At 37.5% G+C, this 57,671-nt stretch carries 53 protein-coding genes and 1 tRNA gene (1 of these 54 cut by a window edge); 34 read left to right on the top strand and 20 right to left on the bottom strand.

What is annotated here, in order from left to right:
• Positions 1 to 194 precede the first annotated feature (194 nt).
• The 3 genes from HHL23_RS00565 (at position 195) to HHL23_RS00555 (ending at position 5,867) form a co-directional block, all read left to right on the top strand.
• A complete protein-coding gene (locus HHL23_RS00565) occupies positions 195 to 1,436 on the top strand; it encodes a TolC family protein (RefSeq protein ID WP_185194841.1) in 1,242 nt (413 codons plus the stop codon).
• Between the two features lie 3 nt (positions 1,437 to 1,439).
• On the top strand, positions 1,440 to 2,525 hold the full coding sequence (locus HHL23_RS00560; RefSeq protein ID WP_169232908.1) for an efflux RND transporter periplasmic adaptor subunit: 1,086 nt from the start codon (positions 1,440 to 1,442) through the stop codon (positions 2,523 to 2,525).
• Positions 2,526 to 2,768: 243 nt separating this feature from the next.
• Positions 2,769 to 5,867 carry an efflux RND transporter permease subunit gene (locus HHL23_RS00555; RefSeq protein ID WP_169232907.1) on the top strand — a complete coding sequence of 1,033 codons (3,099 nt, stop codon included), beginning with the start codon at positions 2,769 to 2,771 and terminating at the stop codon, positions 5,865 to 5,867.
• Positions 5,868 to 5,954: 87 nt separating this feature from the next.
• Here HHL23_RS00555 and HHL23_RS00550 read toward each other — a convergent pair whose 3' ends face one another.
• Complete coding sequence (locus HHL23_RS00550) at positions 5,955 to 7,448, bottom strand: DUF4394 domain-containing protein (protein ID WP_228464527.1); 1,494 nt, start codon at positions 7,446 to 7,448, stop codon at positions 5,955 to 5,957.
• A gap of 343 nt (positions 7,449 to 7,791) precedes the next feature.
• Between HHL23_RS00550 and tuf the strand changes: the two genes are divergently transcribed.
• From tuf to HHL23_RS00515, 7 genes are all read left to right on the top strand, one after another.
• Positions 7,792 to 9,006 carry an elongation factor Tu gene (gene tuf / locus HHL23_RS00545; protein WP_169232905.1) on the top strand — a complete coding sequence of 405 codons (1,215 nt, stop codon included), beginning with the start codon at positions 7,792 to 7,794 and terminating at the stop codon, positions 9,004 to 9,006.
• Between the two features lie 54 nt (positions 9,007 to 9,060).
• Positions 9,061 to 9,131, top strand: a tRNA-Trp gene (locus tag HHL23_RS00540).
• Between the two features lie 12 nt (positions 9,132 to 9,143).
• The gene (gene secE / locus HHL23_RS00535) at positions 9,144 to 9,350 is read left to right on the top strand and encodes a preprotein translocase subunit SecE (RefSeq protein WP_034723808.1); all 207 of its coding nucleotides are present in this window, start codon (positions 9,144 to 9,146) and stop codon (positions 9,348 to 9,350) included.
• Positions 9,351 to 9,367: 17 nt separating this feature from the next.
• Positions 9,368 to 9,910, top strand: coding sequence for a transcription termination/antitermination protein NusG (gene nusG, locus HHL23_RS00530; RefSeq protein ID WP_073329689.1), 543 nt, complete (start codon positions 9,368 to 9,370; stop codon positions 9,908 to 9,910).
• A 383-nt stretch (positions 9,911 to 10,293) separates the two neighbouring features.
• Positions 10,294 to 10,911, top strand: coding sequence for a hypothetical protein (locus tag HHL23_RS00525; RefSeq protein ID WP_169232904.1), 618 nt, complete (start codon positions 10,294 to 10,296; stop codon positions 10,909 to 10,911).
• Between the two features lie 14 nt (positions 10,912 to 10,925).
• The gene (locus HHL23_RS00520) at positions 10,926 to 11,573 is read left to right on the top strand and encodes a hypothetical protein (protein ID WP_169232903.1); all 648 of its coding nucleotides are present in this window, start codon (positions 10,926 to 10,928) and stop codon (positions 11,571 to 11,573) included.
• An 8-nt stretch (positions 11,574 to 11,581) separates the two neighbouring features.
• Positions 11,582 to 12,250: a hypothetical protein gene (locus HHL23_RS00515; protein ID WP_169232902.1), complete on the top strand. Its 669-nt coding sequence runs from the start codon at positions 11,582 to 11,584 to the stop codon at positions 12,248 to 12,250.
• Positions 12,251 to 12,326: 76 nt separating this feature from the next.
• Here the strand turns inward: HHL23_RS00515 and HHL23_RS22875 are convergent, their stop codons facing one another.
• Positions 12,327 to 12,527 (bottom strand): T9SS type A sorting domain-containing protein, encoded by a 201-nt coding sequence (locus tag HHL23_RS22875; RefSeq protein WP_169233058.1) that lies wholly within the window; start codon positions 12,525 to 12,527, stop codon positions 12,327 to 12,329.
• On the opposite strand from HHL23_RS22875, the gene HHL23_RS22870 reads away from it, so the two are divergent.
• From HHL23_RS22870 to HHL23_RS00425, 17 genes are all read left to right on the top strand, one after another.
• Positions 12,491 to 12,580: a T9SS type A sorting domain-containing protein gene (locus tag HHL23_RS22870; RefSeq protein WP_169232901.1), complete on the top strand. Its 90-nt coding sequence runs from the start codon at positions 12,491 to 12,493 to the stop codon at positions 12,578 to 12,580. The two genes, HHL23_RS22875 and HHL23_RS22870, sit on opposite strands and share 37 nt — an antisense overlap.
• Before the next feature lie 239 nt (positions 12,581 to 12,819).
• Positions 12,820 to 13,263 carry a 50S ribosomal protein L11 gene (rplK, locus tag HHL23_RS00500; RefSeq protein ID WP_169232900.1) on the top strand — a complete coding sequence of 148 codons (444 nt, stop codon included), beginning with the start codon at positions 12,820 to 12,822 and terminating at the stop codon, positions 13,261 to 13,263.
• Between the two features lie 11 nt (positions 13,264 to 13,274).
• Positions 13,275 to 13,967 (top strand): 50S ribosomal protein L1, encoded by a 693-nt coding sequence (gene rplA, locus HHL23_RS00495; protein ID WP_169232899.1) that lies wholly within the window; start codon positions 13,275 to 13,277, stop codon positions 13,965 to 13,967.
• Between the two features lie 17 nt (positions 13,968 to 13,984).
• A complete protein-coding gene (gene rplJ / locus HHL23_RS00490) occupies positions 13,985 to 14,581 on the top strand; it encodes a 50S ribosomal protein L10 (RefSeq protein ID WP_169232898.1) in 597 nt (198 codons plus the stop codon).
• A 46-nt stretch (positions 14,582 to 14,627) separates the two neighbouring features.
• Positions 14,628 to 14,996, top strand: coding sequence for a 50S ribosomal protein L7/L12 (gene rplL / locus HHL23_RS00485; RefSeq protein ID WP_034723387.1), 369 nt, complete (start codon positions 14,628 to 14,630; stop codon positions 14,994 to 14,996).
• Positions 14,997 to 15,271: 275 nt separating this feature from the next.
• A complete protein-coding gene (locus HHL23_RS00480; protein ID WP_169232897.1) occupies positions 15,272 to 15,820 on the top strand; it encodes a hypothetical protein in 549 nt (182 codons plus the stop codon).
• Positions 15,821 to 15,952: 132 nt separating this feature from the next.
• Entirely contained in the window at positions 15,953 to 17,125 is a 1,173-nt protein-coding gene (locus tag HHL23_RS00475; RefSeq protein WP_169232896.1) for a hypothetical protein, read from the top strand.
• 40 nt (positions 17,126 to 17,165) lie between these two features.
• Positions 17,166 to 19,766, top strand: a complete 2,601-nt coding sequence (locus HHL23_RS00470) for a T9SS type A sorting domain-containing protein (RefSeq protein WP_169232895.1) — start codon at positions 17,166 to 17,168, stop codon at positions 19,764 to 19,766.
• A gap of 446 nt (positions 19,767 to 20,212) precedes the next feature.
• Positions 20,213 to 24,034 carry a DNA-directed RNA polymerase subunit beta gene (gene rpoB, locus HHL23_RS00465; RefSeq protein WP_169232894.1) on the top strand — a complete coding sequence of 1,274 codons (3,822 nt, stop codon included), beginning with the start codon at positions 20,213 to 20,215 and terminating at the stop codon, positions 24,032 to 24,034.
• An 82-nt stretch (positions 24,035 to 24,116) separates the two neighbouring features.
• The gene (gene rpoC, locus HHL23_RS00460) at positions 24,117 to 28,382 is read left to right on the top strand and encodes a DNA-directed RNA polymerase subunit beta' (RefSeq protein WP_169232893.1); all 4,266 of its coding nucleotides are present in this window, start codon (positions 24,117 to 24,119) and stop codon (positions 28,380 to 28,382) included.
• A gap of 87 nt (positions 28,383 to 28,469) precedes the next feature.
• On the top strand, positions 28,470 to 28,775 hold the full coding sequence (locus HHL23_RS00455; protein WP_034723398.1) for a DUF3467 domain-containing protein: 306 nt from the start codon (positions 28,470 to 28,472) through the stop codon (positions 28,773 to 28,775).
• Positions 28,776 to 29,002: 227 nt separating this feature from the next.
• Positions 29,003 to 29,653 (top strand): Crp/Fnr family transcriptional regulator, encoded by a 651-nt coding sequence (locus HHL23_RS00450; protein ID WP_169232892.1) that lies wholly within the window; start codon positions 29,003 to 29,005, stop codon positions 29,651 to 29,653.
• A gap of 126 nt (positions 29,654 to 29,779) precedes the next feature.
• A complete protein-coding gene (locus HHL23_RS00445; RefSeq protein ID WP_169232891.1) occupies positions 29,780 to 30,622 on the top strand; it encodes a DUF5777 family beta-barrel protein in 843 nt (280 codons plus the stop codon).
• Between the two features lies 1 nt (position 30,623).
• Positions 30,624 to 30,965, top strand: coding sequence for a c-type cytochrome (locus HHL23_RS00440; protein WP_228464525.1), 342 nt, complete (start codon positions 30,624 to 30,626; stop codon positions 30,963 to 30,965).
• A 12-nt stretch (positions 30,966 to 30,977) separates the two neighbouring features.
• Positions 30,978 to 31,523, top strand: coding sequence for a YceI family protein (locus tag HHL23_RS00435; RefSeq protein ID WP_169232889.1), 546 nt, complete (start codon positions 30,978 to 30,980; stop codon positions 31,521 to 31,523).
• A complete protein-coding gene (locus tag HHL23_RS00430; protein WP_169232888.1) occupies positions 31,520 to 32,047 on the top strand; it encodes an ankyrin repeat domain-containing protein in 528 nt (175 codons plus the stop codon). Before HHL23_RS00435 ends, HHL23_RS00430 begins: the two co-directional genes overlap by 4 nt.
• Before the next feature lie 4 nt (positions 32,048 to 32,051).
• Positions 32,052 to 32,834 (top strand): T9SS type A sorting domain-containing protein, encoded by a 783-nt coding sequence (locus HHL23_RS00425; protein ID WP_169232887.1) that lies wholly within the window; start codon positions 32,052 to 32,054, stop codon positions 32,832 to 32,834.
• Positions 32,835 to 32,990: 156 nt separating this feature from the next.
• Here HHL23_RS00425 and HHL23_RS00420 read toward each other — a convergent pair whose 3' ends face one another.
• The 4 genes from HHL23_RS00420 to HHL23_RS00405 form a co-directional block, all read right to left on the bottom strand.
• The gene (locus HHL23_RS00420; RefSeq protein WP_169232886.1) at positions 32,991 to 33,308 is read right to left on the bottom strand and encodes a helix-turn-helix domain-containing protein; all 318 of its coding nucleotides are present in this window, start codon (positions 33,306 to 33,308) and stop codon (positions 32,991 to 32,993) included.
• Between the two features lie 26 nt (positions 33,309 to 33,334).
• A complete protein-coding gene (locus HHL23_RS00415; protein WP_169232885.1) occupies positions 33,335 to 33,796 on the bottom strand; it encodes a transposase in 462 nt (153 codons plus the stop codon).
• A 76-nt stretch (positions 33,797 to 33,872) separates the two neighbouring features.
• The gene (locus HHL23_RS00410; RefSeq protein WP_228464523.1) at positions 33,873 to 34,637 is read right to left on the bottom strand and encodes a sterol desaturase family protein; all 765 of its coding nucleotides are present in this window, start codon (positions 34,635 to 34,637) and stop codon (positions 33,873 to 33,875) included.
• 212 nt (positions 34,638 to 34,849) lie between these two features.
• Positions 34,850 to 36,685, bottom strand: coding sequence for a fibrinogen-like YCDxxxxGGGW domain-containing protein (locus HHL23_RS00405; protein WP_169232884.1), 1,836 nt, complete (start codon positions 36,683 to 36,685; stop codon positions 34,850 to 34,852).
• 1,032 nt (positions 36,686 to 37,717) lie between these two features.
• Between HHL23_RS00405 and HHL23_RS00400 the strand changes: the two genes are divergently transcribed.
• On the top strand, positions 37,718 to 38,464 hold the full coding sequence (locus tag HHL23_RS00400; RefSeq protein ID WP_169232883.1) for a helix-turn-helix domain-containing protein: 747 nt from the start codon (positions 37,718 to 37,720) through the stop codon (positions 38,462 to 38,464).
• Positions 38,465 to 38,582: 118 nt separating this feature from the next.
• Positions 38,583 to 39,866, top strand: a complete 1,284-nt coding sequence (locus HHL23_RS00395; protein ID WP_169232882.1) for an alkaline phosphatase family protein — start codon at positions 38,583 to 38,585, stop codon at positions 39,864 to 39,866.
• A 162-nt stretch (positions 39,867 to 40,028) separates the two neighbouring features.
• Here HHL23_RS00395 and HHL23_RS00390 read toward each other — a convergent pair whose 3' ends face one another.
• On the bottom strand, positions 40,029 to 40,907 hold the full coding sequence (locus HHL23_RS00390) for an NAD(P)H-binding protein (RefSeq protein WP_169232881.1): 879 nt from the start codon (positions 40,905 to 40,907) through the stop codon (positions 40,029 to 40,031).
• Positions 40,908 to 40,986: 79 nt separating this feature from the next.
• Here HHL23_RS00390 and HHL23_RS00385 point away from each other — a divergent pair, with 79 nt between their 5' ends.
• The gene (locus HHL23_RS00385; RefSeq protein WP_169232880.1) at positions 40,987 to 41,346 is read left to right on the top strand and encodes a winged helix-turn-helix transcriptional regulator; all 360 of its coding nucleotides are present in this window, start codon (positions 40,987 to 40,989) and stop codon (positions 41,344 to 41,346) included.
• Positions 41,347 to 41,405: 59 nt separating this feature from the next.
• Here the strand turns inward: HHL23_RS00385 and HHL23_RS00380 are convergent, their stop codons facing one another.
• Both HHL23_RS00380 and HHL23_RS22390 read right to left on the bottom strand, forming a co-directional pair.
• Positions 41,406 to 42,458: an NAD(P)-dependent alcohol dehydrogenase gene (locus HHL23_RS00380; protein WP_169232879.1), complete on the bottom strand. Its 1,053-nt coding sequence runs from the start codon at positions 42,456 to 42,458 to the stop codon at positions 41,406 to 41,408.
• Between the two features lie 182 nt (positions 42,459 to 42,640).
• Positions 42,641 to 42,895 carry a cupin domain-containing protein gene (locus HHL23_RS22390; RefSeq protein WP_228464521.1) on the bottom strand — a complete coding sequence of 85 codons (255 nt, stop codon included), beginning with the start codon at positions 42,893 to 42,895 and terminating at the stop codon, positions 42,641 to 42,643.
• Positions 42,896 to 43,026: 131 nt separating this feature from the next.
• Between HHL23_RS22390 and HHL23_RS00370 the strand changes: the two genes are divergently transcribed.
• A complete protein-coding gene (locus tag HHL23_RS00370; protein WP_169232878.1) occupies positions 43,027 to 43,929 on the top strand; it encodes a helix-turn-helix domain-containing protein in 903 nt (300 codons plus the stop codon).
• Between the two features lie 477 nt (positions 43,930 to 44,406).
• On the opposite strand, the gene HHL23_RS00365 is transcribed toward HHL23_RS00370, so the two are convergent.
• The 6 genes from HHL23_RS00365 to lpxK all read right to left on the bottom strand — a co-directional run bounded on the left by HHL23_RS00365 (position 44,407) and on the right by lpxK (position 50,138).
• A complete protein-coding gene (locus HHL23_RS00365; RefSeq protein WP_169232877.1) occupies positions 44,407 to 45,879 on the bottom strand; it encodes an alpha-amylase in 1,473 nt (490 codons plus the stop codon).
• A 47-nt stretch (positions 45,880 to 45,926) separates the two neighbouring features.
• Positions 45,927 to 47,024, bottom strand: a complete 1,098-nt coding sequence (gene dinB / locus HHL23_RS00360; RefSeq protein WP_169233056.1) for a DNA polymerase IV — start codon at positions 47,022 to 47,024, stop codon at positions 45,927 to 45,929.
• A 217-nt stretch (positions 47,025 to 47,241) separates the two neighbouring features.
• Positions 47,242 to 47,697 (bottom strand): GNAT family N-acetyltransferase, encoded by a 456-nt coding sequence (locus HHL23_RS00355; protein WP_169232876.1) that lies wholly within the window; start codon positions 47,695 to 47,697, stop codon positions 47,242 to 47,244.
• Positions 47,697 to 48,212 (bottom strand): TlpA family protein disulfide reductase, encoded by a 516-nt coding sequence (locus HHL23_RS00350; RefSeq protein WP_169232875.1) that lies wholly within the window; start codon positions 48,210 to 48,212, stop codon positions 47,697 to 47,699. The genes HHL23_RS00355 and HHL23_RS00350 overlap by 1 nt, the downstream gene beginning before the upstream one ends.
• A 101-nt stretch (positions 48,213 to 48,313) precedes the next feature.
• A complete protein-coding gene (locus HHL23_RS00345; RefSeq protein ID WP_169232874.1) occupies positions 48,314 to 49,129 on the bottom strand; it encodes a purine-nucleoside phosphorylase in 816 nt (271 codons plus the stop codon).
• Positions 49,113 to 50,138, bottom strand: coding sequence for a tetraacyldisaccharide 4'-kinase (gene lpxK, locus HHL23_RS00340; RefSeq protein ID WP_169232873.1), 1,026 nt, complete (start codon positions 50,136 to 50,138; stop codon positions 49,113 to 49,115). Before lpxK ends, HHL23_RS00345 begins: the two co-directional genes overlap by 17 nt.
• Positions 50,139 to 50,247: 109 nt before the next feature.
• Between lpxK and truA the strand changes: the two genes are divergently transcribed.
• From truA to HHL23_RS00325, 3 genes are all read left to right on the top strand, one after another.
• Complete coding sequence (gene truA / locus HHL23_RS00335; protein ID WP_169232872.1) at positions 50,248 to 50,982, top strand: tRNA pseudouridine(38-40) synthase TruA; 735 nt, start codon at positions 50,248 to 50,250, stop codon at positions 50,980 to 50,982.
• Positions 50,983 to 51,210: 228 nt separating this feature from the next.
• Positions 51,211 to 51,552 (top strand): hypothetical protein, encoded by a 342-nt coding sequence (locus HHL23_RS00330; RefSeq protein ID WP_169232871.1) that lies wholly within the window; start codon positions 51,211 to 51,213, stop codon positions 51,550 to 51,552.
• 227 nt (positions 51,553 to 51,779) lie between these two features.
• Positions 51,780 to 53,537 carry an ABC transporter ATP-binding protein gene (locus HHL23_RS00325; RefSeq protein ID WP_169232870.1) on the top strand — a complete coding sequence of 586 codons (1,758 nt, stop codon included), beginning with the start codon at positions 51,780 to 51,782 and terminating at the stop codon, positions 53,535 to 53,537.
• Positions 53,538 to 53,604: 67 nt separating this feature from the next.
• Here HHL23_RS00325 and HHL23_RS00320 read toward each other — a convergent pair whose 3' ends face one another.
• The 5 genes from HHL23_RS00320 to HHL23_RS00300 all read right to left on the bottom strand — a co-directional run.
• A complete protein-coding gene (locus HHL23_RS00320; protein WP_169232869.1) occupies positions 53,605 to 55,389 on the bottom strand; it encodes a M43 family zinc metalloprotease in 1,785 nt (594 codons plus the stop codon).
• Positions 55,390 to 55,622: 233 nt separating this feature from the next.
• Positions 55,623 to 56,234 (bottom strand): class I SAM-dependent methyltransferase, encoded by a 612-nt coding sequence (locus HHL23_RS00315; RefSeq protein WP_169232868.1) that lies wholly within the window; start codon positions 56,232 to 56,234, stop codon positions 55,623 to 55,625.
• A 52-nt stretch (positions 56,235 to 56,286) separates the two neighbouring features.
• On the bottom strand, positions 56,287 to 56,877 hold the full coding sequence (locus HHL23_RS00310; protein WP_169232867.1) for a hypothetical protein: 591 nt from the start codon (positions 56,875 to 56,877) through the stop codon (positions 56,287 to 56,289).
• Complete coding sequence (locus HHL23_RS00305; protein WP_169232866.1) at positions 56,870 to 57,337, bottom strand: RNA polymerase sigma factor; 468 nt, start codon at positions 57,335 to 57,337, stop codon at positions 56,870 to 56,872. The genes HHL23_RS00310 and HHL23_RS00305 overlap by 8 nt, the downstream gene beginning before the upstream one ends.
• Positions 57,337 to 57,671, bottom strand: partial view of an alpha/beta fold hydrolase gene (locus tag HHL23_RS00300; protein WP_169232865.1) — the end only. The gene runs 517 nt beyond the window's last position; 335 of the gene's 852 nt are visible here — the last part of the coding sequence; its start codon lies beyond the right edge, outside the window; the stop codon is at positions 57,337 to 57,339. The genes HHL23_RS00305 and HHL23_RS00300 overlap by 1 nt, the downstream gene beginning before the upstream one ends.

Raw genomic sequence — 57,671 nt, 5'->3', positions numbered from 1 at the left:
CTCCGTATTAAAGTTTTTCCCATTTAGAAATTCCCGGTCTATTCTTACGACAGTTTTCTCCATTCATTTTAAATAAATATTTCAATAAATGTAGTATTTATCGTAGTTCTAAATCAAATTTAATTTTTTTTTAAGGCTCCTTTAAGGCCATTTTAATCGCATAAGGGCAATTTTGTACCATAAAAAAAGATAGAATGAACAAAATTGCAGGGCTGTTTATTGCCGTTTCCTCATTCATGGCAGGGCAGCAGCAGATGTCACTTTTGGACTGTGAAGAGGCTTTTCAGAAAAACAATCTTCAGCTTCTCGCAGAACAATACAACATCAATATGGCTGATGCAGATATTCTGCAGGCTAAGATTTGGGAACTTCCCCAACTGAGTGGGCAGATCAATGCCTATAATCCCGAAGGTAAAAAAGTCTTTGATATAGGACGTGCTAAAGGAGCAGAGATCACTCAGCTCATCTATATGGGCGGAAAAAAGAAAAATGAAATTGCTTTCGCGAAATCAAACAAGGAACTGACCCAGCTTCAGTTTTCACAGCTTCTGGTAGATCTGAGAACCCAGCTCCATGCTGGCTACTTCAACCTGTATTACGAAAAACTAAAACTCGACAATACCAACAAGCAGCTTGGATATATGAATGATCTCCTCAGTGCTTACCGTGCTCAATCTGCAAAAGGTAATGTTTCCCTTAAAGACGAAGTAAGACTGCAGAGTTTAGTGATCCAGCTTAACAATGACAAACTTGGTATCAATAAGAATATTCTTGAATTTGAGCAGAATTTAAAAGTACTTACAGGAATTTCAGACGATATAGAACCACAGCTTTCTGATGCTGAAGCAAAAGAAATCCTGATCGCACAGCCCTTCGGAGACGAAGATGAATTAAAGAAAAAAGCACTGGAAAATAATGCTGACTATCAGTATTTTCTAAAATTAATTGACAACAGTAAACTGTATGCACAGTGGCAGAAATCGCTCAATGTACCGGATCTGAATGTAGGAGCCGGATGGGATCAGAACGGAGGAACCTTTAAAAATGAAGTTAATCTTATGGTTGGAATTCCACTGCCATTATGGAAATCCAATCAGGGAAATGTGGAAAAGGCCAGTTATGCCATCCAGCAAAACCGGAAAAATGCAGATTATCAGAAACTGAATCTTGAAACTAAAGTTCAGTCGGCTTATAAAACCTGGAAAAGCCAATACGATCAGCTGGCAGAAATTAAAACCACAGACCTTAGTAATATGGAACTGGTGTATGACGGAATGCTGAAAAATTTCAGAAAAGGAAACGTCAACCTCATAGAATTTACAGATTTCATGGACAGCTACAGACAAACTGCGCTCCAGATTTATGATATGAAGAATGAAATCATGCAGTCTGTAGAACAACTTAATCAACTCATACAAACGAAAATCTTCTATTAAGCAATGAAAAAATATATAATCCCTGTACTGATAGCCCTTTCTTTGTTATCATGTGCAAAAAAAGAAGAAGAAAAAGCCCCACAGGCCAAAAAAGGTTTTGAACTGAGCAACACCATGCTGAGCTCGATCTCTTTAGCCAAAGCGGAGAAAAAAAATATAGAAGATCAGTATAGTTTTTATGGTAAAATATCTGCTGATAAAAACAGCTATATCGATGTATATCCTTTAGTAGGTGGAAATGTTTTAAGCGTAAATGTAGAGCTTGGAGATTACGTGAGAAAAGGACAGGTGCTGGCTACCATCAGGAGCACCGAGCTGGCTGAAGTGCAAAAAGATGTAAGCGATGCAAAGACCGATATGGTGGTGGCCCAGAATAACCTGCGTGTCGCCAAAGAAATGTACGAAGGCAAGCTGAATACAGAAAGAGAAGTGCTTGAAGCCAAAAGCGTACTGCAGAAAGCTCAGGACCAGATGCAGAGAGCCACAGCTGTAAGTACGGTGTATAATGTAAAAAAAGGAAATATCTACAGTGTTGTGGCCCCCATCAGCGGATACATCGTTCAGAAAAATATTAATAAAGACATGCAGCTGAGAAGCGACAGAAGCGAAAATATTTTTGATGTTGCCAATACAACAAACGTTTGGGCCATCATGAACGTCAATGAATCTGATATTGAAAAAATAAGCCTGGGAATGAAAGCACAGGTGTCAACGCTGTCTTATCCGGATAAAATTTTTGACGGAAGGATAGATAAAATATTCAAGATCATCGATCCGGAAACCAATTCCATGCAGGCAAGAGTCGTGCTGGATAATGCCAACGGTCTTTTGATTCCGGAAAGTAAAGCAACGATTAAAGTTTCAAGTTCTGAAAACATTGCAGCACTTACCATCCCGTCAAAAGCGGTGATTTTTGATGACAACAGAAGTTTTGTCGTGGTTTTCAAATCCAGAACCGATATAAAAGTTAAAGAAATAAAGATATTAAAACAGGTAGGAGACATCACCTACATAGCCGGAGGTCTGTCTGAAGGAGAAGAGGTGATCACCAACAATCAGCTGCTGATCTACCGCTCCCTGAACAGTTAAATTTTTATTTTGAATGTAATTTGAAACATTAAGAATTATTGATCATGTTCAACTAAGAAGTTAGGGTGAATTAAGAAAGACATCTGAAGATATTCTTAAGAGTTCTGTTTACTCCAATTCGTTTGCGAACTGCTTAACTATTCTTCACCTCTTCAATTTCCTTAATAGTTCAAAAACATATTCAAAAAACTGGAAGAATCAAAATTTTTCAACGGCTTTTTTAGGTCATCAATTTAATCTATCATGAATAAATTCATTAAAAATATAATTGCTTTCTCGTTAAAAAACAAAGCATTTACCTTTATCTGGGTCGCTATTTTGGCCATTGCGGGTTTTATAAGCTTCAAGAATATGCCCATTGAAGCCTTCCCTGATGTTACCAATACCCAGATCGTCATTATAACCCAATGGAATGGACGAAGTGCAGAAGAAGTGGAACGTTTTGTCACTACGCCCATCGAATTGGCCATGAGCCCGGTCCAAAAGAAAACAAGTGTCAGAAGTACCACGATGTTCGGTCTTTCTATCGTTAAAATTCTTTTCGACGACGGGGTGGATGATACTTTCGCCAGAAATCAGGTCAATAACCAATTAAGAACCGTAAGCCTTCCTGATGAGGTGGATCCGGAAGTTCAGCCACCCTACGGGCCTACCGGGGAAATTTTCAGATATACCCTGGAAAGTAAAACAAAAGATTCCAGAGAACTCTTAACCTTACAAAACTGGGTGATCGACCGTGCGCTGAGAGGAGTTCCTGGTGTAGCAGACATCAATGTTTTCGGAGGCCAGGATAAAGTTTTCGAATTAAGTATCGATCCGAGAGCTTTGGATAAATATAACCTGACCCCGCTTCAGGTGTACGATGCCGTTACCAAAAGTAATTTAAATGTAGGAGGTGATGTGATCGAGAAAAACGGGCAGGCTTATGTCGTAAGAGGAATAGGTCTGGTAAAATCTGTGGCAGACATCGGAAATATCACCATTCAGAATGACAGTGGAAACCCGGTGCTGGTACGATATGTAGCAGATGTCCATGAAAGTTCTATGCCGAGAGTAGGACAGGCAGGTCTTAACAAACATGAAGATACGGTTGAAGGAATCGTGGTGATGAGAAAAGGAGAGAACCCGCGTGAAGTTCTCGTCGGAGTAAAAGCCAAAATCAAAGAACTTAATGAAAAGGTCCTTCCGAAAGATGTCAAAATGGTAACGTTTTATGACCGTGACAACTTAATGGATTTTACAACACACACGGTGATGCACAACCTGATCGAGGGAATCATCCTGGTTACAGTGATCGTTTTAATCTTTATGGCGGACTGGAGAACGACTTTTATCGTTTCCATTATTATTCCCCTGTCACTTTTGTTTGCATTTTTATGCTTAAAACTGGCAGGAATGAGTGCCAACCTTCTTTCATTGGGAGCCGTAGATTTCGGGATCATTATTGACGGAGCCGTCGTCATGGTGGAAGGGCTCTTTGTGATGCTCGACCACAAAGCCCTTAAATACGGAACAGAAAAATTTAATAAACTCTCAAAAGGAGGCTGGATCAAACAGACGGGAACAGGCTTAGGAAAGGCCATCTTCTTTTCAAAACTAATTATCATCACCTCACTGATACCTATTTTTTCTTTCCAGAAAGTAGAAGGGAAGATGTTCTCACCGTTAGCATTTACCTTAGGCTTTGCCTTAATAGGAGCATTGATATTCACATTGACCTTAGTTCCGGTTCTTTCCCACATTTTATTAAACAAGAACGTAAAAGAAAAAAACAACCCGTTTGTGAATTTCTGGGACAGAATGGTACTGAAAGGATTCAACTATACTTTTAAACATAAAAAAATGAGTTTAATCGTTGCGGTATCCTTCATGGTGGTAGCATTGTTCTCCGGGAAATTCTTAGGAACAGAATTCCTTCCGCAGCTGAATGAAGGTTCGCTTTGGATCACAGCAGAAATGCCAATGAGTTCATCATTAAAGGAATCCTTAAAAACGGCCGACCTTTTAAAGAAAGACATTATGAGCTTTCCTGAAGTGACCGATGTTCTTGCTCAAACGGGACGAAGTAATGACGGAACAGACCCGAACGGATTTGGATTTGTACAGTTTGCCGTCAACCTTAAACCTAAAGATGAATGGAAACGCAAGATCAGTTATGAAGAACTTATTGAAGAAATTGATAAAAAACTCAGAAGTTACCAAGGAATTACCTTTAATTATTCCCAACCGATTTCCGATAATGTGGCAGAAGCCGTAGCCGGTTTCAAAGCAGAGAACGGGATCAAGATCTATGGTGACAATCTGGAAACCTTAGACAAATTAGCTGATGAAGTTTTAAAACAGATCAAAGATGTAGACGGGGTAAAAGATCCCGGAATCATTAAAAATATCGGACAGCCGGAAGTAAGTGTTGTGCTGGACAGAGATAAAATGGCTGCGTACGGAGTAATGCCGAATGATGCACAATCCGTACTGGAAATGGCTTTTGGAGGAAAAACAGCTTCAGAAATGTTTGATGGCGAAAGAAAATTTCCGATCCGTCTCCGCTATTCCCAGGAATACAGAAAAGATGAAAATGATATTGCTTCACTAATGGTTCCTACACAGGATGGTGCAAAGATCCCGCTAAAAGAGATCAGTACCATTGTAAAAGATAACGGAGCCGCATTTATTTACAGAGATGATATTAAAAGATATATCGGGGTGAAATTCTCGATCCGCGACCGGGATTTAGGAAGCACTATTGCCGATGCGCAGAAAAAGGTAGCCAATGTTGATCTTCCGGATGGGTATTCCATCGGTTGGACGGGGCAGTTTGAAAACCAGCAGAGAGCTTCACACCGATTGGCGCAGGTGGTTCCGATCAGTATTTTGGGGATCTTCTTCTTATTGTTCATCCTTTTTGGAAACATGAAAGACTCATTGCTGGTACTGGCTAATGTGCCATTTGCATTGATTGGGGGAATAATTGCCCTGCATATCACCAGAATGAACTTTGGAATATCTGCCGGAGTCGGAATGATCGCTTTGCTCGGGATCTGTATTCAGAACGGAGTGATCCTGATCACGGAGTTTCATCAGAATGTTAAGGACGGATTGAGTTTAGATACTGCCATACTCAATGGAGTGAAATCCAGAACACGTCCTGTTATTATGACCGCGCTCATGGCTTCAATAGGGTTAATGCCTGCAGCCCTGTCCACCGGGATTGGTTCAGAATCCCAGAAACCTTTGGCCATTGTGATTATCGGAGGGTTAATTACGGCAACTGTATTAACCTTGTTGATCTTCCCGATTATATTCTGGATCTTCAACAGGACGAAGAAGTCCCAGCAGATTTAATATTTCTTCTATCTATTTATATTAAGCGAAGCGCGGAAAACATAGTTTTCCGCGCTTCTTCGTATCGAAATAATTTTTATAAGCCTTTTAAAATCCTAAGCCTATTGCAAAAGCTTTTACAGCATTAGGATAGTCAGAAACTGCTGTTGCGGCTCCCGATGTCGTATTTACAGTATAAAGTTTTGTTGAGGTCCCTACCGTAGCCATTAAATAAGCCTTTTGACTTGCGCTTCCGATATCAAAACCATTAGCATTCGTCATATTGATTCCCAAAGAACCCGTTTCCACTAAAGTTCCGTTGTTGGGTGGAGTTTGCTGATAGAGTTTATCCGTATTATGATCAATGACGAATAGAGTAGTGGCCGTAGTTCCGGTAAAATTATTAGTATAAGCCGCTGCAATGATCATAGCCGTAACCGGAGTGATTGTGGTATCTGCGGCAGTGATCCCTCCGGTTACAGGATCCAGACGAAGATTTTGTCCGGAGTTGCTCACTACCCTTATTTTGTCAACCATCGGATTAAAATCAAATCCAAAATCAGTTCCTGTAAGTAAAGTAGCGAAAGGTGAGCTTCCTACTGCCGTAGCCGCACCTGTTCCTAAATTGATGGTATACATTCTGCTAGAACTGCCCAAAGCATACAATTGTCCATTTAACGGACGGAAGTCTATTCCCAAAATATTTTCTCCGGTCTGTAATCCTGTCACTGTTTTAGAAACGGGCATCGGGTTGTTCGGATTAAATATCTGAAGGTTATTTGAACTGTCAATAGCATAAGCTACAGCTTCAGTAGGAATTGCGATGTCAATTATAGCCTGTTGAAGTGTTCCTATAAAAGTAGTTTTACCGCTATTCAGATCCAAAATGTGAAGTTTGTCACTTAAAGCAACTAATGCTGTACTGTTATCATATTTAATATCAAAAGCAGCCTGTCCGGAGAAGGTTGCTCCAAGATTTCCCACTTCTACCAAAGTCCCGTTATTCGGAGGATCTTGCTTAAATAATTTTCCGGCAACAGGATCAATATCATATAAAACAGTAGACGAAGCTCCTGCTTTACTGTTGGTATAAGCCACTCCGGTAATGCCTGTACCTGAAGTATTGGTGTCGGTAGCCGCTACAGCTCCTGTTTCAGGATGAAGACGTAAATTTTGCCCTGAATTGCTGACCAGGCGGATTCTGTCAACCGTCGGATTAAAATCAATAGAAGCGATACTTCCGGAAATCGCTGGAGTAAAAGCTGTAGAGCTCACGATCCTGGCAGATGCAGAAGATGTATTGATAATATATAATTTGCTTGCATTCGACAAAGCATATAATTCTCCTGTAGCAGGTCTGAAGTCGATACTCATTAATTTTTCACCTGCCGGAATTCCTGTCACTGCTGTTTTAGCAGCAAATGTTTTAGGGTTATTGGCATTAAAAGAAACGAGTTCGTTCATTCCTGTCAGGCCGTAAGCCATAAGATCGGGACCGGTAACATTGGTATCCGGGGTCATCATTGCATCATCAGAATTATCGCACGAAAAAAAAGTGGTCATGGTAATCAGTACCAGAAAGAAATGTAATAGTGTTCTCATCATATTATTTTTAATGGTTCATAATGATATACGAGATTAATGAGAAGATGGATTTTGATTAGTTTTTTTTTACTAGAGTGAATTTTTATCTTGTTCATTATTAAAACGATACAATTATTATAACAGATTACCTTGACTATATTTTGAATAAAACACTTATAAGGTTTCTTTCAATTAATAAATTTGTGTAAATTTGCACCTCAATACTTAGAAGTATTGGGGTTTGCAATTGTTTGGATCAAGATGTTGAATTTTTTTAAAGAAAAAAGGTTTTGATATTTAAAAAATCATTATATTTGCACACTGAAAATTTGAATAAACAATAAATAAATAATTTCACATCATGGCAAAGGAAACGTTTAATCGTAACAAACCACACTTGAACATTGGTACTATTGGTCACGTTGACCATGGTAAAACTACTCTTACAGCTGCTATTTCTGCTGTATTAGCTAGCAAAGGTCTTGCTGAGAAAAAAGACTTCTCTGCAATTGACTCTGCTCCAGAAGAAAAAGAAAGAGGTATTACTATCAATACAGCTCACATCGAATACGAAACTGAAAAAAGACACTATGCTCACGTTGACTGTCCAGGTCACGCGGATTATGTAAAGAACATGGTAACTGGTGCTGCTCAAATGGACGGAGCTATCGTAGTATGTGCTGCAACTGACGGTCCTATGCCTCAGACTAGAGAACATATCCTACTTTGCCGTCAGGTAAACGTACCTAGAATTGTTGTTTTCATGAACAAAGTTGACATGGTAGATGATGCTGAGTTATTAGAGCTTGTTGAAATGGAGCTTAGAGACTTACTATCTACTTACGATTTCGACGGAGATAACTCTCCAGTAATTCAAGGTTCTGCATTAGGTGCTCTTACTGCTGCTACAGCTGAAGGAGGTGCTAAGACTGACGATAAGTGGTTCAAGAGCGTTGAAGAATTGATGGATGCTGTTGATACTTGGATCGAGCAACCACCAAGAGATACTGATAAGCCATTCTTGATGCCAATCGAAGACGTATTCTCTATTACAGGTAGAGGTACTGTTGCAACTGGTAGAATCGAAGCTGGTATTATCAATACAGGTGATCCTGTTGACATCATCGGTATGGGTGAAGAAAAATTAACTTCTACTATTACAGGAGTTGAGATGTTCAGAAAAATCCTTGACAGAGGTGAAGCTGGAGATAACGTAGGTCTATTGTTGAGAGGTATTGAAAAAACTGACATCAAGAGAGGTATGGTAATCGCTAAGAAAGATTCTGTTAAGCCACACAAAAAATTCAAAGCATCTGTTTATATCCTTTCTAAAGAAGAAGGTGGACGTCACACTCCATTCCACAACAAGTACCGTCCTCAGTTCTACGTAAGAACTACTGACGTTACAGGTGAGATCTTCTTACCAGAAGGTGTAGAAATGGTAATGCCTGGTGATAACTTAGAGATCACTGTAGAATTGTTACAGCCAATCGCTCTTAACGTAGGTCTTAGATTTGCGATCAGAGAAGGAGGTAGAACAGTTGGTTCAGGTCAGGTAACTGAAATCTTAGACTAATCATCTTAAAATAAATAAAGCTTCCGGAAGGAAACTCTCGGAAGCTTTTTATCTACGGGCATCGTCCAATGGTAGGATACCGGTCTCCAAAACCGTTGATCAGGGTTCGAATCCTTGTGCCCGTGCAAATATTAATTATGAGTTCATTTGTTGATTTTTTAAAAGGTTCTTATAACGAATTCAGACATAAAGTTGAATGGCCAAAGTGGTCTGATCTTCAGTCTTCCACTATTGTAGTAACTATAGCTACAGTGATTTTGGCATTGTTTACCTTTGGAGTTGATGAGTTGTTTTCAAAAGCAATCAGCAACATAATTGGAATGCTAATTAACGTGTTCAACTAAAAAAGTATTTTCCCATAATGAGCGAATTGAAATGGTATGTGCTGAAAGCAATCAGCGGACAGGAAAATAAAGTGAAAAACTATATTGAGACAGAAATCAAACGTTTAGGGTTTGAGCAATACGTTACTCAAGTGGTTATTCCTATGGAAAAGGTTATTCAGATAAGAAACGGTAAAAAAGTTCCTAAAGAGAAGCCTTACTATCCTGGATACCTGATGATCGAAGCTGATCTGATGGGTGAAATTCCTCACGCGATTAAAAACATCCCGGGAGTGATATCTTTCCTGAGTTTAACGAAAGGAGGAGATCCTGTTCCCATGAGAAAGTCTGAAGTAAACAGAATGTTGGGAAGAATGGACGAGTTGTCTGAATTCGCAACCGATGTTGAGATTCCATACATTGTAGGTGAAAACGTTAAAGTTATTGACGGTCCTTTCAATGGATTCAATGGAACTGTTGAAAAGATTCTTGAAGACAAAAAGAAAATCGAAGTTTCTGTATTGATCTTCGGTAGAAAAACTCCAATGGAGCTTAGCTATATGCAAGTAGAAAAAGTATAAATAGTACTTTTTAAATATACAAAGACCGCTTTTAAGCGGTCTTTTTTTGTTCCTGATATGTTCGCAATTTGAAATTTGTAAAAAAAATATTGCAGAAGATGTTTTATTGTGAATTTCATATTAAATGCACTTTATTTTGATTGTATTTTATCGAATAATTAATTAAATTGTTGTTTTTCGTTGTGATAAATAATTATTTGTTTATCGTTTATTTCCGAATGGCATGTTTCTTGTAAAGTACTGAGCGATTAATCCTTAAAACTTTATCCTTTTAATTTTATACAATGCATAGCAGAAGTGTAGCAACTTCGTATGCCATTTAGAATAAAGTGAGCATCAATCAGGTGGGGAATTAATAAAGACAAACACAATACATAAGTCCAATGACTAAAATTATTTCGACAGTACTTCTGGCAAGTGCTGTATCTATGAACGCGCAGGTGGGTATTAACACTTCCAATCCTGAAAAAGAACTCTCAGTGAATGGGACGATGAAAACATCAGGAATGATCTTCAAAAGTCCGTTAGAAAAATTAGGAGCTGACGAAAATTACACATTCGTCATCAAGTCTCCGGCTCCGGAAAATAAAATTACGGCATACAACGATTCTTTTGTCCCTAATTCTCCGGCTCCCATTAATCTTATTCAGTTTAAGATCACATGTGACCCTTCAGATAAAGACTGGGTGAATCAGTTTGATACTAAAATCAACTCCAACAAATTTCTTGTAGTGATTTCTTCATTCGGATTTACACAAGCTGTAAGAACCTATTCCGCAGACTGGCTTACTCCTGTACCTCAGATTTTTGCGTATTCTTCCGACGGAACCTGGAAACTGAAAGCCGATTACCAGGGATTTGCTCCGGATAGCTCTTTTCCTACTGGGGAATGGACACTTAATCTACTGGTTTTTGACAAAGCCTATGCAAAAGAAATCAATAATACTCAAGATCTCGGAGCTTCTACAACGGGGGCAGCTACCGCTCCATTAATTCAATAATAAAGATGTACATAATGAAAAAAATCACCACATTATTCCTTGTGGCAGCGGCCTTATTTAATGCAAAAGCACAAGTGGGAATTAATACCGTTAATCCTCAGGGAACTTTAGATGTAGCAGGAGAAACATTAGTAGAATCTTATCTGGTAGATACCGTAAATTCACCGGCAAGAGGAAATTATTTTCTTCTGACCCGTTCAAAAGACACTTCCCCTGTAGGAAAGATCAAGATGCTTGATATTTCACTTCGTAATGTAGCCCCTGTGAATACCTATAATGTTATTCTGAAAAATGTGAGCCAGGATGAAGTCGTTAATCTCAATACAGACTTGGAAACCAGTAAATATGTAGTAGCCATTACCGGTGCTGTTTTTACAAGTGCTGTTTCGGCTGCCAATACTTCTACCAATCCTAAATCTTTCGGAGCTTATTCTACGGAAGTAACCCAGGTTAAGAACGGTGGGAAAAATTATCATGCGATTAATTTAAGTTTTAAAGGAGCCGGCACAGTATCTTCAGTGAACGGAACATGGACACTTACTCTTAATGTATTTGAAAAATCGCTGGTGAAAGATTGGGGAACATTCACGGGATCTGTCTCTGCTTCTGCTTCGCCCATTTATTCAGGAGTTTCAACCAACACGCCTTTAGGGCTTCAATAATGATGATCATGGAAAGAAGAATTTACAGTATAATGATACTATTTCTGGGAATGTTTGTGAATGCCCAGTCAGGAAGAGTAGGGATTAAAACGACTGATCCCAAAGAGACACTTGATGTCAACGGAAACACATATACCAATTCACTATATCTAAGAAATCCGGGAGAGCCTACAATGACCGGGGGAAGCTTTTTGGCTACCTCTGAAAATTCTCTGCAGCTGTATGACCCTAAACTGGAAAGCAGCGGACTGTTTAATTATCTTAAACTTTCTCTTACGGGAATATCCGGAGCGGGAATTACAGATTATGATACTAAAATTGATGAGGATAAATTTTTAGTCGTAGTCCATAATTATTCATTTAAGATGAATGATGGTACCACCAACGTAGCTCTTGATTACGGTGATAACGGAATCAATGACAACAGACAGGGATCTCCGGATGTAACGGCATTCAAAAGTAAAGGGACATGGCATATCCGAGCCAGATTTACGGACAGTAAGCTTATCGCTCTTACCTCTGCAAACCCCGGAAGAACCTATAATAATTTTACAATAGACCTCTATCTGATGGCCTATAAAAGACTGATCACGAAACAGAATATCAATGATATTAATTCTGATCTGGGAGGGACAAATGGTTCTGCACGTACGGTTAACAAGCCTTCAGGATTCTAAATAGAGTATCAATCGCTTTTATATAAGAGGTGACCTCAAAAGGTCGCCTCTTTCTTGTTTTGAATAATGAATGGGTTTAATCTTTAATAAATTTTTTAAACAATAACTTTCCTAATGGATCAGTGGCTTTTAAAATGTAAATTCCTTTTGATAAGTCTGGAGTGTTGATATGGTTTGGTTTCGATGTTCTTTTGACAAGTTTTTTGTCAAAAGAATCAATTTGAACTTTCTGTCGTTCTTTTGAAAAGAATAAAGTGTTTTTTAGGAATGTATTTATTGGAAATCAAAACAAAAAATAAAGTGGTAACCGAAAAGTTTATTAAAAAATAATAATTAAGCTAAGTTAACTATTAATAAGAAGTATAATTACTGCTCAGAAATGAGCGGTAATTTTTTTTTAGTCACATATTTGACTTTTATTCATGTATTTACGGGATTATTATTTGCTAATTCAAAAATATTTCATAATTTTGCAGTCCGAAAAGTAGATTTACTGTATGTGAGTCGGTTATCTGCTGAATAAATAATGCTTCCAAACTCATTAATTATTCAAACTAAAAAAAATAAAAATGGCTAAGAAAGTCTTTAAAATGGTAAAGCTTCAGGTGAAAGGTGGCGCAGCTAACCCTTCTCCACCAGTAGGTCCAGCATTGGGTTCTGCAGGTGTGAACATCATGGAGTTTTGTAAGCAATTTAACGGAAGAACCCAAGATAAGCCAGGGCAAGTTTTACCTGTAGTAATTACAGTATACGAAGACAAATCTTTTGAATTCGTTATTAAAACTCCACCTGCAGCGATCCAGTTAATGGATGCAGCTAAAATCAAGGGAGGTTCTGGTGAACCAAACAGAAACAAAGTAGGTGCTGTATCTTGGGATCAGGTAAAGAAAATCGCTGAAGATAAAATGACAGACCTTAACTGCTTTACAATAGACTCTGCTCTTTCTATGGTAGCTGGTACTGCTAGATCTATGGGGTTAAAAGTAACAGGAACTAAACCAACTAACGCTTAAAACTTATTGAAATGGCAAAATTAACTAAAAAGCAAAAAGAAGCTTTAAGCAAAGTAGAAAAAGGTAGAATCTATAACCTTGAAGAAGGTTCAGCTCTTGTAAAAGAAGTAAGCACTGCAAAGTTTGATGCTTCTGTAGATATCGCTGTAAGATTGGGTGTAGATCCAAGAAAAGCAAACCAAATGGTAAGAGGTGTAGTATCTCTTCCTCACGGAACTGGTAAAGATGTTAAAGTTTTAGCTCTTGTTACACCAGATAAAGAAGCTGAAGCTAAAGAAGCTGGAGCTGATTATGTAGGTCTTGACGAATATTTACAAAAAATAAAAGATGGTTGGACAGATGTTGACGTTATCGTTACTATGCCAGCTGTTATGGGTAAATTAGGTCCATTAGGTAGAGTATTAGGTCCAAGAGGTCTTATGCCTAACCCTAAGTCAGGAACTGTAACCATGGAAATTGGTAAAGCAGTAACTGAAGTGAAAGCAGGTAAAATTGATTTTAAAGTAGATAAGTACGGGATCATCCACGCTGGTATTGGTAAAGTATCTTTCGATGCTGACAAAATCAAAGAAAATGCTCAGGAACTAATCTCGACATTGATCAAAATGAAACCAACTGCTGCTAAAGGTACTTATGTGAAGAGCATTTATTTGTCTTCTACAATGAGCCCAGGTATTGCAATTGATAGTAAATCTGTTAACTAATAATAATCCTTAAGACAATGACAAAAGACCAAAAAGTTGTAGCAATACAAGAGATCAAAGATTTGCTTCAGGATGCGAAAGTAGTTTACGTAGCAGATTTAGACGGTTTGAACGCTGCTAAATCTTCTGACTTCAGAAGACAGGCTTTCAAGCAAAACATCAAAGTGAAAGTGGTGAAAAATACACTTTTACAAAAAGCAATGGAGCAAATGGAAGGAGTAGATTACTCTGAAATGTTTGAAACGTTCAAAGGTAACTCTGCTTTGATGATTGCTGAAACAGCTAATGCTCCTGCAAAATTAATCAAAGACTTTAGAAAAAAAGAAGAGAAGCCGGCTTTAAAGGCTGCTTTTGTACAGGAAACTTTCTATGTTGGTGACAACAACCTTGATGCTCTAGTAAGCATTAAGTCTAGAGAAGAAATGATCGGTGAAATCATCGGATTACTTCAGTCTCCAATTCAAAGAGTTGTTTCTGCTCTTCAAAACAAATCTGAAACAGTAGAAGTTGCAACTGAAGAAGCTGCTGCACCTGCTGTAGAAGAAACTCCTGCTGAGGCGGCTCCAGAAGCTCCTGCTGCAGAAAGCACGGAAGAAACTCCAAGTGCTGAATAATTACTCTCAAAAAATTAAATAAATAATCAACAAAAACATTACAACAATGTCAGATTTAAAAAATTTAGCTGAAACGCTAGTAAACCTAACTGTAAAAGACGTAAACGAATTAGCTACTATCCTTAAGGATGAGTACGGAATTGAGCCAGCTGCTGCTGCTGTAGTAGTTGCTGCAGGTGGTGCAGGTGAAGCTGCTGAAGAAAAGACTGAATTCGATGTAATTCTTAAGTCTGCAGGTGCTTCTAAATTAGCTATCGTTAAATTGGTAAAAGATTTAACTGGTGCTGGTCTTAAAGAAGCTAAAGATATCGTAGACGGAGCTCCTGCTGCAATTAAGCAAGGAATCTCTAAAGACGAAGCTGAAGCTCTTAAGAAGCAATTAGAAGAAGCTGGTGCTGAAGTAGAATTGAAATAATTCAATTTACTATAAAATAGAAAGCCCGGACAGCAATGTCCGGGCTTTTTTTTTTGTTTTTATCAGATTTGAATTAAAATTTTCCACAATAGTATTCAAATATGTTAAACGTATATAGTTTCATATTTTATTATTATTGATGATTTGATAAAATTTAACTTAATTAAATATTTATTATTCATGGAATTGTTTATTTATAATTAAAATTTATATTAAAATATTGTTTTATTTGAAAAATAACTATATTTGCACCGAGAAAAAAAACACACATAATTTTGAAAAGAAGTTACTTTATCTTCTACGGCTCTGCTGTAGCGTATTGTATCAGTATGCTGGCTGCATTGCAGATTGGAAGTTTCAGCATTACATCTTCAGCAGCGAAGGGATCGCCTGTCTCAAACTGCTGTCCTGATATGATAGACAGTTATGAATACATGACTGGCGACTACGCGGAATATTCAGTGGAAAATAGTACTGTCAGCTTCGATTTTGAATCTTATAACATCTCTTTCGTTGATAAAATCTTTGCACAAATACGCACTAGTAGGGAACGGAACACGGGTGAATCTGGATTTAAAAATATCCCTCATTTTACAACAGGTAATTTTAATCATATTCATTCTCTCATAGGGTATGCTTCTCTAGATAAAATACGCTCTTTTATAACATTACATAAATTGTATACCAGGCATCAGTCCTTTGATCCGATAGGTGCTGATTTGACAATTGAAGACTATAAAAGATCTAACAGATATCCCATGGAAGATTCTAAAAGTCTTGGAGGTTTTAATCTTATCATTGAATTTCCGGATAAAATATCTTAATTGTATCCTTTAGATACATCCTATCCATTCGCTTTAACGAGAAATTATCATTTTCTACTCTTTCTCAGAGTCTGAAAGGCTCTCTATACTTCTTAAAAAAAACACACAAAAAAAAGACAAATATTACTAAAAATGAAAAACAGATTATTTACGATCGCAGCTATGTCCATATGTTTTGGAGCGAGCGCGCAAGTAGGAATTAATACCAGCCAGGGGCAGGCAACTCTTGATGTGGTAGGATCTCCTTCAGTCACAACCAAGATGGATGGAATCATAGCTCCTAGACTGACTGAAACAGAGTTGAATAAAAAAACATATGGAGCAGCCCAAATTGGTGCATTGGTCTATGTGACATTGGCGGATATTGCACCAGCTAACCAAACAGTCAATGTGACCACTTCCGGATATTATTATTTTGATGGAGCACAATGGCAAAAACAAACAGGTACAGAATGGCAGGTGAAAGGAAATGCCGTCGGTGAAATTTCTACGGCTGCAGAAGTTTTAGGAGCAGCGCCGGTTTCCGGAAATTATCTGGGACCTAAAGGAGCAGCTGATCTTGTCATGATTACTGCTAATAAAGTTCACGCGGTTCTTGATGTTGCAGGTGGCCTGACGGGCGGTGGTGAGAATGCTTCCAGCCTTTCATGGGGAACTACCAATACAATCAACAATACTTCAAATAATATAGCACTGGGAAGAGGAAATACAGCGACTGCTTCAGCAGCCAACTTTCCGGGAATAGCCATTGGATCAGCAAACGTTGTGACGGGTGGTGGTAAAGCTTTTGGTGCCGGAAATACAGCGGCATCTTCTAATAACTTCGCCTTCGGAGGATTTAATAAAACAGGAAATTCTGTAGCTGTTGCAGTAGGATATTCCAATGATGCTTCAGGTGGCGGTTTTGCCTTTGGGGCCAATAACGTAGTCACACTGAATAATTTTGCTTTCGGAAGTAATAACAGTGTGGGCGGAACAGGTTCAATTGCAATAGGAATTGGGGGCACTTCACTGGGTAATCAATCAACCTATGCCAATACTACACAAGTGTTTTCAGGACAGGGAGCTGTAGGTACGGTCCTTACAGATGTGGGTGTCAATATGAATCCTAATTCCACAAACTATGCAGATTTGGAAGTAAGTAAAGCTGTACAAATCAAATCTACTGCAACAAGACCTACATGTGATGCAGGTAATGCAGGATCAATAATATATGAGGTAACCACTGTACTGGGTGTTACATCCGGTAATTTCGTTGGTTGCAGACAAAGTGGTAATACCACTTATGCATGGCAGAATTTATAAATATAATTAAACACAAAACTTAATAAAAAAAACAAAAAAAATGGCAAGAAAATTATTTGATAGATTTGCAGCAGTACTCATGATATTCATGATGTCCGCCGCAATATCTGCCCAAAAGGGTTACGAGCCTATTCGAGGAATGGGTGTGGAAGCGAAGCCTGTTAACAATTCAGGAATCTGTCTGGCATGTTATAGCGGAAGTATGAATCCTGTAGTGGATGCAAACCTTGATAACAGTGTAAGCATGGGGAATTTTGCGTCCCTTTTGAGTGGAAACGGTATTTCTGTAAAGAATACCAATACTACATATCCGGCTGGATATATCACCGGGTTTAATGTAGATCTTGGAACAAGCTTCATTACGGTAGATTTGTTAAGCTCACTAAGGATCAGTACCTATAAAAATGGAGTTCTTCAGGAAACAACTACCAGCGGTACCTTGTTATCTGTTCCTGCATTCGGTGGGAGCAAGAACAGAATCTTCCTGCATTTAAAAACAACAAAAGATTTTAATGAAGTAAGGTTGTATCAAACCAATGTACTGTCTATATTCAGTTCAATGAATGTGTATTATGCATTTGCATTCGATCCTACCAAGGTGCCTGTTGACCAGAATGGTATCTGTGATGATATTATTGCGGGAAGCGGTGTAGATGGTAATGTATCAGGAAGCAGTAGTTTCCTTGCTCCGCTTTCTTTTGTTCAGAATAAAGACAGAATAGGAGATGGCGACAAAAACTCTTATGGGTCTATTGTATTGCCGGCAGGGCTTCTTGGATCTTATTCGGTAGGAGTTTTAGATAAAAACCAGGTGTATCCAGCGGGGAACAAAACTGGTTTTGTGATCTCTCCTGATGATGAAGGAAAGCTTTTAAGCGCAGAATTCCTTAAAAACATTACTGTAGAAACTTATTTATACGGACAGCTTCAGGACTCTAAAGCATTGTCTGATGGAGGTGGACTGATCAATATCAAAGTTTTAGGTTTTGGTTCAGGAAAACAAAAAGTGACATTGACGGCTTCTAAGCCTTTTAACGAAGTTCGTTTGAAAGTGACGCAGACTCTAGGAGTTAATTTAGGATCTCTGAAAGTGTATTATGCATTTGAAGAGCCTGTATCTTGTGACTGTAATGATAAAATTCAGACAAGTGGTTCTGCTATTACCGGTAATCTGGTAACAGGATCTAGCTGGACTTCAGGTCCTGGGTTCCTTGGTCTTATCCTGGCGAAAATGACGAACGCATCAGCTATTGTAGATACCAATACCTCTAATTATGCTACTGCGACTCTTCCTGCAGCTTCTATTTTGAGTATTTTCTCAGCATATGCTACAGTAAGCAGCAGTACATTACTTCCTGCCAATACTTATGCAGGATTTACATTAGAAAAAGCAGCTAACCTGATTGGAGTAAGCGTTCTTGAAAATATTAGGGTAACACTTTACAATAATAATACCCAGACGGATACTTTCACAAGTACAGGAAGCTTGATCAGTGGAAACTTCTTCACTACAGATTCCAATAAATTTTATGTAGGAGGTAAGGCAACAAAACCTTTCAACCGTATTAAAGTGACTTTCTACAGTGGAACAGGAATTCGTATTCCTCAGAATTATAACATCTACAATGCATTTGCAAGCAGAGATGATGATAATGATGGTGTTCCTAACTGTTTCGATCAGTGTCCAAACGGTAATGACAGTATTGATGCAAACGGTAATGGTATTCCTGACTGTGCTGAAGGATGTACAGTAGTAAATGATAAATCGCCTTCACTGGATACAGATGGAGATGGTATTAAGGATGCTTGTGATCTTGATTCTGATAATGACGGAATTTCAGATGCTTTAGAAGATCTTGATCAGAATGGTAAATTTGAAGATGACGATACAGAAGGGGTTTTCGGACCGGTTCAGGTATTGGGAGACGGAATTCCAAGTTACCTTGATTTAGATTCTGATAATGATGGTATTTTAGATTTATTTGAATCTGGTATTCCAACATCAGTAATCAACCAGATCGATACTGACCATAATGGTATAATCGACAGTAATATTGCAGTGGGAACTAATGGTATTGCAGATATTTTAGAAACCTCTCCGGATTCTGGAATCTTAAAATACCCTCTTAAAAATACAGATGGTGATGATAAGCCAGATTTCATTGACCTGAATTCTAACGGATCTGACTTTGACCTTTATGCAATTGGTAAAGACAGCTTAGATGATTTCGGAGCAGGATTTATCTCCAGAATTGTTGACCTTGACAAAGATGGTATTCAGGCAGTTGTAGATACAGACCTTGTGAAAAGAGGAGCGCCAAATTCTCCGCTTTCACCATATGCTTCTCTGTTGAAAAACGGTCAGAATGCTAATGCAAAAGCAATTGCTGATTCTGATATCACTGAAAAGGCTAATGATGTTAAAGTATATCCAAATCCTGTAAAATCAGGCGAAAACCTTAATGTTAAGTCTGAAGAAGGAGGAGTGTATACCTTGTTCTCTGCTCAGGGGCAGTTGATCAAGTCAGATAAATTCTCTGGAAACACTGAAATCAGTACAGCTTCACTACCGGCGGGTGTTTATATTGTGAAAATAGAAACGAAGTCAACGGTGAAATCTTATAAGATCATTGTAAAATAATTCTTCATATTTCTACAAATGAGAGGTCATCCTTAGGGGTGGCCTTTTTTGTTTAAAAAGTTTTAACGATCTCAAAATGAAGTGGTTTTATTTGTCTATGTACGTAAAATTTTGTACCTTTGTCCCTCTTTTGGCGCGAATCATTGTACGAAAATCTATAAAATATTGAAAATCAGCTCTTTCATGGAAAATAATGAAAGGGGTTTCTTGTGTATAGATACTACAGGTAATTCTGCCTCAAAAGAATAAGAATATTTTGCATTACGCTGTGAAAAGATATACCAGCGTTGCAGTTAGGCTAGATTTTAAGAATAAAGAACAAAGAATAAAGATTATTTCTAATAGCGCCAAACATTTGAAGTCTTTTATCTTTTCTCTCTTTTCTTTTTCTTTCCTGATATTTTTTAATGAATCAAAATATTTTTTAACCCTTTCTTAAAAGTTTTATGAGTAAAACAACAGCAACTACAAGGGGGAATCAGAGAATTAACTTCTCATCAGCTAAAGGAAAAATTATCACTCCTGACTTCCTGGACATCCAGTTAGAGTCTTTCAGAGATTTTTTCCAGCTTGATACCCTTCCAGAAGACAGAACAGACGAAGGTTTATACAGAACCTTCCAGGAAAACTTCCCAATCACAGATTCTAGAAATCAGTTTGTATTGGAATTCCTTGATTATCTGGTAGATTCTCCACGTTATTCAATTAACGAGTGTGTGGAAAGAGGATTGACGTATTCAGTCCCTCTTAAAGCAAGACTTAAATTGTATTGTACAGACCCTGAGCACGAAGATTTCCAAACAGTGGTTCAGGATGTGTATTTAGGCCCGGTTCCTTATATGACGCCTAGTGGATCTTTCATCATCAATGGTGCTGAAAGAGTTATCGTTACGCAGCTTCACCGTTCACCTGGTGTATTCTTCGGACAAACTTACCACGCAAACGGAACTAAACTGTACTATTCAAGAATTATCCCTTTCAAAGGATCTTGGATGGAATTTACAACAGATATCAACAGCGTAATGTACGCATATATCGACCGTAAGAAAAAGTTACCATTAACTACCCTGTTAAGAGCTATCGGTTATGAATCTGATAAGGATATCCTTCAGATCTTCGACCTTGCTGAAGAAGTGAAAGTTTCTAAAGCTGCCCTTAAAAAAGTAGAAGGAAGAACATTGGCTGCAAGAGTATTGAACACTTGGTTCGAGGATTTCGTAGACGAAGATACAGGTGAAGTAGTTTCTATCGAAAGAAACGAAATCATCCTGGACAGAGAAACTATTCTTGAAAAAGAACACTTAGATCTTATTCTTGATGCTGGCGTGAAATCTATCCTGATTCACAAAGAAAATGCAAACGAATTCTCTATCATCCAGAATACACTACAAAAAGACCCTACGAACTCTGAAAAAGAAGCAGTAGAGTATATCTACCGTCAGTTAAGAAATGCAGATCCACCCGATGAGGAAACAGCAAGAGGAATCATTGAAAAATTATTCTTCTCTGAGCAAAGATATTCACTTGGTGAAGTAGGACGTTACAGACTAAACAAAAAGTTAGGTCTTAATATCCCTACAACCACTGAGGTTCTTACAAAAGAAGATATCATTGCGATCGTAAGACACTTGATCGAATTGGTAAACTCTAAAGCTGAGGTGGATGATATTGACCACCTTTCAAACAGAAGAATCAAAACTGTTGGAGAGCAATTAGCAGGACAGTTCGGTGTAGGTCTTTCAAGAATTGCAAGAACAATCAAGGAAAGAATGAACGTTAGAGATAACGAAATATTTACTCCGCTTGATCTTGTAAATGCTAAAACATTAACATCAGTAATTAACTCGTTCTTTGGTACCAACCAGCTTTCTCAGTTCATGGACCAGACCAACCCGCTTTCAGAGATCACTCACAAGAGAAGATTATCTGCACTAGGGCCTGGTGGTTTATCAAGAGAAAGAGCAGGTTTCGAGGTTCGTGACGTTCACCATACCCACTACGGAAGAATTTGCCCGATTGAAACTCCGGAAGGACCAAACATCGGTTTGATTTCATCTCTAGGGATCTATGCTAAAATCAATAGCCTAGGTTTCATCGAAACTCCATACAGAAAAGTAGAGAACAGTACAGTAAATCTGAATGCTGATCCTATTTATCTGAATGCAGAAGATGAAGAAGATAAAGTAATTGCTCAGGCGAACGTTGAATTGACGGATGGCGGAGAATTCTTAACAGACAGAATTATTGCTAGACTGGACGGTGATTACCCGGTAGTTGAACCTTCTCAGGTTAACCTTATCGACGTTGCACCAAACCAGATCTCTGGTATCTCAGCTTCATTGATTCCATTCCTGGAACATGATGATGCGAACCGTGCATTGATGGGATCCAACATGATGCGTCAGGCAGTTCCTCTATTGAAGCCACAAGCTCCAATCGTAGGTACAGGTCTGGAACAGCAGGTTGCTAAAGATTCAAGAATTTTGATCAATGCTGAAGGTACAGGGACTGTAGAATATGTAGATGCTGATAAGATCACCATTAAATATGAAAGAAGCGATGACGAAGATTTAGTACAATTCGAGTCCGCTACTAAAACATACCACCTGACCAAGTTCAGAAAAACCAACCAGAGTACAACCATTACCCTAAGACCAAATGTAAGAATTGGTGAGACGGTACATAAAGGACAGGTACTTTGCGACGGTTATGCTACTGAAAACGGAGAATTGGCATTGGGTAGAAACCTAGTGGTAGCCTTCATGCCTTGGAAAGGATATAACTTTGAGGATGCAATCGTAATCAACGAAAAAGTTGTACGTGAAGACTGGTTTACTTCAATCCACGTAGACGAGTACTCTCTGGAAGTTCGTGATACCAAATTAGGTATGGAAGAATTAACAGCAGATATTCCTAACGTTTCTGAAGAAGCTACTAAAGATCTTGACGAGAACGGGATGATCAGAATTGGTGCTGAAGTGAAGCCTGGAGACATTATGATCGGTAAGATCACTCCAAAAGGTGAATCAGACCCAACTCCTGAAGAAAAACTTCTTAGAGCAATCTTTGGTGACAAAGCCGGTGATGTAAAGGATGCTTCATTGAAAGCTGACTCTTCATTAAGAGGTGTTGTAATCAACAAAAAATTGTTCTCTAGAAATATTAAAGATAAAAAGAAGAGAAGTGAAGAAAAACTTAAACTTGAAGAAATTGAAAACACTTACAAGGCTAAGTTTGATGAGTTGAGAAATACTTTAATTGAAAAATTAAACACACTGGTAGGTGGGAAAACTTCTCAGGGAGTTACCAACGACCTTGATGAGGAAATCATCGGTAAAGGTGTGAAATTCACTCATAAATTATTGACTTCAGTTGAAGATTACGTCAACGTAAGCGGTGCAGATTGGACGGTAGATAACGATAAGAATGAATTGGTTAAACAATTAATTCACAATTATAAAATCAAGTTCAACGATATCCAGGGAGTTAAAAACCGTGAGAAATTTGCTATTTCTATCGGAGATGAGCTTCCGGCTGGTATCATGAAATTGGCTAAAGTATATATCGCTAAGAAACGTAAGTTGAACGTAGGGGATAAAATGGCAGGACGTCACGGTAACAAAGGTATCGTTTCAAGAATCGTTCGTGAAGAAGATATGCCATTCCTTGAAGACGGAACACCGGTAGATATCGTATTGAATCCACTAGGGGTACCTTCTCGTATGAACATCGGTCAGATTTATGAAACAGTTCTTGGATGGGCTGGTCAAAAATTAGGGATGACGTTCGCTACACCAATCTTTGATGGAGCAACTCTTGATCAGATCACAGAGTATACAGAGAAAGCAGGTCTTCCTAAATTCGGTAACACTCACCTTTATGATGGAGGTACCGGAGAAAGATTTACGCAGCCGGCTACTGTAGGTATTATCTACATGCTGAAACTAGGTCACATGGTTGATGACAAGATGCACGCACGTTCTATTGGTCCTTACTCATTGATTACTCAGCAGCCGTTAGGAGGTAAAGCTCAGTTCGGTGGCCAGAGATTCGGAGAGATGGAGGTTTGGGCTCTTGAAGCATTTGGAGCTTCTAACATCTTGAGAGAGATCCTGACAGTGAAGTCTGATGACGTGATTGGTAGAGCAAAAACTTATGAAGCCATTGCAAAAGGTGAATCTATGCCTGAACCAGGTATTCCGGAATCATTCAATGTATTACTTCACGAGTTACAAGGACTTGGACTTGATGTAAGACTTGAGGAATAATTTTAAATTTTGAATATTGAATTTTGAATCAATTCAGAATTTATAATCCAAAATTTATAATCCAAAATCTAAAATCTAAAAAATGTCAAATAAAAATAAATCAAGTAGATTTAATAAAATAACCATCGGTTTAGCTTCACCGGAATCGATTCTTCAAGAGTCGAGAGGGGAAGTACTTAAGCCGGAAACTATTAACTACAGAACGCACAAACCTGAAAGAGACGGGTTGTTCTGTGAAAAGATCTTTGGTCCGGTAAAGGATTACGAATGTGCTTGTGGTAAATACAAGAGAATTCGTTACAAAGGGATCGTTTGTGACCGTTGTGGAGTAGAAGTTACAGAGAAAAAAGTCAGAAGAGAGAGAATCGGACACATCAATCTTGTTGTGCCTATCGCTCACATCTGGTATTTCCGTTCTTTACCAAACAAAATCGGTTACCTTTTAGGAATTCCTTCTAAGAAATTAGACATGATCATCTACTACGAAAGATATGTAGTGATTCAGCAGGGTATTGCTAAAAAATTAGACGGTTCTGATTTCGATAACATGGAGTTCTTAACAGAAGAAGAGTACCTTGACATCATGGAAACTCTTCCTGCGGAAAACCAGTATCTTGATGATTCTGATCCCAACAAATTCATCGCCAGAATGGGTGCTGAAGCTGTTGAAGATCTGTTAAAAAGAATCAACCTTGATGCATTGTCTTTCGATTTAAGACACAAAGCTCACAACGAAGGTTCTAAGCAAAGAAGAACTGAAGCTCTTAAAAGATTGAACGTTGTAGAAGCATTAAGAGGTGCTAATACAAGAATGATCAACAGACCAGAGTGGATGATTATGCGTGTACTTCCTGTTATACCACCAGAACTAAGACCATTGGTTCCATTGGATGGAGGACGTTTCGCTACTTCTGACTTAAATGACCTTTACAGAAGAGTTATTATCAGAAACAACCGTCTGAAAAGACTATTGGAGATCAAAGCTCCGGAAGTAATCTTGAGAAACGAGAAGCGTATGCTTCAGGAATCAGTAGATTCATTATTCGATAATACAAGAAAATCTTCTGCTGTAAAATCTGAATCAAACAGACCATTGAAATCACTTTCTGATTCATTGAAAGGTAAACAAGGTCGTTTCCGTCAGAACTTACTAGGGAAAAGGGTAGATTACTCTGCACGTTCCGTAATTGTTGTAGGTCCAAACTTACAGCTTCACGAATGTGGTATTCCTAAAGATATGGCAGCAGAACTTTACAAACCATTCATCATCAGAAAACTGATTGAAAGAGGTATTGTAAAAACTGTGAAATCTGCAAAGAGAATCATCGACAGAAAAGAGCCTGTAGTATATGATATCCTTGAAAACGTGATGAAAGGTCACCCGGTTCTATTGAACAGAGCACCTACCCTTCACAGACTCGGTATCCAGGCATTCCAGCCGAAGATGATCGAAGGTAAAGCTATTCAGCTTCACCCGTTGGTAACAACAGCATTCAACGCCGATTTCGATGGTGACCAGATGGCGGTACACTTACCGTTAGGCCCTGAAGCGATCCTTGAAGCTCAGTTATTGATGCTAGGTTCTCAGAACATCTTGAACCCGGCAAACGGTTCTCCTATTACCGTACCTTCTCAGGACATGGTTCTTGGTCTTTATTTCATGACCAAAGAATTGAGCTCTACAGAAGATATGAAAGTTTTAGGTGAAGGCCTTGCATTCTATTCTCCTGAAGAAGCGGAAATCGCTTATGCTGAAGGCAGAGTTTCATTGAATGCTAAAGTAAGATGTAGACTACCGGTTAAAGAAGATGGTGAAATCAAAACAAAATTGATCGAAACTTCTTTAGGTAGAATTTTATTCAACCAAATTGTTCCTAAACAATCAGGATACGTTAATGAACTTTTAACGAAGAAATCACTGAGAAACATTATTGGTAGAGTCTTGGCAGATACGGATTTCCCTACAACAGTGAAGTTCCTGGATGCAATGAAGGACTTAGGATATTCAAACGCATTCAAAGGAGGTCTTTCATTCTCATTAGGTGACATTGTAGTTCCTGTTGAGAAGAAAAAAATGATTGCTACATCAATTGAAACAGTAGACGAAATTAGAGCCAACTATAACATGGGTCTGATTACAGATACAGAACGTTACAACCAGGTAATCGACGTTTGGACAAACACCAACGCCGGATTAACTGAAATGATTATGGGTAGAATGAAAACCGATCAAGGTGGATTCAACTCTGTATATATGATGCTTGATTCTGGTGCGAGGGGTTCCAAAGAACAGATCCGTCAGTTATCAGGGATGAGAGGTTTGATGGCAAAACCGCAAAAAGCTGGTTCTACCGGTGCGGAAATTATCGAAAACCCGATTCTTGCCAACTTTAAAGAAGGTCTTTCGATCCTTGAGTACTTTATCTCTACTCACGGTGCTCGTAAAGGTCTTGCAGATACCGCTCTTAAAACAGCCGATGCTGGTTACCTTACAAGAAGACTGGTAGACGTTGCTCAGGACGTTATCGTTACTGAAGACGACTGTGGTACTCTAAGAGGTACTGAAGTGACTGCACTTAAGAAGAATGATGAGATCGTTGAAAAGATCTCTGAAAGAATCTTAGGTAGAGTTTCTCTTCATAACATCTATGATCCGGAATCAGATGAGTTAATCACTGAAGCAGATCAGGTGATCAATGAAGTATTGGCAAAAAGAATCGAAGCTGCAGGATTAGAGTTTGTTGAAGTTCGTTCTCCACTTACTTGTGAAACTAAAAAAGGAATCTGTGCTAAATGTTATGGTAGAAACCTGGCAACCGGTAAGATGATCCACATGGGTGAAGCAGTAGGTGTTATTGGAGCACAGTCAATTGGGGAACCAGGTACTCAGCTTACGTTGAGAACTTTCCACCAGGGGGGTGTTTCTACAAACGTTTCAGAAAACCCTTCAATCACTGCAAGAAGAGATGGTATCGTAGAATTGGATGAAGTAAGAACAATTACTTCTGAAGACGAAAACGGTAACAATGCTGAAGTAGTAGTTTCACGTACAACAGAATTTAGATTGGTTGCAGATAACGAATCTAGAACTCCGTTGATGATTGCTAACGTACCTTACGGTTCTCAGTTGGTAGTTAAATCTGGTGACAGAGTGAAGAAAGGTGATCTTATTGCAAAATGGGATCCGTACAACGCGGTAATTATTGCTGAAACCGCTGGTAAAGTAGAATACGAGGATATTATCCAGGGTATTTCATTCCAGCTTGAAATAGATGAGCAAACAGGATTTGAAGAGAAAGTAATCTCTGAATCCAGAAATAAGAAAGCCGTACCTACTTTAAAAGTGGTAGATTCTAAAGGAGTTGAACAGAAAGGTTACAACTTACCGGTAGGAGCCCACTTAATGGTAAACGATGGTGAAAAAATTAAGGCTGGTAAAGTCTTGATCAAGATCCCAAGAAAATCTGCAAAAGCAGGGGATATCACCGGAGGTCTTCCAAGAGTTACCGAATTATTCGAAGCAAGAAACCCTTCAAACCCGGCGGTTGTTACAGAAATCGATGGGGTAGTTTCTTACGGAAAAATCAAAAGAGGTAACCGTGAACTTATTGTTGAGGCTAAAACAGGTGAAAGAAAAATTTACTTGGTAAAACTTTCTAACCAGATTCTTGTTCAGGAGAATGACTTCGTAAGAGCGGGTTCTCCACTTTCTGACGGTTCTATTACACCGGACGATATCTTAAGAATTAAAGGTCCAACTGCAGTTCAGGAATATCTTGTTAATGAAATTCAGGAGGTTTACCGTCTGCAAGGGGTGAAAATCGACGATAAGCACTTTGAAATCATCGTAAGACAGATGATGACAAAAGTATCTATCGTAGACGGAGGTGATACTCAGTTCCTTGAAGGTGCATTAGAACATAAATTCGACTTCTTGGAAGAAAACAACAGAGTATTCGGTCTTAAAGTAGTAACTGAAGCTGGTGATTCTAAAGAATTCAAGCCAGGTCAGATGATTACAGCAAGAGAATTAAGAGACGAAAACTCTAAATTGAAGCGTGAAGATCAAGCTTTAGTTGAAGTAAGAGAAGCTTTACCTGCTACAGCAACGCCTGTACTTCAAGGTATTACAAGAGCAGCTCTTCAAACTAAATCATTCATGTCTGCAGCATCATTCCAGGAAACGACTAAAGTTCTAAACGAAGCAGCAGTAGCTGGTAAAGTAGACTTCTTAAGTGGTCTTAAAGAAAACGTAATTGTAGGACACAGAATCCCTGCAGGTACAGGTCTTAAAGAATACCAGAATGTAATTGTAGGTTCTAGAAAAGAATTCGAAGACCTTAACTAAAATTAATGATTTGAAATTTGAGGTTTGGATTTATTTTTATATTTTCACAATCTCAAATTTCGAATTTTAAAAACATATTTTATAACAATGGACAACAATCAAAATCCACAAGACGGAAACATCAACATCGAATTGAACGAAATGGTAGCTGCTGGAGTATATGCTAATTTAGCATTGGTAAACCACTCTCCATCTGAGTTCGTAGTAGATTTCATCCAGTTAATGCCGGGTGTTCAACAAGCTAAAGTAAGATCAAGAATCATTCTTGCTCCACTTCACGCTAAAAGAGTATTATCTGCTCTTCAACAGAACATTGCTAACTACGAGCAGCAGTTCGGAGAAATCAAAGAAGTTGAGCCTTTCGTATTAGGAGGAAACAACGTACAAGCATAAGATTTTTCTTACAATACATAAGAATGCCCCGGTTTTTACCGGGGCATTTTTTATTCCGGATATTGGTTATTTTATTTGACTATTTTAAGTGCAATTTTTTACTTTTATTTAAAATGACCTCATTAATTAATGAATTGTTAAATTTTAATAGAGATAATTAAAGAACGTTATTTTTATGGTATATGAATATCGCATTTTATATATTTGTTTGAAAATGATAAGCAGATATGGTTAATGATCAATTTATTCTTAATAAATTCGGGTTTTTAGGTGAAAATTTTTTAAATGAACTGCATGCAAATGCAGTGATGACTGACATCAAGGCAAAAACCGAGATCATCAGGGAAGGACAGAAAAATAAGTATGTCCCTTTTCTGATCAAAGGTTCGATCAAAGTTTTTACCCTTAATGACGGCAGGGAGCTTATCTATTACTATATAAAACCTAATGACAGCTGTCTGATGACCTTCTCATCGATCTTTACAGACTGTACCAGCAGAGTGTATGCCGTTGCCGAAGAAGAGTCTGAGGTCATCCTGATCCCTGTATCCGTTATCCATGAATGGCTGATTCGCTTTCCGGAGATCAACAGGGTATTTTATCATGAATACGACAAACGTTTCTCAGACGTCATGAATATGGTAAATGATGCGGTATTTCATAGACTTGACAAAAGAGTTCTGAACTATATCAAACAGCAGATTTCAGTGACAGGAAACAATCCATTAAAGATTACACACCGGGAAATCGCCAATAATTTGGGTACTTCCAGGGAAGTAGTAAGCAGAGTATTAAAAAAGATTGAAAATGAAGGTGAAATTATTCAGACCAAAGAAGGGATCAAAATACCTGTTAATGAAAATGTTAGATCAATCTAATATATGGTGTTTTAATGTTTTTATCTTTATCATTGATAAAAACAATTTGTTCGGTGACTTTTATCACATACTTTTGAATTCATAACTCGATAAGTTTGTCATATCATAATTTAATAAAAATTGTATATGACAAAAACTCTCTTATTTTTGTCGGTATTGGCCTCAGGTCTTGTCTCTGCACAGGAAGATCTGCTCAAAGATATTGACACACTCAAAACAACCACAGAAATTTCTCAACCTGCCTTCAAAGCCCTGCAAATTGTTACAGGGCAATCCACAAAGCTTTCTGCTAAAAAAGAATGGTACATTGTCGTAGCACACCGTTTCGGAGACATCAGTACCGGCTTTAAAAACTTTTTCGGACTCGATGATGCTTCTACGAAACTGGGCGTGATTTACGGGGTTACCGACGGAATTTCAGTCAGTCTTTCCAGGGAAACGAATATGAAAACATTCGAAGGCGCCGTAAAGTATAAACTGGTAAAGCAAACTGAAAATTTCCCTGCAGACATCGTGGGTTACAATGTAATGGCGTTAAATACAGATCTGGATAAAGACAATTATCCTTATCTTAAATTCGGCGACAGACTTGCTTACCTTACCCAGGCTTTAATCTCAAGAAGATTTAATGATAAGTTTTCATTACAGCTTACTCCCTCATACATCCACAAAAATTTGTATGATCCTGCCATTGAAGACAAGAATCAGTTTCTTGCCGGATTAGGCGGCCGCTATAAAATTTCCAAAAGAATTTCTCTTAACGCAGAGTATTTTGTGAATTTCGACAATCACAGTTTCTATAAAAATCCTCTTTCATTAGGGATGGATATAGAAACCGGGGGACATGTTTTCCAGCTTTTATTCTCGAATTCCCAGATCAATTCGGACATCGGTTATCTCTCCAATGCAGTAGGAAAGTGGGGGAAAGGACAGATATTTTTTGGGTTTAACCTTTATAGAGTTTTTTAATATGAAAAAGATACTATACATATTGTCATCAGTTGTTTTGTTCATTGCTTGTGACAGCAGAACCTATGAGGAAATCTCAGATAATACTCCCATTACAATAGCTGTTAAATACAATACTGAGGTGAAAACCATTGTTGATAATAACTGTATTGGTTGTCATGCCGTTGGAAGTTATAAACCTTTGACCACTTATACTGATGTAAAGAATAACATTGATGGAATTCTCGACAGGATACAAAGACCCAACGGTGATCCAGGTAAAATGCCACAGGGCGGATCTTTATCCCAGACTCAGATCAACACCTTCATAAAATGGAAAGCCGACGGGCTTGCCGAAAATTAAAAAGTATTGAATATGAAAAGATTAGTATTAATGAGTGCCATGCTGCTATTCACAGGTTTTGCTTCAGCCCAGAAATACAGCTCTAAAACAGGCAGCGTAACTTTTGAGGCATCCGTGCCTTTATTCGAAGATGTGTTTGCAAAAGATGGTAATAATGTTGTTATTCTGAATGCAGACAATGGAGAGATGGCTTCCGTTTCCGTCGTTAAAAACTTTCATTTTAAAACTAAATTAATGGAAGAGCATTTTAATGAAAGCTATGCGGAAACAGCAAAATATCCCAAGGCAACTTTCAAGGGAAAGGTTTTGAATTTTGATAAAACGAAACTTACCGCTTCACCGCAGAAATATACCGTTCAGGGAATCCTGAATTTTCATGGGGTAGATAAGGCCGTGTCTTCGGCAGCTTCCATGTATTCCAAAGATGGAAAGGTGTATATGCAGGGAAGTTTTATGGCCAGACCTGTAGATCACAATGTGACCATTCCTAAAATGGTAACCAAGAAAGTCGCAGAAAATGTTAAGGTGGAATATAATTATGTAATGACAAAACAATGAAAAACATCATTTTAATCCTAAGTATTTTCCTGAGTTTTTCTGTCATGTCTGCTCAGGAAAAAGCAAAATCAATATTTGATATTGCCAGAAGCGGAACCGTAGCAGAAGTCCAGGAACTCATGAAGCAGAATCCGGATATTATCAGCCAGACCAATGAAAATGGATTTTCACCATTGATTTTATCTTGTTACAGGGGAAATACTCCGGTTGCTGAATTTTTGATTACCCATGTTAAAAATATAAATTATGCAAGCGGAGAAGGAACGGCTTTAACGGCTTCTGTCTTTAAAGGAGATAAAAATCTCACTCAAAAATTATTACAGAATAAAGCTGACCCGAATATTACAAATGCCGGCGGAATAACACCGCTGATGTATGCTGTCCAGTCCCAGAACAAGGAAATGGTAGAACTGTTATTAAAGAATAAAGCAGATAAAACACTGGCTGATAAACAAGGCAAAACAGTTTTTGAATATGCTTTACTTTCTAAAAATCAGGAAATTATTAACCTATTAAAAAATTGATCATATGAAATTTAGAACTATCTTATTATTAATCGGATTTTTGGCTTTTTTTAATGTAAAAAGCCAAACATATTCGACAGGAACAGTGCCTCTCTTCTCTAATGGGGGAACAAATTTAACGTATTCTGCTAAAATAGATGTCACAAACACATTGGTTACAGTCACACTTATAGGCCCATCAACTAGTTGGCTTGGCTTGGCGTTTAATGCTACAGGTATGTCTGATGCAGGCAGTGATGTTGTGCTTTTTGATGGTACAAATTTTACTGATAGAAATTTTACTGGAAGTTTTACAGCACCTACAACAGATGCAACTCAAAACTGGACAGTAACATCTAATACAGTAGCATCCGGAGTGCGGACTGTAATAGGAACAAGAGCTTTAAATACTGGTGATGCTAATGATTATGTATTTAATTTTCCACCAAACAGTCCATTGAATATTGCTTATGCAAGAAGATTAGGCAGTCTTACTGTTGGTTATCATGGTGCAGATAGTTGCGGTACTACTGCGGTTACTTTTAGCAGTACTTTAGGTACTAATGAAACGGCTTTAGACAGCAAAGAAATAATTCTTTATCCAAATCCTGCCAAAGAAACAGTGAGCTTTAAAAATGCAGATAAAATAAAATCTGTTGATTTGTATGAGTCAACGGGAAGAAAAGTAAGATCCGTAAAACTGAACGGAGACAGTTTTACTATTTCCGATCTACGATCAGGAAGCTACTACCTTGAAATTACATTACAAGATGGCAGCTTAACGTATGAAAAACTGATTAAAGAATAAGTAAACAAACTCAAATAATAAACCCTCTTACCTTGTGAGAGGGTTTGTTATTATAATTTTAAATTATTTAAATTCTATTTTTGTCGGAACATACAATATTTTCTAAAATTTATCGGATAGTATTAATTCTTCTGGTATTTATTCAACTTTTTCAGCTTAAACAAACAATTTCTTCCATTTGGCTATAGTATTTCTGCTGATTCTAAATTGATTAGCCATTTGTTGATTGTTGAGTTGATTCGTTTTTTGATATTCCATGATTTTTTTAATGCTCGTTTCATCGTAAGAGCGTAGTTTCTGATTAAAAGCCAGTATGTCTTTCTTTTGATAAGTAAAAATCAAATTATTAAATTTAATAAGCTCAAGAGAATTTTTTATTTCCTCTGCAAGTAAAGGAATAAGTTCTTCTTTTTTTTCAGGAAATTTTTTATCAATGAGATCAAGATAAATTTTATTATAATTAGGATGGTTCATTTTTAAGAATTTTTTGTATTATTTTTTTAATATCCTGTGTTTTCATTTGTATGTTTTACAATCCACTTATATAAGGTAGTCTTTGGTATCCTGTATTCAGCAATAATTTGTTGTCTGGTTTTTTGTCCTGTATAGATAATCTCTAAAATAAAATCTATAATTTCTTTGGTATAGATATGTTTTCTAAAGATGGGCAGACTGTTGCGGATATTTTTTTCAGAGGCAGTTGAATCCTTTTTTGTAGGAGGCGAATACAAAATTAGGTGCTGCGAGTATAGTCTGAAAAAATCATATTCTAATAATTTACTCCATCGTAATAATTGATAACTGTCTATACTTTCAGATCTGTACATAGATTGTATTTCCTCATCGGTTGCGTTTAAAAAATTACCAATTCTATCTTGTGGTATTTGTAAATCTTCAACTCTTGCCTGGAGGTATTTTCCAATATGGATATGTTTGAAATTTTCTTTGTTATTCTGCTTCATATGAGAACGCATTAATTTATAGTTGAGTGAAATTTTGATGACGACCTTGGTTTTAGAAAAATGAATTGGATATAGACTAATTTTTGAATCTATTATTCTGAATTTCATCATATAATTCTATATACAGAGGATTTTCAGTATGCATGATCTTATCCCAAAACCTAAAATACAAACTGTAATTCCCCTGAAACTTACTGTGGTGAAGATTGTGATAGACAGAAGTATTAAGAATATTGAATAAAAAAGATGTTCTGAACCATTTAGGAGCAATTTCATATCCCAGATGCCCATATATATTAATGATAAAAGAAACTAAAAGAAAAATATAAATAGCAATGGGATGAAGCGGAATGACGAATAACAGTAGAGGAATGATTAGCCCCTCACCAATAGCTTCTAAAATATGGAACGAATATGATGAAAAAGGACTGGGATTATTAGATTGATGATGGACAAGATGTACATGCCTGAATATTTTTTTATGATGCAGTACGCGGTGTAGCCAGTAAAAATAGGTGTCATGAATAAGCATGCCAATAGGGATACTTATTATAAACCATACTATAGAATAACTGGAAATGGTATCATATAATTGGGTATAGTTGACCATAGGTGTATTGACAATTAAAACAAGAAGAAGTGTCATAATGATAGAAGAAACTAAAGAATGATAAATTTCCCTTTTTATATCTTTACTTGAAACATCTCTTTTTTGTATTTTGGCAGAAGCCAACGTTTTTTTGTAAATAATATAACATATCACATAAAAGGCTCCCGAAACAAGAATATATCTAATCATCTCGATTATACTCAGGCTGAAAAATTTTTCTAATAGAGCCATAATTTTGTATTTTTAGTTATAAAATTGGTTTCTCTAAATCATGATATATAAATTGGTCAGTAGTATCCAGATGAAAGAAAAATACCCAGCTGCCTCTTATTTTGTCTATGAAAATCGCTTAAATTATAATAGGAGACAGAAGGGTATTTTATATAAAAATTTGTGTCTTGTATTTTGATTCTAAAAAGAATCTCCGAAAGAATAATTAAAAATTATTTTACCCAGTATTGAATAATCCTACCTTCATAATTGCCGGATCTCAAATTAAAATTATGAGGTCTCCAGTTGGCCCATCCGCCATTACAGAAACTTGCTCCTCCATAATCATCAGTACTGTTTGAGCAGGTACCGATATGATGATTAAGCTGAGCTTCGGAGTTCATATATAATCCAAACATATCGTTGATATAATATTTATTGAAAGTATAAGTTTGGGCTGTAGGATAGGTATAGGTTAAATTATTGACAGGTGTATTACTTCCTGCATAACCAATACCACCATAGATTCCTGTAAAGAAATTGGCAGCACTATATAATCCGGGAATATTGGCAATGAAATCAACACCATTTAATTTATAGAGTGTATTTCCTGTAACAGGTTTACCAAAATCAAAACCGAACAATTTACCTGTAGTTGTGTTTCCATAACTGCTGTAGTTGGATGTCGCTAAGTTTCCATCGGTAACCACTGCATTAATATAATTGATTTTTGACCAATAATCATTAGCTGGGGATACTGTGGTACTTTCTACCACTGCTAATGTCGTTCCTGTATGCCCTTTTTCTTTTATAGAAAAACGGTATTCCTTGGCACCTGTACCGCTGCTTCCTATATTATTTACTGTGGCAGAGGACAGAGAAAATGCGTATTCGTTAAATACTCCGGTTTCTGTAGTTACCGGATTTCTTACAGTCTGTGTAGCCCAAGATTCATTCTGCGTTCTTTCTACTACTAAGATCTGTCTTTCGGAAAGAGACTTAATCAAGGTCCATCCTCCGTTGAACATATCACAATACGTTTTAAATTTGTTACCGCTGGCATCTTTTACCCAGTAATAACCATCTGTTGTTTTTCCGTCATTGTATATTTCAAGACATCGGTTTGCAGGATTGGCAAAGGTCCCCGTAGTAGTACCGAAAGGCACAGAAAATGTACACGTTTGTGGATTGGCACCATTGGTAGTGAAGGTATACGTATAAGTACCTGCACTTGTTGGTGTCCCTACCCCGTGCAGTGTAATACTTGTACTGCTACTGCTTACTGATTCTGTAGTGGTAAAACTTACACCGTTATTAGTAGATGTGTTAATACTCACTGTACCTGCAGTATCTACGTTAGATAGAGAAACGGTAACAGTATTGGTATCATACACCAGTTGTACTCCCTTATTATAAGTTCCGTTGACTACAGAACTACCACAATTAATACCATAACTTACCTGTGAACCTAAAACCGTTACTGTTTTGGTTGTACATGTAGTATCTGTTACTCCATCGTAGACAAACGAAAGGGTGTTGGTCTGAGGACCTACACTCGGTGTACCGGAACCGTCTAAAGTAATGGTAAAGGTACCTGTGGTAGGAAATACTCCGGATTTCTCGAAATAATATCCGTTAGTTGTTTTGGCAACAATGTTATAAGTACCTGCCGTTGTTACTGTAATAGGCATCGTGATATAATTACTTGTATTTAATGATGTCCCTTGCGTATAAGTGCCAAATACTTTAATAGAAGTACAGTCTGCAGTATATACTGCCTTTTGATAGGTACCACATAAACTTAGCCATGCAGCATTTGCTGACTGGTAATAGTTGTAACACTTTTCATCTGTATTGTATATCATTAGACCATCTTCTGTAGATGCTGCACCAATAGCATCTCTTTGGACAGTGGTTAGGCGCGGAATTAAAATTCCTGTATTATTGTTTTTAGAAACAATATCCAGTGCAGACTTAGGATTAGGTGTGGAGGTATTAATACCAACTTGACCAAAAATTCTTGCAGAAAGAAATAATAGCAAGAACATATAGAATATTTTATTTTTCATCATAATAAGGTTTAAATTTTTTTAATGGAGAATAGCTTTATACTCTTTTTTTTGTACATAGATTGAAAATGATTTTTGGTGGTGGTCTGATACTTAAAGTCATATTTTTACCATTCTCAATTGGAGTATGATTATAGATGGAGGGGAGTAGTTTCTTGAAAAAATATAATCTTGTGCATGTTTTATAAAGAATTGCTAAATCTGATTTATAATATTCTGATAATCTAATGCATTCAGCTTTTTGATTTGCAGCAGCTTGTAACTCTTTATTTGACTCACTATTAATAGTTATGTTTTCATAATAATTTTTCTTTACAATTGATCTTTTTTGCTTTGTCTTTGAAGGAGTGATTTTTTTTGAGCTGAAAATCTTGTATCTGTTTTGAACCTTTTCTTTTTTATAGCAGAAAACTTTGCATTATAAATCATTCTTTTTCCATAAACAGATGTTCCTTCGGAAATAAAAATGTTAGCTGTTTGTTATTTTTTTTCTATATTTCTGTTATGTGCTGAATCGTTCCTATCCCGGGCATTTACAAAAAGAAATATTACCAGCATAATGCTGAGCAATATTTTTCTATAGATACCAAGTGTATTCAATTTGTGAGGGATTTGCGAATTATCTATTTTGATTCTACAAAATTACATACCTTAGTAAATCAAAATAATTGAACATGAGTTGATTTTGAATATAAATTTAAAATAAATATATCTCTGTTAATCAATTGTTTGTGTAAAACATAATTGAAAGATAATTATTTGATAGGTTAAAAAATGAGGGATTTATACCTGAGTGAAATCGAAAATCTAAAAAAACATTTTATACATCTGTACATCATTATCATGTGCAGTATTCTTATACTGTACATTATTATTTTCCAATTTTTTATTTACAATGCAACTATAGTGTTGTATCTTACGGGTGGATTAATTATTCTTTCTTACACTTATATTCTGATAAAAGGAAAGTATGCCGCAGACCGAATAATTCATGGATATATGATTATTGCTCCATTGTATAACTTTTACATTATGCTTACTTTTTGGGGTAACTCTATCGGTAATGTTGTTTCTTTATTTCCTCTTCCATTAGTAGCATATGTTTTTTTTCAAAAGAAGCATACTATTCTATATTCTATCTATTTAATCGTAAATATTCTTACTTGTTTTTTAGTATATCAGTATTTTGATCTTACCTTTCCAAAGTATTCTCGTAGTGAAGTTATTATTTCCGATGTATTTCTTTTTGGGTTTAATCTTGTTGTTATCATTTTGTTGCTTGTCTATAATAATAAAATAAATAAGCTTAAGGTCCTGATCGATGTTGAGGATAAGGAATTGATTAATAGTAAGAAAGAGAATACCAAAACCCCTATTCTGCAAAAAACAGCTGAAAATGGAGTTATTAACGATGAGACGGCTGAAAAGCTATTTAAAGAACTGGAAAGTATGATGAGGAATGATAAAATGTTTCAAAAAACAAATTTGAACATATCCATGCTAAGTACTTCTTTAAATGTCAATTATACATATCTCTCCAAGATAATCCGCTGCAAAGGATACCAGAATTTTAGTAATTACTTAAATGTACACAGGATTAATTATGTGAAAAAGCTTATTGATGAAAGCAACTTACAGAAGCTAACCTTAATGTATATTTATACAGAAGCTGGATTTTCTAACCAAGCTACTTTCAATAGAGTTTTTAAACAGATAGAAGGAATTACGCCGAGTGAATATATTAGTCAGATAGGGAAGAAAGAATCAGAAGAGACTTAAACCTGTAAGAACAACATTTTATTTAAAACACATTCTAAAAATTGTTTTTAATGATTTTTTAACCCATTAAACTTTCATCTCAGGTTTCGACACAGTAACTTTGCTGAAAATTTCTATAATGAAGCGAGGACTGCATTTTTTACTGCTTATTTTTTCTTTAACACTTTTTGCACAGAAAGCACCGGTTGATACTGCTCAGGTTATCATTCCCAACCGTTATAACAGTGTTGATGCACAGACGAAACCTTATGTGATCATGATCTCAACGGATGGCTTCCGTTATGATTATGCTAAAAAATACAATGCGGAGAACCTTTTAAAACTTTCCGGTGGGGGAGTTCAGGCCAAAGCCATGATTCCCAGTTATCCAAGCATCACTTTTCCTAATCACTGGAGTCTGATTACCGGCCTATACCCATCACATCACGGCTTGATCGATAATTTTTTCTATGATTATAAGAGAAAAGAATTCTATGCCATGAGTGATAAAAAAAATGCAGAAGACGGAAGCTGGTATGGTGGAGTTCCTCTTTGGGGATTGGCTGAAAAACAGGGAATGGTTTCGGCTTCGCTAATGTGGGTAGGTTCTGCAAGTGATGCCGGAGGAAAAAGACCCACTTACTATTATCCGTATCATGAAAAATTCACTCCCGCTGAAAAAGTTGATAAAGTAATTGATTGGCTGAAATTACCGATGGATAAAAGGCCTCATTTTATTTCCTTATATTTTCCTGAGGTTGATGGAAGCGGACATCACTTCGGGCCGGAAGCCAAAGAAACAGAAGATGCAGTTCATTTAATAGATCATGCAATAGGCGATTTAGTTCAGAAAATCAATGGTTTAGGATTGAAAAACGTAAACTTCGTTTTTGTTTCGGACCACGGAATGATCAAAGTAGACGGTGGCAGCCCGTTAGAAATTCCTGCCATCCTCTTTAATAAAGACAGATTTGATTTTTATAACTCTCAGACATTATTAAGAGTTGTAGTGAAAAATCCGACAGAGGTTAAATCAGTGTATCAGGAACTTAAAGCCGGAAAAACAGACGATTACGAAGTGTATTTAGATAAAAGGCTTCCTAAATATTTGCATTTCGGTACCAAAGACGATCAGTACCAGAGAATAGGCCAGATCCTTCTTATTCCAAAAGCTCCAAAAATATTTTTGGAAAAAGGAAAGAAAACATCAGTCGGAAAGCATGGCTACAATGCAAGACTTGTTCCCGAAATGAAAGCTACATTTTTGGCCTGGGGCCCGGAATTTAAAAATAACGTAGTTGTTGAAGAGTTTTCGAATGTCAATGTATATCCATTAGTCGCTGAAATATTAGGTTTGAAAATAGAACAGCCTATCGATGGAAAACTTAAAGTTTTAAAAGAAACGTTGAAGGAGAAAAAATAAATTGAGGTTGAAATTGATCTCTAAAACTTACAAAATAGTTTAAAATTATAGTTTCGGCGCACCGCAGGTGCGCCGAAACTTTTTTATAGAAACTTTAAAGTAAAAACTGAATCGACGTAGATTAAGTTTCAGTCTTGAATTTTTGTTTTAAGACCAAACAAATTAATATTTAGAAGCAAATTCTTTCGCAAACTCTTCCAATTTAATCTTGCCATCAACAGGTGAACCCTGTTCGATAAAATCGGCCTGAACGACTCCCGTTCTGATTCCTTTACCCATCTCAACATATAAATGAGCCATTTCTTCAGGAAGTCCTGCCTGCTTCATTCCGTCTAGTGACTGCGCATCCGTAAATTCAACCCAGGGTAGTTCTGAATTTCCGACTGCTGAACCCAAAACCACAGCAAAATCAGAGGCTTTACGCACATCGCTTACAATATACCGGATATTTTTACCTGTTGAGGTTTTCACTAATTCTTCAGCAGCAACTTTAGCAATATCAGCAGGATGAACCAGAGGAATACTTATATTCCCTGAATAGTTTCCGCCGATAATTCCCGCGTTTTTAATCAATGGAATATCATTAAAGAAATTAATATAAAAATATCCTGCTCTTAGAAAGGTCACAGAAGTATTTTCCAGCTCATTATATAATTTTTCGATGTGATGAAGTCCTGCAATAGGACCGTTCTCAACAGGAGAATCTGCTCCTACGCTGCTTAACATCACGATTCTTTTTACCCCTGTTTTTTTTGCAGCTTCAGCGTAATTTTCACCTGCTTTAATGGTGTTTTTAATGATATTACTTTCGCCCATGATCGGTGGAGTCATCGCAAATACAGCATCTGCTCCCTCAAATGTTTTTGTAAGAAAATCCAGATCATTAATAGAACCGATGGCAGCTTTTGCTCCTAATGATTCGATCTCTTCTTTTTTAGAATCACTGCTGCTGATGACAGTAATATCATGGCCTTCTGCAATTAATTGCTGTGCTAATGGTTTTGCGGTGTTCCCTAAAGAACCTGTTACAATAATTTTCATAATAAATGTTGTTTATTTTCTGATACAAAGTTATATTTGTACTTACTTTTATACAAGTACTTACCCTAAAGTATGTATCATGACAGCAATTAAAGAGAGTTCTACGATTCAGCAGAACAGAAAAAGCATATTAGAACATTGCCCTGTAATGTATGTAATGGAAAAAATAGGTGGTTTTTGGAAACCTATTATTCTGTTTAATCTTTCAACAGGAGGGAAAAGATACAGCGAATTAAAAAGAGCTATACCTGAAGTAACAGAAAAAATGCTGATCCAGCATCTTAAACAGTTAGAAGCTGACGGATTAATTATAAGAACAGCAAAACCGGTAGTTCCTCCGCATGTTACCTATGAATTGAGTAAAGCAGGCCTCAAATTGGCTCCGGTAATTGATGCGATGGCAGACTGGGCTTTTCAGGATATGAAAAAGGCCTATTAGTATAAATAAAAAAGACTCTTCCAAAGTGAAGAGTCTTTTTTTATTCAAGTCTGAAAATCTTACAGAGACTTCATGTCGATAACGAAACGGTACCTTACATCGCTTTTCAGCATTCTTTCATATGCTTCATTGATCTCCTGCATTTTTATGATCTCAATTTCAGAAACAATATTGTGTTCGCCGCAGAAATTCAGCATTTCCTGAGTTTCAGCAATACCTCCGATTAAAGAAGCCGCTACAGATCTTCTTCCCATGATCATAGGAACTGTATTTAAGATAGGCTCTAAACCGCCTAAATATCCTACTAAAACTAATGTTCCGCTGATATTTAAAGTGGCAACATAAGGATTTACATCATGTACATAAGGGACAGTATCAATAATGACATCGAATTTTCCTTTTACAGAGTTCATATGCTCTTCATCTGTTGAAATAACAACGTGGTCTGCACCCAATTGTTTTGCATCTTCCGTTTTCCCCGGAGTTCTGGAGAATAAAGTAACTTCAGCTCCTAGACCTTTTGCTAATTTAATGGCCATATGTCCCAGTCCGCCCAAACCTACAACAGCAACTTTAGAGTTCGGCCCAACATTCCAGTGTCTCAATGGAGACCATGTCGTAATTCCTGCGCAGAGAAGCGGTGCTACAGCAGCCAGAGCCAGATTTTCCGGCACTCTTAAAACGAAGCTTTCATCTACAACTACTTTCTCAGAATATCCGCCAAAAGTATGGCCTCCCAAATGCTTGTCTTTTCCATTATATGTTCCTGTAAATCCATTGAGACAGTATTGCTCAAGATCCTGCTTACAGCTGTCGCAGTGTCCGCATGAATCTACCATGCATCCTACTGCAGCTAGGTCTCCCACTTTAAATTTAGTGACTTCATTTCCTATTTTCGTAATTCTGCCTACGATCTCATGACCGGGAACAGCAGGATACATTGTTCCGCCCCAGTCATTACGGGCTGTATGAAGATCAGAGTGGCATACTCCGCAGTATAGAATGTCAATTTCTATGTCTGTGGGTGTAGTTTCTCTTCTTTCGATATTCATTTCTTTCAGGTCTGCTGTGGTAGACTCAGCTCCGTAGGCTTTTACTGTTAATGTGCTCATTGGTTTATTTGATTTAAGTTAATTAAGTTTAGTTATAAATTGTTGTATTCCTCGTCATTTACCGGTTCCAGCCATTCCACAATACCGTTTTGCGTATTGGGATTAATCGCTATATGTGCGAATTCACTATCTGGAGCAGCGTCATGCCAGTGGATGATATGGGGAAGAATATTTACGACATCTCACGCATGTAATACCTGAGCCGGTTTTCCTTTTTCCTGATAAAATCCGGTTCCTGAAGTTACGATTAAAATCTGGCCACCACCGTGAGAATGCCAGTTATTTCTGCATCCGGGCTCAAAAATAACATTTCCGATCTGGCAGTTCAGATCATCTTCGTTGGGCTTTAGAATCTGCACCCATGCTGTTCCTCCGGAGAAGTAAGCTTCAGGGGCTTTTTCTCCTTTTGGAAAAATGTTTGTATTCAATGTTTCCATAACGGTACAAAATTCGATACTTTTAAATAAACACAGCTTATACAGATTACCGAAATACCTACCAATTTTACAGACATCCTATACAGTACGTGAGAAAGTGGTAATTTTGAATAAGATTAAAAAGACAGTCTATGGAAGATCAGGAAGTTGAGAAAGTGAAGAGTGTTTCAGATTACAATAAAATGGTTAATAATGAAACGCTACATCCGCTGGTAAGTGTAGTAGATTTTTCAAAATCTGATCCTATTTGCCAGTACAGAAGAACATATACCTTTTATACTGTTTTTCTGAAAGATGTCATTTGCGGTGATATGCATTACGGCAAACACAGCTACGACTATCAGGAAGGAACGCTGGTCTTCATTGCTCCGGGGCAGGTGAGTGGAGTAACCAACGATGGAAAGTCAATACAGCCCGGTGGATATGCATTGCTGTTTCACCCTGATCTGATCAAAGGAACCAATCTCGGCAAAAATATCAATGATTATAGTTTCTTTTCCTATGACGTTCACGAAGCTTTGCATCTCTCAGAAAAAGAAAGAGAAATTGTTTTAGAATGTTTTAAAAACATAAGACTTGAACTCGAACAATCCATTGATAAGCATAGCAAATCATTGATTGTGAACAATATTGAACTGTTCTTAAACTACTGTATGCGTTTCTATGACCGTCAGTTTATTACCAGAGATCATATCAATCAGGGCGTGATTGGAAAGTTTGAAAACCTGGTAGATGATTATTTTAAATCGGATAATCCTAAAAATATAGGTTTCCCGATGGTCAATTACTTTGCCGAAAAACTGAACCTTTCTGCTAATTACTTCGGCGACCTGATCAAAAAAGAATTAGGGGTTTCCGCTCAGGAATTTATTCACAATAAACTGATCGATGCTGCGAAGGAACAGATCTTGAATCCATCAAAATCCATCAGTGAAATTTCTTATGATCTCGGATTTAAATACCCGCAACATTTCACAAGATTATTCAAAGCCAAAGTAGGCGTTTCTCCAAGTGAATATAAAACACTAAACTGATCATTTTAAAACACAGATAACAGAAAGCATCACGTTCAATATGTTGACATTTTAAAATTGAAGTACAATAAAATCTAAAATTCCTACCCCGAAAGTAATTTACTATACTATTGTTTTTGCTGTGAACTATGTAGCCTTATTTAGGTGTTTGATTGTATTTATTAATTGATTTGTAGTATTTTATGTATATTTAGTTAACCAAATCTTAAAACATATTAACTATGAAAACAAAAAAACATCTGAACGCACGAAAACTTAACAGGCAAGAGCTTAAGAACCTAAAAGGAGGCGACATCCACCGTGACAAGGTATGCTGTACTTCCAATGAGGACGGCTATTGTTGTGAATGGGCAAGCGATATATGGAATTGCCGGTATATCAATTGCTAAGGCATAGATGATATGGGTAAATCCTTTCAGGCATACATGAACAGAAGAGTAATCCTCCGGTCATGTATGCTTTTTTCATTTCTCAGAATTATTTACTGATCCATACACTTACATTTCCTGCCGGAACCGGGAAATTTCCCCATCCGTTTTCATCGATGGTTACTTTTTCCTTACTCCTTTTTAGCAGATCATAGAATTCTTTTCCGGAATAGCATTTCCCCATTTCCATTGGTTTACTGTATGCTTCTTTATTGCTGAGAACCACGGCACATCCGGAATGTTCATCATCACCTTCACGCGTCCAGCCGAGACAGTTAGCATCTTCAAAATAATCTCTCTGTGTTCCGTAAGCATGATCCTTTCTTGCTTTAAGAAGTTCTTCAATGCCATCTACTTTCTCAAGGAAAATTTCCTGGTCATTCCCATCTCTGCCTTTGTCTGTATAATGAGCTCCATAAAGGTCAGGATAAAAGACACAGGGATATCCATTCTCACGAAGCAAAATAAGGGCATAGGCTAATGGTTTGAACCATGCTTCCACCGGAGCTTCAAGGTCCTGCAGAGGTTGGGTATCATGATTATCCACAAGACTTACAGAATGCATAGGATCTGCCTGTGTAAGGGTTTCATCAAAAATTCTCCGGAGATCATAAGAACCGCCTTCGTTGGAAGCCGTGTGGAAATTGTTCTGAAGAGAACTGTCAAAAAGGCTCATGCATCCTTCCGTTACTTCAATATATTTCTGAAGAAGATTCAGCTGTCCCGGAGCCCAGTATTCTCCGACTGCAAAGATGTTTTTCCCTGAATTGGAGCGGAGCATCGTTAGCCATTCCTTGTAAAAATCAAATGAAATGTGTTTTAAGGCATCCAGTCTTACTCCATCAAAATCAGTCAGTTTGAAATACCACTCCGCCCAGGTGTTGAGTTCTTCACGAACAAAAGGATTCCGGTGTTCGATGTCGTTATACATCAGATAATCGTAATTTCCTTTCTCATCGTCAATCATCTCTTCCCAGTCATTACCATACTCAGATTGGATCTTAAAAATATGGGACTCCATACCTTCAGCATAATCTACACCACTGAAACAGGTGAAATTCCATTCAAAATCAGAATATTTTTTTCCTCTTCCCGGAAATGTAAATTTGGTATAAGATTCTATTTCCATGACGTCGGAGATCATTTTTTCCCGGTTGTTTTCGTCTACTTTTACCGCTTTAAATTTCTCCAGTTCATCGCCGCCGCCTTTATGCCCAAGAACGATATCAACGATGATGTCTATATTTTGTTTTTTTAAAGCTTTAATGGCTTTCAGATAATCATGATGAGTACCATATTTGGTAGGAAGGCTTCCTTTCTGGTCAAACTCTCCAAGGTCGTACAGATCATAAGCATCATAGCCTACTGAGTAGCCTCCGTTCGTTCCTTTATAGGCGGGGGGAAACCAAACCGAGGTAATTCCTAATTTTGCCAGATGGGAGGCCTGTTTTTCTGCTTCTTTCCATAACTTTCCATTTCCTTCAGAATACCAGTGGAAAAATTGAATTATCGTCGTGCTCATAGGTTGTGATTTGGTTGGTTCTCTACAAGATAGTGAAAATTTTTCAGCTATTGATTGTCAAACTCTTCGAACGGGATCTTTAGTTGAATGGACACTTGCTTTTTCTCCTCTGTGTTGAGGTGCGAGAGGGACAGACCCAATAATCTTACGGGTTTATCGAAAGGCCTAAGTTCCCAGAGTTTTTTTCCGGTGTTGAAATACTGCTCAGGAGAAGTGAAATAGTCTTCCTTCGTAAAGCTTCTGGTGAAAAGGGAAAAATCTTTGTATTTGATTTTTAAAGTTAAAGCTCTTCCAAGGATATTATTCTTTTGCAACCGTTGATGAAGTTCCTGGCTCAGATGTTCCAGTTTTTCATTGATCTCCTGATCATCAAACAGATCTTCAAAAAAGGTTCTTTCTACAGCGACGCTTTTCTGGATGCGATGAGGTTTTACTTCAGAATTATGAATACCACGCACAACATTGTAATAATAACCTCCCGATTTCCCAAAAAGCCGGACCAGCTCTTCTATCGATCTTTTCTTTAAATCTTTTCCTTTATAAATCCCTAGGCTGAACATTTTATTAGCCGTAACTTTTCCTACACCATAAAATTTTTCAACGGGAAGCTCTTCAAGAAAACCTTCAATTCGATCAGGATGAATGGTCTTTTGCCCATTCGGTTTATTGATGTCGGAAGCTACTTTTGCCAGAAATTTATTCACAGAAATTCCCGCAGAAGCGGTAAGACCCGTCTGTTCAAATATTTTCTGACGGATCTCCTTGGCGATCTGATTGGCAGATTCTATATCTTTTTTATTTTCCGTAACATCAAGATAGGCTTCATCCAAAGAAAGAGGTTCTACCAAATCTGTATATTCATGAAAAATTTCCCGGATCTGTTTTGATATTTCTTTATAGCGCGCAAAGCGGGGAGGAACAAAAATAATATGCGGACATTTCTCCTTGGCCGTTTTACTAGGCATCGCAGAACGTACACCGTATTTCCTTGCTTCATAGCTCGCAGCTGAAACCACACCACGGTGCTCTCCTCCTACGGCGATAGGCTTTCCCTTGAGTGACGGATCATCATGTTGCTCTACAGAAGCATAAAATGCATCCATATCGACATGAATTATTTTACGGGTGGGAAAAGACGAATCCATACCGCAAAGATATGGATTCATTTATTTTGAATTAAATTCTATTCTATATAAATGCGGTTGGAAGCTGGAAGAAGGAGGCTGGAAGTTACTGTTGGTCAATAATTTTAAACAGTTCCCCTGAAATTGGAGAATTATGTTTAAAAAAATGAGTAAAACTTTGCGGTGGCTCTGATTTTGGACTGCAATAACTTTCCTCTTCCGGCTTCAAACTTCATTATTATGTTTTCATTCTCATCGTAACGAGCAATGATTCAAAGCCTGCTTTTTCATAAGCTTTTACAGCAGACTCATTTTCTGCATACACATCCAGCCTTATTTCAGAAATATCTTTAGACTTTGCCCAGCTTACCAATTCATCAAGAATCAGCTTGTTAACTCCCTTTCCTCTATGTTCAGGCTTTACATACATAAAACCTAGGTAAGCATATTGGTCGAAATTAGAATAATTATTGTCCGGTTTTTTAACCTTTGCATACCCGGAAGCAATGATTTCATGATCCTCTTCCGTGACCAGTACTAAGGAATCCTCAGATTGTACCAAATGAAGCAAATCATAATAGTGAATCTCCCCATCCTTAAGTGTACTGTTAAACGGTCTTTCTGCAGTAACAATTCCCTGCTCGAATTCTAAAAGGACCTCCAGATCCTGTTCTGTAGCTTCTCTTGTAATCATTATTTCAAAAGACGGTTTATGGTTTCCTGGATCTCCGGATCTTCCGGTGAAATAGCGTAATATTTTGCAATAGAAGACTTTTGGTCCACAACCATATATCTTGGAATCCAGTTCAGGTCAATATAGTTGTTGAAATCATTTTTCCATCCTGAAGCAAACCAATAGTTATCCTTGTCTTTCATATTGAATCTGTCCAGGCTTTTGTTAAAACCTTCTTTTGATCTTTCCAGTGACAGAAATACGAAATCTACATTGGGATTGTTTTTCTCAAGTTCTTCAGCTTTTGGAAGCGCTTTTAAACAGTCTCTGCACCATCCGGCCCAGAAATCAATCACTAAAACTTTTCCTTTATGGTGATCCAGAATTTGCTGGATGGTCATATTTTTACCTTCCTCATCTTCCAGCTTTTGTGCTAAAGCCTCTTTGGAGAAACTGGTTTTGAGTACTTTAGGTTGCTGCTGCGAATAGCCCAGTCCGAAAAGACTGATCATAAAAATTAATGCTAACTTTTTCATTCTTTCAATTTCGTATACAAATCTAAACAATGAAACGCAATTGGAGATTGATTTCTTATGAATTAGGAAAAATTTATGAGATTGAAAATTTCTATGATGATTTACTGATAGTCTTTAACCAGACCTTTCACCACAGCGATCACATTCGGCATGGCTTTGTTGGCTGCATTCAGAACTTCTTCGTGGGAAACGGCAAAAGCAATGTCTGGTCCGCCAAGATCTGTAATTACGGAAATACAGAAAGCATCCATACCCATATGTTTGGCCACAATGACTTCAGGAACGGTACTCATTCCTACCATATCGCCACCCATGGCTTTGATCATTCCGTATTCAGCCGGTGTTTCAAAAGTCGGGCCCTGTAAAGCGACATAAACGCCCTGATGAATTTTAATATTGTTTTCAGAAGCAGCTTTTTCAGCGACTTTGATCATTTTTTTGTTATACGGTTCGCTCATGTCCACAAAACGCGGTCCGAACGATTCAATATTTTTGCCACGAAGCGGATGTTCAGGCATCATATTGATATGGTCTTTTAAAATAACGATATCTGCAACACGGTAAGCCGGATTGACACCTCCGCAAGCATTGGAAAGGATGAGGTTTTTAATACCCAGCAGATGAAAAACTCTTATGGGAAAAGTTACTGTTTCCATAGAATGGCCTTCGTAATAATGAAAACGTCCGCTCATCATCAGGACTTTTTTGCCTTCTAGGATTCCATAAATTAATTTTCCGCCATGTCCAACGACAGTCGTTTGTGGAAAGTTAGGGATTTCAGGGTATTCTAAAATATGGATGGCTTTTACTTCATCCTGTAGTTTTCCCAGCCCGGATCCTAAAATGATCGCGAAATCTGGTGTTTCTTTGATAATAGCTTTAATGAAATCGGCGGTCTGCTTAATTTTTTCTAACATAATCTAAGATGATTTGATTGAATTCTTCCTTTTTATCAATAACGACATTGATAGGCCAGTAGTAAACAATTTCTCTAAGATAATCAAAAGTTTTCAGACGTACATAATCTTTCTCCGTAGTCAGGATCAGTTTGTACTCCCCTAATTTTCTATATTCTGCAATGATCTTTTTAATGTCATCATCTGTAAAATTATGGTGGTCTCTGAATTTTAAATGCTTAACCCGCTGTGAGAATTTCACCAAATGCTCAAGAAGAGGTTTGGGATTGGCGATTCCAGTGATCAGGAGGATGTCATAGTAATTTAGGTTGTTGTCCGGAAGCATTTTGTCTCTTCCGTACACATTTTCGTCATAACCGATGGATGAAAAGAATACTTTTTGGTTGTAGGAAGGTCTTATCCTTGAAATATAATACCGTTTGGTTTCTTCGGTAAGCTCATCAGGACATTTGCTGACCATAATGATATCTGCTCTTTTTGAACCGTTCCTGGATTCTCTCAAGTCTCCGGCCGGAAGAAGATGATCTTTAAAATAAGGATCATTAAAATCCGTCATCAGAATATTAAACCCAGCTTTGATTGCTCTGTGCTGTAAAGCATCATCAAGAACAAGGACATCAAGGTCCATATCAGCGATCACTTTTTGGGCTCCGGGCACTCGTTCCTCTGAAACGGCAATGACGAAACGGTTTTTGAAACGCTCAAAAAGCTGCATGGCTTCATCGCCCACTACTTTGTAATTGCTTTCATAATTCGTTACTTCGTAGCCCTTGCTCAGTCTTCCATATCCGCGCGAAAGCACTCCTGTCCTGTAATGTTTGGACAGGTATTGGGCAAGATACATCACCATAGGCGATTTTCCGCTTCCGCCCACAGAAAGGTTCCCGACATTGATTATCGGGGTCTTGAACTTAGTTGTCTTAAGAACTCCCAGATCATACATTGTGTTTCGGATACCCGTTACCAAATGATAACCAAGGGAAAAAGGATAAAGGTACCATCTTTTCATACGTTTGCAAAAATAGGAATTTTCGTAAGGATTTTGTGTAATATTCTCAAAGACTTTTCAATAAATATTTCATTAAATTAAAGTATTTTTGTGGAGTTATTTTAATACATTGAGATACTTTATAGAATTTTCTTACAACGGGAAAAATTATTTCGGTTACCAGATACAGCCGGACGCCATTTCTGTACAGGAAGAGCTGGAAAAAGCGCTTTCCACCATATTACGGGAAGAGATCAAAACAACAGGTGCCGGACGAACGGATACCGGTGTTCATGCCAAAAAAATATTTGCCCATTTCGATACAGAGAAAGAGGTGGATGTGCTTAATCTTCCTTATAAACTGAACAGTTTCCTGCCGCCTGATATCTCCATTAAAAAAATGTTTCAGGTAAAAGATGATTTCCACGCCCGTTTCGATGCGACGTACAGAACGTATGAGTATTATATTTCTCTCGCAAAAAATCCCTTTACCCAGGAATCTGCATGGCAACACTGGAAAAGACCGCTGGATATTCACAAAATGAATGAAGCCTGCAAGATCCTGTTTGAATATGAGGATTTTACAAGTTTTGCGAAATTAAAGACGGACAACAAAACCAACATCTGCAAAATGTACAAAGCAGAGTGGGAACAGGATGGGACAGAACTTAAGTTTACGGTTTCCGCCAACCGTTTCCTCAGAAATATGGTCCGTGCTATCGTAGGAACCATGGTAGAAATAGGAAGCGGTAAAATAAACCCCGAAGATCTGCGTAAAATTATCGAAGATAAACACAGAAATGCTGCAGGAACCTCTGCTCCGGGTCACGGATTGTTTCTTGTGGATGTAGGATATGAATTTTAGTCAGGAGAAAACCAGACCCCATCTAATCATTCAGAGTTTCTGTATACTATTCTGTTTGTTCACAATACAGAAAAATTTATTATTTTAGCAGGATAACTATTTCCATGAAAAGATTCTTTAAATCCCCTTTCTTTAGCATAAAGTGTTCTTTGGTGGAAATAGAAAAGTACTAAACGTATGATGAATTCAGGATAGGCCTGAATTTTCTGCTATTATAAAACACGAATTATGTTATCAATTTTTATTCTTATCGGAGCGTACCGTTATTACGCACAGCTTGCTGAAAGGTTCGGGAAAACAAAATGGCACTATGGCCTTTTAGCAATTGGAGTATACCTGGGAACTCAACTGTTCTTTGGGTTCTCTTACGGAATTTATAAAGGAATTACAGATCCTGCTTCCCTTGACGGAGTAAACTATACTGGTTTTTCTGTAATCAATATCATCAGCTGGATCATTTCCATTGCGGCGGTATATGGAGTGTATCATCTTCTTAAAAAGAGATTTATGAAGGAAAACGTTAATAAACCTTCTCTGGAAATTGAAAAGATTGGAGATAAAGATTTATAAATAGCAGATGGCTGAGCTTCCAAAAGCTACTGGATATATTGGTTTCCAGTGCCTCAGCCAACTGTCATACTCACTTATCTGTTTATGGAAATCCACCAAAATATATTCATATTGTAAATAACCGTTATCTGGAATTTTCTATGACGATTTGATGAACTTGTAAAGGCTGTCAAATTATAAAGTCTTATTTTTGCATAGAATTTTAAATTCTTTCTTCAACTCGTACAATGAAAAAACAAGATACCTGGGGGATTGTTAAGAGGTTATTTTTTATTGGAATGAAATTCCGTTCCTGGTTCATCCTTACTTTAATAATTTCCGTCATACTGTCCATAGTTTCTACGTATAGACCTTATCTTACCATGCAGGTGGTAGACAATGATATCACCAAGCTGAAGGATAATGCTTTGATGATGAAGCATATCTACATCCTTGTCGGTCTGGTTTTTGCTGAAACTATTTTAAACTTTTTCTTAGTTTATTTTTCAAACTATATTTCGCAGAACGTGATCCGTGACATTCGGGAGAGACTGTATGCGAAGCTGATTTATTTCAGAACATCATTTTTTGATAAAACGCCTATCGGACAGCTTGTAACCCGCGCTGTAGGTGATGTAGAGACGATTGCAACGGTTTATACGGATGGTTTCCTGATGGTTTTCGGGGATATCCTGAGAATTGTATTCGTCTTGATCATGATGTTCAGTACGAATGTCCATCTGAGTTATATTACTTTGGCGATCCTTCCTTTAATGGTGATGATTACGAGATTTTTCCAGAAAAGACTGAAAAAAGCTTTCGGTGATGAAAGAACCTGGACAGCCAATCAAAACTCTTTTGTTCAGGAAAGACTGGCGGGAATGTCCATTATTCAGGTGTTCAACAGACAGGATGCTGAGTTTAAAAAATTTGATGATATTAATATCACCCTGAAAACTGCTTTACTGAGAACGGTTTTCATCTTCTCCTTATTCTTTCCTGTTGTAGAACTGATCTCCTCATTATTCATCGGGTTTATCCTGTTTTATGGAGGGTATATTACGATCAGTGCCGGTGTTGTTATCGCATTTATTCAGTATATCTCAATGCTGATCCGTCCGTTGAGACAGATTGCGGACCGTTTCAATAATATCCAGAGAGGTATTGTGGGCGCAGAAAGAGTATTGGGTGTTATGGATGAAGATTATGCCATGCCGAATACAGGAATTGTGAAGAAGGATCATTTTGACGGTAAAATTGAATTCGAAAACGTTCGTTTTGCTTATGATGATAAACAGGAAGTCCTGAAAGGAATTGATTTTAAAGTAAACCCCGGGGAAACAGTTGCCATAGTGGGGGCTACAGGTGCCGGTAAATCTACGATCATCAGTCTTATCACCAGGCTTTATGATATTAATTCCGGCAGAATTGTGATTGATGATGTTGAGGTAAAAGATTATGAACTCTATAACCTGAGAAGTCATATCGGTGTAGTGTTGCAGGATGTATTCCTTTTCCATGGAAGTATCTTTGAAAACCTTGCCTTTGGTGATGAGAGCGTTACTTTGGAAAAAATAAAAGCAGGAGCCAAAGAAATTGAAGTAGACCAGTTTATCGAGCAGCTTCCGGGTGGCTATGATTTTGTGGTAAGCGAAAGAGGTTCCTCTATTTCTCTAGGACAGAGACAATTATTGTCTTTCCTTAGAGCTTATTTATCAGATCCTAAAATTCTGATTTTGGATGAAGCTACTTCTTCCATAGATCATGAAAGTGAGAAACTGATCCAGAGAGCCACGGAAAAGATTACTAAAAACAGAACTTCAATTATCATTGCCCACAGACTTTCCACCATCGAAAAGGCAGATAAAATTATTGTTATGGAGCATGGGAAAATAGTGGAAGAAGGAAAACATTTGGAGCTTCTTGACAAGAACGGATATTATTCAACGCTTTACAAAGCCCAGCTGAGACACGAAGTAGAACTGGAAGAAGAACAGCAATCATAATCAATTGATTATATATAAAAACAAAAAGAGAGCCGTTGAGCTCTCTTTTCCATTTGAATGGGGTTTCTTAAAATTTTAATTTCTTAGTGACTACTTTTCCGTTTTCCAGAACCACAGCTACTGTTAAGATCGTATTCTTTTCGTTGACAGGGAATCTGAATTCAGACGATTTTATATCTGTCCTGCTGGTAAGTAGCCTTCCCGAAGCATCGTAGATATGCAGTGTGGAGATTTTCAGGTCACTTTTAACATATACAGAATTTTCGTCTTTCGTAATCTCTGTGGTATTTTTCTTACCTGTATTTTCTACAGATAATACAGTCTGGCGGTCAATGATCACTGAATAATCTTCTACCTGCCCGTATTTTGGAGTAGAACAAGCGGTAACTGCTGTTCCGTTAAATTCTCCAATCACTCTCATTCTTAAAGGAATATTGGCAACGGCACTTGCCGGCGGAGTTACCGATGCCGTAGCAACAGAACCGCTGCTGATCCCGCTTTGATTAAGCACAAGTTCCGTAGTTTCATTGAATTGCCCGTCGTTATTATAATCGATATAAGCTTTTATAATATGGGCATTGCTTGTTCCTGGTGCAACAGTAAGCGCAGTTGCTGTATTGGATGGAATATTGGTTTTTGATACGCCAGAACAGTAGTTTCCGGTAAAGTTTTCGTAAAAATTATTAGAAGCCTGTTTGTAATTAGCCGAGTAATTATTGATGTTGGCAAATTTCACAGAAGTGACACCGATGTTGAAGTTTCCAGGATTCGTCATGGAAGTAGGAGTACAAGTTGCTGTTAAAACAGAGCTGTTGTTAGGAGTTGTGGAAGAAGCCACAGGTGAGTTGATTAAAGACTGTCTGTATTGCAACAGCTGTGCGGTGGCTCTGTCTGCCTGTCCTAGTGTAAACAGGTTTCTGAAACAGTAGGTATAAGCCATAACATTTTTCTCTCCGCCAGCGTATATTTGGGTAGTACAAGGATTGATTTGCCCTGTTTGGCAGCTACTTGGAACAGAAGAGTGGTAAAGACTTTTCATCGGTTCAGTATCACATACAAGATCTCCCTGAAGCGTGCAGTCGGTATTGGTAGGGCAGGCTCCTGTAGATTCAGTGTAGCCTTCATGAGTATGACGTAAACCAAGGGCATGCCCGAATTCATGGGCTAAAGTTTGTGCATTGACTGCAGAAGCATTGGTAGACATGAAAGAATAATCATTACTGCCTCCCGGATAATAAGCAAATCCGTTTAATCCCCCTGAGTTGGAAGTCAGTTTTTTAACCACATAAATATTGTAATACTTGCTGGTATCCCACATTCCTAAAGCGGTGATTTCAGAAGCCGTTACCGCATTGGTCGTATTGTCATTATTGACTCCGCCGCTTACATATTTAGGTAGATGGGAAGCATTGATCCTGTTGATTCCGTTTGTGGTATTACAGCTGGGGTCTACTTTGGCAAAAACAAATTTTACAGGGAGTATCGCACTGGTTCCGGACATTCCGCTGGAAGCATTTCCCGAAAATACACCGTTGGTATAATTAACCCATGCTATAATATCTGCATCAGATTTGTTATTGACGGTTCCAATAGCACTTCCGTCGCCTACCACATGGACAACGACAGGAATTTCATAGACCTGTTTTTTATTTAAAGTGTTGGAAAATTTCCCGCTTTTGATCAGTTTTGATAATTCTAAATTAAAGGCATCATCCTGAGCTTTCTGTTCCGGATACCTTTCATAGTGCTTTCGCATCAATTCATCGGTTCCACACTCCTGGAATTCGACCTTCTGTGAGTAAAAATTGGAGCAGGCTAAGCCTGAAACAATGATTAGTAATAGTCTTTTCATAATATTATATTATTAAGGTTGTAGGTGTGTTAAAAATAAATAAAATAAATAATAAATCGTTATTTTTTATGATGTATTCTTTCTTAAATGTCTTTATTTGTCTTGAAAAAATCATTAAAACTATTGAATTGGTATGTAAATGAAAAAAAAACAGGGTGTGTTCTGGAATTTTAATTTTAATAAGAAATAAAAAAAAGATTATCAAAATTCAAAAAATAAATTAATCAAGCGATTTATATTTTTTTAAAACTGCAAAACACGAAATTTTGTACCGTACCAAATGGAGTGGTGTGGTTTTCTGTAAGGCATTTTATTTTTTCAAAACCTGCTCCAAAATTGGCAGACAGTGATTCGCCATCATACTGCTGAATATTCAGTCCGCTACACTTTATCGGGCCGTTTTTGGAGAAAGTTCCTATAATTATGAAGCCTTTGACATTTTTTTCAGTTGTATTGGTATATTTTGAGACCTGTTCCGGGGTGGTTAAAAAATGAAAGGCGGCTCTGTCATGCCAGATGTCGTAGGTTTCATCAGTTTCAAATTCTGTAATGTCAGAGACGATCCACTTTACTTTTTCAGCCTCACTTCCCAATCTTGCTTTTGCTTTTTCCAAAGCTTTTTCCGAAATGTCGAGGACCGTGATGTTTCTGTATCCTTCATCCAGTAAAAAATCAACAAGATGACTGTCTCCGCCTCCTATATCAATGATCCTGGCTTCTTTTCCCAATCCGAAAGAACGAATGAAATCAAGTGAAGTCTGTGGTTTTTCCTGTGTCCAGCTTACCTGGTCCGGATTTTTGGTCTCATACACATGCTCCCAGTGTTTTTTGTTGGCGTCTTCCATTCTTTAGATTGTTAATGATAGGAGTAAAATAAGCTTTAATACCAGCCGGAAGTTAATCTTTCAACTGATCATTAATTTCTTCAAATTTATTAATTAATCCATTAAGTTTTGCCTGTTGCTTCTTTATGGTTTTAGGTCTTAAATAAAACCAGTTGAAGGCTATCCACAAAAAAGTGAGTGCATAGGTAGTAACTGTATATACCATCTTCATTCTTGAAGCATATTCATACATATATAGACTTATTCCGGCGAACAGCATAATGAAGTAGAGATTCAGCATGGTGGTCTGCATAAATTTCTGTTTGTTATTCAGAGAATACAGGTTGTTTAAATATTCTGTATTCGTCTGGGTGCTGTCCAGTTTATGAAAGTTCATAAACAGCTGGTTATAAGTGAACAGGAAAATAACCATGGCCAGAATGACCAATACAATCCCTATTTTAGTTGTAGCCAGTTGAGGCTGGTAATGGTACCAGATCAGTCCTATAAATACACTGGTTACGATCAGCAAAATATTGGTAATGATTAATCTACGTATATTTTCTTTCCTGAATTTTTTCAACCTGCCCAGCAGTTCTTCTATGCTGGGTTTCTCCACAGTCTGTTGTTTCCAGAGGTTTTTAAAATCTATATTATTAGCCATTTTCTTTGAATCTTTTTGTTAATTTTTCTTTTATCCTGTGAATCCTTACCCGTATGTTGGATTCAGATAGTCCCACAATGCCGGCAATTTCTGCCTGCTTTACTTCTTCCAGTTCCAGAGAAATAATAATACGGTCTGTTTCAGGCAGCTCAGAAATAAACTGATAGAGCATCTGGATCTGCGGTTCAAGAGATTCCTGCTTTTTTTCTTCAAGATGAACAGGAAGATCAGCTTTCGTAAATCTTTTCTCCTTTTCGATCTGTTTTAAACAGTTATTCGAAGCGATTCTAAAGATCCATGTTCCGATGCTGGATTCATTTCTGAATTTTGGAAGCTGGCGCCAAACAATAATGAAGGTTTCCTGTGCGAGATCCTGCGCCAGTTCAGAATTGTTTACATATCCCATGCACAAACGGAATATCTTCTGCCAGTAGAGCTCATATATATCTTCAAATGCCATTATTTTGATGATAAAAAGTTATTTAACTGTTCAAAGTACCATTCTTTGTCGTCATACATGATAAAATGAAGCCCTTTTGAAGCATATCTCATATCTGTACTTTTTAAATTTTTATATTGACCTTCAATAGCCGGCTTGAAATTTACAAAATAAGATTCCAGCAGGATAAGGGAGGGACACTGAATAGTCTGTATTTTTTCCCTAAGGTCAGTATTGGAGAAGTCACAGTACATCTTTGCAAATGTTGTCCTGTCCGACTTCATGCTCCAGTTAATAACTGTTTCCTGCATTGAAGGATCGGCTACAAGACGGGGGATAGTGCCGGTTTGCATTT

Source organism: Chryseobacterium antibioticum (assembly GCF_012927325.1).
Taxonomy (GTDB): Bacteria; Bacteroidota; Bacteroidia; order Flavobacteriales; family Weeksellaceae; genus Chryseobacterium; species Chryseobacterium antibioticum.
Note: the sequence above shows the minus strand (reverse complement) of the source record. Positions and strands in the feature narration are given on the sequence as shown.

Coding starts and splice junctions, on each gene's coding strand:
- HHL23_RS00550 (WP_228464527.1), bottom strand. CDS start 7,448: ATGAGAACACTATTACATTTCTTTCTGGTACTGATTACCATGACCACT.
- HHL23_RS00440 (WP_228464525.1), top strand. CDS start 30,624: ATGAAAAAGATACTATACATATTGTCATCAGTTGTTTTGTTCATTGCT.
- HHL23_RS00380 (WP_169232879.1), bottom strand. CDS start 42,458: ATGAGCACATTAACAGTAAAAGCCTACGGAGCTGAGTCTACCACAGCA.
- HHL23_RS00325 (WP_169232870.1), top strand. CDS start 51,780: ATGAAAAAACAAGATACCTGGGGGATTGTTAAGAGGTTATTTTTTATT.
- HHL23_RS00560 (WP_169232908.1), top strand. CDS start 1,440: ATGAAAAAATATATAATCCCTGTACTGATAGCCCTTTCTTTGTTATCA.
- rpoB (WP_169232894.1), top strand. CDS start 20,213: ATGAGTAAAACAACAGCAACTACAAGGGGGAATCAGAGAATTAACTTC.
- dinB (WP_169233056.1), bottom strand. CDS start 47,024: ATGGATTCGTCTTTTCCCACCCGTAAAATAATTCATGTCGATATGGAT.
- HHL23_RS00520 (WP_169232903.1), top strand. CDS start 10,926: ATGAAAAAAATCACCACATTATTCCTTGTGGCAGCGGCCTTATTTAAT.
- HHL23_RS00435 (WP_169232889.1), top strand. CDS start 30,978: ATGAAAAGATTAGTATTAATGAGTGCCATGCTGCTATTCACAGGTTTT.
- HHL23_RS00555 (WP_169232907.1), top strand. CDS start 2,769: ATGAATAAATTCATTAAAAATATAATTGCTTTCTCGTTAAAAAACAAA.
- HHL23_RS00390 (WP_169232881.1), bottom strand. CDS start 40,907: ATGAAAATTATTGTAACAGGTTCTTTAGGGAACACCGCAAAACCATTA.
- HHL23_RS00470 (WP_169232895.1), top strand. CDS start 17,166: ATGGCAAGAAAATTATTTGATAGATTTGCAGCAGTACTCATGATATTC.
- rplL (WP_034723387.1), top strand. CDS start 14,628: ATGTCAGATTTAAAAAATTTAGCTGAAACGCTAGTAAACCTAACTGTA.
- nusG (WP_073329689.1), top strand. CDS start 9,368: ATGAGCGAATTGAAATGGTATGTGCTGAAAGCAATCAGCGGACAGGAA.
- HHL23_RS00445 (WP_169232891.1), top strand. CDS start 29,780: ATGACAAAAACTCTCTTATTTTTGTCGGTATTGGCCTCAGGTCTTGTC.
- HHL23_RS00405 (WP_169232884.1), bottom strand. CDS start 36,685: ATGAAAAATAAAATATTCTATATGTTCTTGCTATTATTTCTTTCTGCA.
- rplJ (WP_169232898.1), top strand. CDS start 13,985: ATGACAAAAGACCAAAAAGTTGTAGCAATACAAGAGATCAAAGATTTG.
- HHL23_RS22390 (WP_228464521.1), bottom strand. CDS start 42,895: ATGGAAACATTGAATACAAACATTTTTCCAAAAGGAGAAAAAGCCCCT.
- HHL23_RS00525 (WP_169232904.1), top strand. CDS start 10,294: ATGACTAAAATTATTTCGACAGTACTTCTGGCAAGTGCTGTATCTATG.
- HHL23_RS00425 (WP_169232887.1), top strand. CDS start 32,052: ATGAAATTTAGAACTATCTTATTATTAATCGGATTTTTGGCTTTTTTT.
- HHL23_RS00370 (WP_169232878.1), top strand. CDS start 43,027: ATGGAAGATCAGGAAGTTGAGAAAGTGAAGAGTGTTTCAGATTACAAT.
- tuf (WP_169232905.1), top strand. CDS start 7,792: ATGGCAAAGGAAACGTTTAATCGTAACAAACCACACTTGAACATTGGT.
- HHL23_RS00355 (WP_169232876.1), bottom strand. CDS start 47,697: ATGATTACAAGAGAAGCTACAGAACAGGATCTGGAGGTCCTTTTAGAA.
- HHL23_RS00315 (WP_169232868.1), bottom strand. CDS start 56,234: ATGGAAGACGCCAACAAAAAACACTGGGAGCATGTGTATGAGACCAAA.
- HHL23_RS00450 (WP_169232892.1), top strand. CDS start 29,003: ATGGTTAATGATCAATTTATTCTTAATAAATTCGGGTTTTTAGGTGAA.
- HHL23_RS00395 (WP_169232882.1), top strand. CDS start 38,583: ATGAAGCGAGGACTGCATTTTTTACTGCTTATTTTTTCTTTAACACTT.
- HHL23_RS00415 (WP_169232885.1), bottom strand. CDS start 33,796: ATGAAGCAGAATAACAAAGAAAATTTCAAACATATCCATATTGGAAAA.
- HHL23_RS00330 (WP_169232871.1), top strand. CDS start 51,211: ATGTTATCAATTTTTATTCTTATCGGAGCGTACCGTTATTACGCACAG.
- HHL23_RS00410 (WP_228464523.1), bottom strand. CDS start 34,637: ATGGCTCTATTAGAAAAATTTTTCAGCCTGAGTATAATCGAGATGATT.
- HHL23_RS00365 (WP_169232877.1), bottom strand. CDS start 45,879: ATGAGCACGACGATAATTCAATTTTTCCACTGGTATTCTGAAGGAAAT.
- rpoC (WP_169232893.1), top strand. CDS start 24,117: ATGTCAAATAAAAATAAATCAAGTAGATTTAATAAAATAACCATCGGT.
- rplK (WP_169232900.1), top strand. CDS start 12,820: ATGGCTAAGAAAGTCTTTAAAATGGTAAAGCTTCAGGTGAAAGGTGGC.
- HHL23_RS00565 (WP_185194841.1), top strand. CDS start 195: ATGAACAAAATTGCAGGGCTGTTTATTGCCGTTTCCTCATTCATGGCA.
- HHL23_RS00455 (WP_034723398.1), top strand. CDS start 28,470: ATGGACAACAATCAAAATCCACAAGACGGAAACATCAACATCGAATTG.
- HHL23_RS00345 (WP_169232874.1), bottom strand. CDS start 49,129: ATGTTAGAAAAAATTAAGCAGACCGCCGATTTCATTAAAGCTATTATC.
- HHL23_RS00400 (WP_169232883.1), top strand. CDS start 37,718: ATGCTTACTTTTTGGGGTAACTCTATCGGTAATGTTGTTTCTTTATTT.
- HHL23_RS00305 (WP_169232866.1), bottom strand. CDS start 57,337: ATGGCATTTGAAGATATATATGAGCTCTACTGGCAGAAGATATTCCGT.
- HHL23_RS00320 (WP_169232869.1), bottom strand. CDS start 55,389: ATGAAAAGACTATTACTAATCATTGTTTCAGGCTTAGCCTGCTCCAAT.
- HHL23_RS00420 (WP_169232886.1), bottom strand. CDS start 33,308: ATGAACCATCCTAATTATAATAAAATTTATCTTGATCTCATTGATAAA.
- HHL23_RS00475 (WP_169232896.1), top strand. CDS start 15,953: ATGAAAAACAGATTATTTACGATCGCAGCTATGTCCATATGTTTTGGA.
- HHL23_RS00385 (WP_169232880.1), top strand. CDS start 40,987: ATGACAGCAATTAAAGAGAGTTCTACGATTCAGCAGAACAGAAAAAGC.
- lpxK (WP_169232873.1), bottom strand. CDS start 50,138: ATGAAAAGATGGTACCTTTATCCTTTTTCCCTTGGTTATCATTTGGTA.
- HHL23_RS00350 (WP_169232875.1), bottom strand. CDS start 48,212: ATGAAAAAGTTAGCATTAATTTTTATGATCAGTCTTTTCGGACTGGGC.
- secE (WP_034723808.1), top strand. CDS start 9,144: ATGAGTTCATTTGTTGATTTTTTAAAAGGTTCTTATAACGAATTCAGA.
- HHL23_RS00310 (WP_169232867.1), bottom strand. CDS start 56,877: ATGGCTAATAATATAGATTTTAAAAACCTCTGGAAACAACAGACTGTG.
- rplA (WP_169232899.1), top strand. CDS start 13,275: ATGGCAAAATTAACTAAAAAGCAAAAAGAAGCTTTAAGCAAAGTAGAA.
- HHL23_RS00430 (WP_169232888.1), top strand. CDS start 31,520: ATGAAAAACATCATTTTAATCCTAAGTATTTTCCTGAGTTTTTCTGTC.
- HHL23_RS00515 (WP_169232902.1), top strand. CDS start 11,582: ATGGAAAGAAGAATTTACAGTATAATGATACTATTTCTGGGAATGTTT.